Below are 54,598 nucleotides of genomic sequence, written 5' to 3' on the forward strand. Positions count from 1 at the left end.
AACGCTCCAAGCGGCACTGGCTGGCCCGGCGGCGGCTGCTCGCCGACACCACGCCCTGGCTGCTGGCCGACCTGACGGAGACGGCGCGGACCTTCGGCCCCGACTGGATGCCGTACGGCGTCGCGCCCAACGCCGCCATGATCGCCGCCTTCTGCGAGGAACTGCACGCCCAGGGCATCTCCAACCGCCGCATCCGACCCGAGGAGGTCTTCGACATATGAGAATCGCCGTTGGACAGTTCGCGTCCGCGGAGGACTGGGCGGTCAACCTCAAGACCTGCCAGGACCTGATCGACCGGGCCGCCGAGGGCGGCGCCGACCTGCTGGTCCTGCCCGAGGGCGCGATGGCCCTGTTCGTCGACGAGCCGACGCGCATCCGCGAGGCCGCCCAGCCGCTGGACGGGCCGTTCGTCAGCGGGCTGGTCGAGCGCACGCGCGGCTCGTCCACCACCGTGATCGCCGGCGTGCACACCCCGTCGGGCGACGGCCGGGTGTTCAACGTCCTGGTGGCCGCCAGGGACGGCGAGATCGTCGGGACGTACACCAAGCTGCACCTGTACGACGCCTTCGGCCGGCGCGAGTCCGACAACGTCGTGCCCGGCACGAACGCGCCCGTGGTGATCGACGTGGCCGGCTGGAAGGTCGGCATGATGACCTGCTACGACGTGCGCTTCCCCGAGCTGGCCAGGCTCCTGGCCGACCAGGGCGCCCAGGTGATCGCGCTGCCCACCGCGTGGGTGCGCGGCCCGGCCAAGGAATGGCACTGGGAGGTCATGGTGACCGCCCGCGCCCTGGAGAACACCGTCTACCTGGCCGCCTCCGGCGAGTGCGGCCGCCGCAACATCGGCGCCAGCATGGTCGTCGACCCGCTCGGCATCACCCGGGCCCGCCTCGGCGACGCGCCGGGCCTGCTCTGGGCCGACGCCTCCATGGAGGAGCTCGAACGAGCCCGCCTCAGCCTCCCCGTCCTCGAGAACCGGCGCTTCGCCGTCGACCCCCGATTGGAGCGACATGTCTAAGTACGCGACGGCTGCCCTGCTCGGCGCCGCCCTCCTGCTGGCCGGCTGCGGTGCCAACCCCGAGGAGGCCCAGGGCGCGCTGAGCTCCCAGCCCGCCGCCTCCGGCACCGAGGCCGCCCAGGGCAAGGACCAGGCCCTGTACGACCGGCTGCCCGACAAGGTGAAGACCGCCGGCAAGCTGGTCTCGGTGAACAACGGCTCGTTCCCGCCGTACGAGATCGCCGGTGCGGACGGCAAGTCCATGACCGGCGCCGCCGCCGACCTGTCGGAGGCCCTGGGACAGGTGCTCGGCGTCAAGATCGAGCACGTCACCGTGGACGGCCTGCCCAGCCAGCTCACCGGCATCGCGTCGGGCCGCTACGACCTGGCCATCGGCCCGGTGGGCGACTTCGCCGACCGGCAGAAGGCCAACGACTTCGTGGACTGGGTCAAGGAGTTCGTGGTCTTCGCCGTGCCGAAGGGGAACCCCAAGAAGATCAACTCGGTGGCGGACACGTGCGGGCTGAAGATCTCGGTCATGGCCGGCGGCTCCGCCGAAGCCGTGATCAAGAACCAGTCCGAGACCTGCGCCAAGGACGGCAAGCCGAAGATCACCGTGCAGTCGTACAAGGACCAGCCCACCTCCGTGCTGGCGGTCAGCTCGGGCCGGGCCGACGCGTTCTTCTCCTCGCAGGCGCCGCTCACCTACTTCGTTTCGCAGTCCGGCGGCAAGCTGGAGCTGGCCGGCAAGGGGCAGAGCAACGGCTTCGACGACCTTTACCAGGGGGCCGTCGTCGGCAAGGACTCGCCGCTGCGTGACGTGGTCAAGGACGGCATCCAGAAGCTGATCGACAACGGCACCTACGCCAAGATCATGGACAGGTGGGGCACGTCCGACAACAAGCTGGACAAGGCCGGCGTCAACCTGGCGGGATCATGAGCGGACTGCCGGACGTCGACGTCGCGGGCGCGTCCCGCACGCGCCATCCGCTGCGCTGGGTGGCCTCGATCATCCTGCTGGTGTTGGCCGCCCAGCTCGTGAGCCTGCTGGTCACCAACCCCAACTTCCAGTGGGACGTGGTCTTCCGTTACGTCAACGCGCAGGTCATCGGCCAGGGCATCTTCACCACGCTGCTGCTCACCGTGATCGCGATGTTCGTGGGCGTGGTGCTCGGGGTGCTGCTGGCCATCGGCCGGCTCTCCGAGAACCCCGTCGCGCGGGCGGCCTGCGGGCTCTACGTGTGGTTCTTCCGCGGCACGCCGGTGCTGGTGCAGCTCGTGCTCTGGTACAACCTGTCGTACCTGCTGCCCAAGATCTCCCTCGGCATCCCGTTCGGCCCGGAGTTCATCAGCGCCGACACGAACCTGGTCATCACCCCGCTGCTCGCGGCCATCCTCGGGCTCGGGCTGAACGAGGGCGCGTACATGGCGGAGATCATCCGCGGCGGGCTCATGTCGGTGGACCCCGGGCAGACCGAGGCCGCCTCGGCGCTCGGCATGAGCAACGCGCGCACCTTCCGCAGGATCGTGCTGCCGCAGGCCATGCGGTTCATCATCCCGCCCACCGGCAGCCAGGTGATCAGCATGCTGAAGGCCACGTCGCTGGTGAGCGTCATCGCCCTGGCCGACCTGCTCTACACGGTGCAGTCGATCTACAACCGCACCTTCCAGACCATCCCGCTGCTGATCGTCGCCTGCGTCTGGTACCTGGTCATCACCTCGATCCTGTACGTCGGCCAGTCGTTCATCGAGCGGCACTACGCCCGCGGGGCCACCAGGCACGCGCCGCAGAGCTTCTGGGCCTTCCTGACCTTCCGCCGGCGCCGTCCCTCGGAGGTGACGTCATGACCGTCCCCATGGTCCACGCCCACGCCGTGCGCAAGCACTTCGGCCACCTCGAAGTCCTCAAGGGCATCGACCTGGACGTCCAGGCGGGGGAGGTCGTGGTGATCCTCGGCCCCTCCGGGTCGGGCAAGTCGACGTTCCTGCGCTGCGTGAACCACCTGGAGGCCATCGACGGCGGCTCCATCTTCGTGGACGGGGAGCTGATCGGGTTTCAGGAGTCCGGCGGCAAGGTGCGGCACCTGCGCAAGAGCGAGATCACCCGCCAGCGGCGGGAGATCGGCATGGTCTTCCAGCAGTTCAACCTGTTCCCGCACTTCACGGTGTTGCAGAACGTCATGGAGGCGCCGGTCGGCGTGCGCCGCGAGCCGCGCGGGCAGGCCCGCGAACGGGCGCTCGGCCTGCTGCGCCGCGTCGGCCTGGAGGACAAGGCGGGCAGCTACCCCAGGCAGCTCTCCGGCGGGCAGCAGCAGCGGGTGGCGATCGCCAGGGCGCTGGCGATGCGGCCCAAGCTGATGCTGTTCGACGAGCCGACCAGCGCGCTGGACCCGGAGCTGGTCGGTGAGGTGCTGGCCACCATGAAGGGCCTCGCCGAGGACGGGCTGACCATGATCGTGGTGACCCACGAGATCGGGTTCGCGCGGGAGGTGGCCGATCGGGTGGTGTTCATGGACGGCGGCGTCGTGGTCGAGTCGGGCACGCCCAAGGAGGTCCTCGACAACCCCACCAGCCCCCGCACCAAGGCCTTCCTCAGCCGCGTCCTGTAGGCCCCCGCGGGCGTCGTCCCTTCCTCTGCTCCCCGGAGGACGGATGAGACGTCGGCGGGAAAGCCGCGGACGGGCCTATCGTAGGTCGGATGGACACCCAGCGTTTGATCATGCGCAGATGGCGCGACGAAGACCGGGAACCATTCGCCGCGATGAACGCCGACCCCGAGGTGATGGAGCACTTCCCCGCCCCGCTCACCCGCGCCGAGAGCGACCACTTCGTCGACAGGATCGAGGAGGAGTTCGACAAGGCCGGCCACGGGCTGTGGGCGCTGGAGGTGCGCGACAGCGGCGAGTTCATCGGCTTCGCCGGCCTGATCTGGCAGACCTTCGACGCGCCGTTCCTGCCCGCGTGGGAGATCGGGTGGCGGCTGGCACGCCCCGCCTGGGGCCACGGGTACGCCACCGAGGCGGCCAGGCAGGTGCTCAGGTACGCGTTCGAGGAGGCCGGACTGGACGAGATCGTCTCCATGACGGCCAAGAGCAACGTCCGCTCCCAGGCCGTGATGAAGCGCCTGGGCATGACCCACCTGACCGACTTCGGCCACACGCGGCTGGCGCCGGACCACCCCCTGTTCCCGCACGTGGCCTACCACATCAGGCGTCCGTAGGGGCGCTCATGGCGTAGAGGACGTCGCGCAGGGCGGGCTCGCGGCCGCGTAGCCAGACCAGCCGCAGCGCCAGCGCGGGCGTCTCGAAGCCGAGCCGCATCAGAGCGCCGGAGGCCAGGTCGGGCTCCAGCGCGAAGTCCGGCAGCAGCGCGCTGCCGAGCCCCTGCCTGGCCCATTCGCGGGCGGTGGCGATGCTGGTCAGCTCCCTGCGCGGCACCTCCGCGCCGAACACCCGGTCGGCGGCCAGCCGGATCGAGCAGCCCGGCGGGCTGACCAGCAGCGGCTCCCGATCCCCGTCCGGCGCTGCGACCAGCGCCAGCCCGACCTCACCCACGTCCAGGAAGTCCAGATCGGGCGCCACCGGCCCGGAGCCGGGGTCGTACGGCATGGTGAACCCGAGCCCGCCGATCCGCGGGCCCGTGTCCACCAGGAGCACCGCGTCCAGCTCGCCGGCCGCCACCCCGGCCAGCAGCGACTGCCTGGTGTGCGAGCGCACGTCCACGTCCAGGTCGGGGTGGCGTTCCGACAAACGGCGGATCACGGCGGGCATCCGGGCCGCGGCGAGCATCTCCAGCGCGCCGATCCGCACCTTGCGCCGCTGCCCGGTGACGGCGCGGCGCACCTCGTCGGCGTGGTCGAGCAGCCCCGGTGCCCGCGCCAGCAGCGTGGCGCCCTGCTCGGTCAGCCGCATGCCCTGAGGCGTGCGCTCGAAGAGCGCGACCCCGAGGCTCCGCTCCAGGCGGCGCACCTGCTCCGACACCGACGCGGGGGCGAGGCCGAGGCTGTTCGCCGCCCCGGTGACGGTACCCGTCCTCGCCACCGCGACGAACCCGCGCAACTGCCGCAAATCCATATCCGCCAGCATACGGTTTTCCCGAACGCCCCCTGAGGCAGCGCCTGTTGAGGGCGGATGCGGCGTTTCAGCAGGCTGGGCGCATGATGTTCGGATTCTCCCTCGCCTACTTCCTCGTGATCCTCGACACGACCGTGCTGACGATCGCGCTGCCCGATCTGCGGGCCTCGCTCGGCGGCTCGCTGGCCGGGCAGCAGTGGGCGGTGAACGCGTACACGGTCGCCTTCGCCGCCTCGCTGCTCGTCGGGGGAGCGGTGGCCGACCGGTACGGCGCGGCCCGGATCTTCAAGGCCGGCGTGGTGGCCTTCGGCGCGATCTCGCTGCTGAGCGCCGCGGCGCCGCACCTGGGCGTGCTGGTCGGGCTGCGGGCCCTGCTGGGCGTGGCGGGCGCGCTCTGCACGGGCGGCTCGCTCGGACTGCTCCCGCAGCTCTTCCCCGACCCGGCCGCCCGCGCCCGCGCCACCGGTCTGTGGGCGGCCATCACCGGCACCGCGCTCGCCGCCGGCCCGCTGCTGGGCGGTCTCCTGGTGGACCTGTACGGCTGGCGCGCCGTCTTCCTGCTCAACCCGCCCCTCGCCCTGATCAGCCTGCTGGCCATGCGCCGGGTCAGCTCGCCGCGCGGCCACCGCGGGATCGACTGGCGGGTCCAGGCGCTGGCCTGCGCGTTCCTGGCCCTGGTGGCGCAGGCCCTGATCGGCCCCTCGGTCCTGGCGGGCGTCGCGGCCCTGGCCGTACTGGCCGCGCTGGTGCCGGTGGAGCGCCGCAGCCACGCCCCCGCGCTGCCCGGCGGCCTGCTCGCCGCCACCTGGCCCGAACTGCTCGCCGGCACGGTGGCCAACTTCGCCTTCGCCGGCGCCCTGTTCGTCCTCACCCTCCTGCTGCAGGACACCCGCCACCTGACCCCGCTGGCCGCCGGGCTGGCCTTCCTGCCGCTCACCCTCCCCATGACCGTGAACCCGCTGCTCACCGGCCGCCTGGTGGCCCGCCACGGCCCGCGCCCGCCGATCCTGTGCGGCCTGGCCCTGCTCGCGACCGGCCTGGCCGGCGTCGCCCTCACGGACGCGCTGGCGTGGTGGCTGGTGGTGATGGGGTTCGGGCTGTCGTTCGTGCTGCCCGCGCTGATGGCGGGCATGGTCAACAGCGCGCCGCCGGGGACGGCGGGCACGGCGGGCGGCGTCCTGAACGCCTTCCGCCAGGCCGGCGCGACCCTCGGCGTGGCGGTCATGGGCGTCGTCGGCCGGCCCCTGCTGGCGGCGGCCGTCCTGACGGCCCTGACCTGCCTGTGCTACGCGGCGGGCGCCTGGCGCGCCCGCACTGCCGCCCTGACCTGACTTGCGAGTATCGTGATCGGCGCAGGGCCGGGGGTTTGTCGGGGATGGTGAGGTGGAGCGTGCGTTTCCAGCATTCGAGTGACATCTGGCGGGACTTCCCGGAGCTCGTCCCCGGCGTGCTGGTCGCGTCGGGCGTCTCGGCGGACGTCTCCGCCGACGACTCGATCCTCGAGCTCGGCGAGCTCGCCGCGGCGCGGCTCGAGACCTCCTCGGAGGGCGAGCTGCCGGAGATCCAGGCGTGGCGGCGGGCGTTCTCGAAGATGGGCCTCAAGCCGACCCAGTACCGCTGCGCCTCGGAGTCCCTGCTGCGCCGCTTCCGCAAGGAGGGCGCGCTGCCGCGCCTGCACCCGCTGATCGACTTGTGCAACGCGTTCTCCCTCGCGTACGCGATCCCGGTGGCGGTGTTCGACGTCTCCAAGATCTCGCAGTACGTGGAGGTCAGGTACGCGGCGGGCGACGAGACGTACCTGACCTTCTCCGGCGAGACCGAGCACCCGCCGCCCGGCGAGGTGATCTTCGCCGACGCGGAGGGCAGGGCGCACGCCCGCCGCTGGACCAACCGCCAGAGCGGCCACTCGGCCGTCCGCGACACGACCACCGACGTCCTGATCGTCGCCGAGGCGCTGCACGAGACGGCCGGGAAGGACGTCGAGTCCCTCATGGCCGGGCTCTCGGACGAGCTGGCCGCCGTCTGGTCCATGACGCCGCCGGACTACACGATCCTCGGCCCGGCCGAGCCCCGGTTCGAGTTCCCGGCGTGACATGAAGCGGCCCGGGACCGTGCTCGGTCCCGGGCCGTTCGCCGTGCGCGTGCCGGACTACACGTCGTAGTACAGCTCGAACTCGTGCGGGTGCGGGCGCAGGCGGATCGGGTCGACCTCGTTCTCCCGCTTGTAGGAGATCCACGTCTCGATCAGGTCAGGCGTGAAGACGCCGCCCTCGAGCAGGTAGTCGTGGTCCTCCTCCAGCGCGTTGAGCACGTCGGTGAGCGAGCCGGGCACCTGCGGGATGTTGCGGGCCTCCTCCGGCGGCAGCTCGTAGAGGTCCTTGTCGACGGGCTCCGGCGGCTCGATCTTGTTGCGGATGCCGTCGATGCCCGCCATCAGCATCGCCGCGAAGGCGAAGTACGGGTTGCAGGACGGGTCGGGCACGCGGAACTCGATGCGCTTGGCCTTCGGGTTGGAGCCCGTGATCGGGATCCGGACGCAGGCCGACCGGTTGCGCTGGGAGTAGACCAGGTTGACCGGGGCCTCGTAGCCGGGGACCAGGCGGTGGTAGGAGTTGACCGTCGGGTTGGTGAAGGCCAGCAGCGACGGCGCGTGCTTGAGCAGGCCGCCGATGTAGTAGCGGGCCGTGTCGGACAGGCCCGCGTAGCCGACCTCGTCGTAGAAGAGCGGCGAGCCGTCCTTCCACAGCGACTGGTGGCAGTGCATGCCGGAGCCGTTGTCACCGAAGATCGGCTTGGGCATGAACGTGACCGTGTGACCGAACTCGAGCGCCGTGCTCTTGATGATGTACTTGTACAGCATCAGGTTGTCGGCGGTCTTGAGCAGCGTGCCGAACTTGAAGTCGATCTCCGCCTGGCCCGCCGTGCCGACCTCGTGGTGCTGCATCTCGACGTCGATGCCGCACTCGATGAGGTTGCGCACCATCTCGGAGCGCAGGTCGGTGAAGTGGTCCATCGGCGGGACCGGGAAGTAGCCGCCCTTGTAGCGCGGCTTGTAGCCGAGGTTGCCGCCCTCGGTGGCCTTGCCGGTGTTCCAGGCGCCCTCGATGGAGTCGATGTAGTAGTAGCCGGCGTTCTGCTTCGTCTCGAAGCGCACGTCGTCGAAGATGTAGAACTCGGCCTCGGGTCCGAAGTAGACCGTGTCGGCGATGCCCGTGCCCCGGAGGAACTCCTCGGCCTTGCGCGCGACGTTACGCGGGTCGCGGCTGTAGGCCTCGCCGGTCAGCGGGTCGTGCACGAAAAAGTTCAGGTTGAGCGTCTTGTGCTGGCGGAACGGGTCCACCACGGCGCTGGACGGGTCGGGCAGCAGAAGCATGTCGGACTCGTGGATCGCCTGGAAACCGCGGATCGACGAGCCGTCGAACATGAGTCCGTCGGTGAAGACGCTCGCGCTGAAGTTTTCTACCGGGAAGGTGAAGTGGTGAGTCGTCCCCGGCAGGTCGGTGAACCTGACATCGACGAACTGCACCCCTTCGTCACTGATGAACTTCAGGACGTCGTCGGCGGAGTTGAACACTCTCGAACCTCCCTGGGGACTGGCCATCATGCCGACGCTAGGGCGTGGCCGTTTCCGTGTGGTGTCTCGATTGTTTCGCACATGTTACGCAGGTCAGGTGCCCTTGGAAGCGGTGCAACCCTCGGAATCGTCCTCTTCCAGCTCGTACGGATCGATGGGCGCTCCCGTGGGCGCCACCGTACCCCGAGGCGAGTCCTCGAACACCGGATGAATGAACTCGTCCCGCGTGTCGCAGCTCGCCGGTGTGCTGCTCGCCCCCCAGCTCAGCGGCCACACCACCAGCCGTCCCTCCTCACGGTACAGCCACACCTTGCCGGTGGGATGGGCGACCACCCGGATGGTGGTGTCCGGCCGGCCCGGTCGGTGCACGGCGTAGACGACGAGGTGGTTCAGCTTGAGCTCGACGCCGCGGCGGCCGCCGTCCTTGAAGGTGCCCAGCTTGACCCGGCCGTGCACCTTGATCACGTCGGTGGCGAACTCGGCCGTGCCCTTGGCGAACTGGATGACGAAGGGCGCGGCCTTCTTCTTGTGCTTCTTCGCGTACTCGGAGAACCAGTCGCGCTGCTCGGCGTCCAGCAGCTTGGTGAACGCCGACGGCTTGCCGCCCAGGAGCGTCTTCCTGTCCAGGAAGGCCGCCGTCAGCAGCTCGCGGGTGCGCTTCAGGCCCTTCGCGACGTCCTTCTCCGACAGCCCGCCCAGCGCCTTCGCCTCCGGCATCGCGAAGCCGGCGGCCCCCTCGGAGTACTTCTCGGCGGGGGATCCGGCGAACGGGCTCGCCGGCTCCTCGCCGGCGCCCTCCGCCGGCTCCTGGGTGGCCTCGTCCGCCGGATTGCCGGCGGGTTCGACGTCCGGCTCGTCGATCGGCACCGGGGGTTCGTCCACGACGACGCCTGGGGTGAGCAGATCGGGACGGAAGACCACGATCACCCCCGCGGACGCGATCAGCGAGGTGACCACGGCCATCGCGATCCACGCCCGCCCGACCCGCCGCCGCGGCTCGGGCCCGTATCCCCCGTTTCCCCCGGATTCTCCGGATAAGTGCGCCGACCTGCTCTCGCGTCTGGCTGTGCGGTCGGTACGCCGCTGTTCTTTCGCGCCTTTGACGGCCGCGGCGCGCATCCTGCGCTGTTGCTCCTCGTCGATCTGCGCGACCAGCTCGTTGAAGCGCGCGTCAAGGTCATCCCCGTGTGGCATGGCGTACATGATGGCCGTTCCGCGACGCGGTTGGGTCACGATGCCGACCGGCCTGCCGGGCGGATACCGTTGGGGGCATGAGCAGCAAGGAGCCTCGCTGGACGCAGACCTGGCTGGGCGGGGTCAGGTCCGCCGGGGTCGATCTCGGATACCCGGGGGAGCGCCTGGGGCTGCCCGAGGAGGGCAGCGGGTCGATCGCCGGCTGGGGGCGCAGGATCGCCGCGCTGGTCATCGACTGGATGATCTGCACGTGGGTCGTCGTGCAGCTGCTGCTCAGGATGAATCCGGCCGAGCAGCCGTGGGCGCCCGCGCTCGTCTTCGCCGTGCAATACCTGATCCTGGTCGGGTTCATGGGGCAGACGTTCGGCCACCGGCTGGCGGGCATCAGGGTGGCGGCGATGGACGGCGGCGACCCGCGCTGGCTGCCCGCGCTGGTGCGCTCGGTGCTCCTGTGCCTGGCCCTGCCCGCCCTGATCTGGGACCGCGACCACCGCGGGCTGCACGACCGCGTGTCCAACACGATGGTCGTCCGCATGTAGCCGAGTAAAAAGCCGTACCGGGTTTAAAAACGTACCCGGTACGGTTTATGCTGCCCTCATGGGGTTGAGGGAGCGGAAGAAGGAGCAGACGCGGCGCCGGATCGCCGAGGTGGCGCTGCGGCTGTTCGACGAGCGCGGCTACGACGCGGTGACCGTCAACGAGATCGCCGAGGCGGCCGGGGTCGCCAAGGTGACGCTGTTCAACTACTTCCCGACCAAGGACTGCCTCGTCATCGAAGGGGTCAAGGAGGACCTGGCGGCGATCGTGGCCGGGCGGGGCGAGGGGCGCTCGCCCCTTGAGGCGCTGCGCGAGCACTACCGCTCGATGGCCGCCCAGGGCGCGGGAGCGGTGGACGTCGAGGCGCTGCTGGCGAGGGTGCGGGTGATCTCGTCGAGCCAGGCCCTGATGGGCGCGCTGCACGGGGTGCACATGAGCGAGCGCCATGAGCTGGCCGAGGCCCTCGGGGAGGCCTACCCCGGCGACGATCTGACCGCGCGGCTCATGGCCGGGCAGATCAGCGCCGCCGTCACCACCGTCCAGGAGGCCTTCTTCCAGCGCATCGCCACGGGCGAGCCGCTGGAGGAGGCGGGCCGGCGGCTGGCGGGCGACGTGGAGCTGGCCTTCGACCTCCTGGAGCACGGCCTCACACACGTAAAAAAGGGGATAAATCATGAAAAAGGGGATCAACTATGATGTCGGGTTCCTGCCGGGTGACAGCCTGAGCCGCAGGTCGTTTCACATCGAGGACGTCCGGCGCGACATGCGGACGATCGCGGAGGACCTGCACTGCACGTCCGTACGCATCTCCGGCCGCGACCCCGAGCGCGTCGAGGCGGCCGCCAGGCAGGCCGCGGCGGCCGGGCTCGAGATCTGGTTCACCCCGTTCCCCGTGGACCTCACGCAGGACGCGATGCTGGCGCTCTTCGCGGACGCGGCCCGGCGCGCCGAGTCGGTGCGCCGCGACGGAGCCGAGGTCGTGCTGGTCACCGGCTGCGAGATCACCGCCTTCGGCCACGGCTTCATCGACGGCGACGGGTACGGCGACCGGCTCGGCGCCATGATGGCCGGCGGCATGGAGTGGTGGACCTCCCTCGCGCAGGTCATGCCCCGCTTCAACGCCTACCTGGCGAAGGTGGCCGGGACCGTGCGGCCGCTGTTCGGCGGCCGGCTGAGCTACGCCTCGGCGCCGTGGGAGCCGGTCGACTGGGCCCCGTTCGACGTGGCGGGCGTGGACGCCTACCGAGCCGCCTACAACGCCCACGACTTCGCGGACGAGCTACGCGCCCGGTTCAAGCACGGCAAACCGGTCGCCGTGACGGAGTTCGGCACCTGCGCGTACCGCGGCGCGGGCGAGCGCGGCGGCTCGGCCTGGGTGGTGCCCGAGGGCGCGGTGCGCGACGAGGGCGAGCAGGTGCGCTACTTCACCGAGCTGATGGACATCTTCGAGCAGGAGGGCGTGGAGACCGCGCTGTGGTTCACGTTCGCCGCCTTCAACCGGCCCGGCGAGGCCGACCTGGGCTCCTACGGCGTGGTCAGGATGCTCGACGAGCGGCGCTGGGAGCCCAAGGAGGTCTTCCACGCCATGGCCGCTAGATACGGGCGCAGCTGAAGATGGCCGTGCCCGGCAGGTGCCGGCCGCGCAGCGGGCTCCAGCCGCCCCACACCCGCTCGTGCCCCTCCGGCCACTCCGGCTCCAGCAGCCCCGTGACGGTCAGCCCGGAGGCGACCAGCAGGTTGACCCAGTCACCCATGGTGCGGTGGTGCTCGGCGTAGGTGACCGTGCCCCGTTCGTCGCGCTCCTCGTAAGGGGAGCGGTCGAAGTAGGACCGGTCGGACGTCAGCCCGCGCGGCCCCGGATCGTCAGGGAACGCCCACCGGATCGGATGGCTCACCGAGAACACGAACCGGCCGCCCGGCCTGAGCACCCGCCGCACCTCGCGGAAGACGGCGAGCGGGTCGGCCACGAACGGCAGCGCGCCGAACGCCGAGCAGGCCAGGTCGAAGGCGGCCGCGGCGAACGGCAGCGACTCGGCGTCGGCCTGGACCACGGGCACGCGCAGCCCCGTGTCGAGGTCGATGCGCTGGGAGTGGCGCAGCTGCCGGTGCGAGATGTCGAACGCGGCCACCTGCGCGCCCTGCGTCACCAGCCACCGGGCGCACTGCGCCGCCCCGCAGCCGATCTCCAGCACGCGCCGCCCGCGCACCTCGCCCAGGAGGTGCGCGTCGGCCTCGTCGACGCCCTCGGGGCACCACACGAACCCGGTGTCGCGCAGGAACTCACCGTGTTCGAGCTGGTAGTCGTCGGCGTTGCCGTCCCACCACCAGCGGTTGGCCCGTGCGGAGGAGGACAGCACTAGCGCATCTTGGGGCCGCGTGGCATGCGCGCGCCCTTGGGCATGGGGCCCTTGGGCAGCGGCATGTTCTTCGGCAGCGAGCGCAGCCGGTCCTTCACCTCGTTGACCGCGGGCTTCTTGAGGTTGCGCGGCAGCTTCATCAGGTGGCGCTGCAGCTTGCCGAGCGGCACCTGCCCCTCGCCGTCACCGCACTGGATGTCGTAGATCTCGATGCCCAGGACCACCCGCGCGACCCGCTTCTTCTCGGCCGCCAGCATCTTCGCCACCCGGTTGCCCGGCCCCTCGGACACCAGCACGACGCCCGGATAGCCGACCACGAGGTGGATGAGGTCCTGGTCGCGGGTGACCGCGATGGCAGGGGTGACCTGCCAGTTGCCGCGCATGCCCTGCAGCACCGCCGCCGCGGCACCCGTCTGGCCGTGCAAGATCGAATATTGGGCCTTCTGGGCGAGCTGCCCGAACACCACCAGACCGACCGTGAGCGCGGCCAGCACACCGATGAACACCGAATACCACAAGTAGTCCGTGACCAGGCCGATCACGACGACCACAGCCAGCGTGCCCACCGCCGAGAGGAAGACGATGGGCAACCCCTTGGGGTTGGCCTGCTTGATGATCTGCGCGATCATGCGGAGCTGCTTGATGCGCCCCGGCTTCTCTGGATCCTCGGACTTTGCCATGCTCTGAAGGATACAAACCAACAGGTGCGGTATGGAAAACGTGACCCCGCCATTTCGCGCACGGCTAGATCCTCACGGTCGCCGAAAGACGCGGATCGGCCGCGTGGCGGCCCGCCTCGACCGTGTGAACGCCCTCCACGGTCCGCCAGCCGCCGTCCTCCCAGACCTGGAAGGCCCGCTCCGGCAGGAACACGGTCGTGAGCACGCTCTCCCCGGGCGCCGCCTCGACCACGTCGAACCCGGCCAGCGCCCCGTCGACGTACACCTGCACGACCTCGCGGCCCGGGCGGTCGCCGGTGTTGGTGACCGCCACCGTCACGGTCGTGCCCTCGGCCGCGATCGAGTCGTACGACCAGGTCGTGTAGCCCAGGCCGTGCCCGAACCAGAACGCCGGCGCGCGGCCCGAACGCTCCCACGCCCGGTAGCCGATCGACGTCCCCTCCTCATAGGCCACCACACCGTCCACCGGCGTCACGCCGGCCACCGGAGCGTCCTCCAGCCGCCGCGGCCACGTGGTGGGCAGCCGCCCGCCCGGCTCGGCGTCCCCGAACAGCACGTCCGCCAGCGCCGCCCCCGCCTCCTGCCCGGGGAACCAGGTGAGCAGCACGGCCGCCACCTCCTCCGCCCACGGCAGCTCGACCGGCGAACCCGCGTTGACCACCACGACGGTGCGCGGGCTGGCCGCGGCCACCGCGTGGATGAGCTCGTCCTGCCGCCCAGGCAGCCTGAGGTCCGCGCGGTCGAAGCCCTCGCTCTCCACCTCCGGCATGGTCGCGGCCACGACCACCGCCACGTCGCACTCCGCCGCCACCCGCACGGCCTCGGCCATGAGCTCGTCCTCGCCGGGGCCGGGGATCGCGTGGCCGACCGTGAAGGACACGGACGCCATCCCGCCGAACGCCCCGGCCGCGTGCGTCACGACCACCTCGTACGCCTGACCTGCCGCCATCGCCAGGCCGATCCGCCGCTCGGGCGGCGGCGGGAACGCCCTGGCGGGGTCGCCGCCGTCCAGGCCGATGCTCTCGTCGAGGACGGTCTCGCCGTTGACGGTGACGGCGAAGGCGCCCACGCCCGCGACCGACAGCCGGTGCTCGCCCGAAACGTCCGGCGTGTACGTGGTACGCAGCCGGACCGCCGCCAGCCGGTCGACGTCCACGCCCGGCGGCAACCGGCCGATCCACCGCGCCTCGGCCGTCGCCAGCGGCTGCTCCGCCAGCACCGCGCCCTCGGCGTCCAGGAAGGCGGCCGTGGCGGGGCCGGGGAGGGGGGACAGGCGGGTGCGGGGGTCGGTGCCGGGCGCGTACCGGACCTCGACCCCGGCCCGCTCGCCGAGCCCCTGCAGCGGCGAGACGACCCGGCCCGGGGAGACCTGCGCGCTCCCGCCGCCCATGACCCGGGCCTCCGCGGCGGCCGCCCCGATCAGGGCGATGGTCCTGACCTGCTGGAACGGCAGGATGCCGTCGTTGGTGAGCAACGTGGCGCCGCGCGCGGCCACCTCCCGAGCCAGCGCGACCCCCTCGACGGCGACCGGCGGCTCAGCGCCGTCGGTGCCCGGCGTTTTCGCGTCGTCGGCGGCGAGTCGGGCATCGGTGGCCGGCGTTTTGCCGCTGTCGGCGGCGGGCCGCTCGTCGGCGGGTGGGGGCTCCGCGCCGTGGAGGGCTCCGACGCGGTGGGCCAGGCGCAGGATGCGGCGCACCCGGTCGTCCACGACCGACTCGGGCACCCGCCCCTCCCGCACGGCGGCCTCCAGCCTCTCGCCCCACGGCCCGTGCGGTCCCGGCATCGCCACGTCGGTGCCGCCCAGCGCCGCGGCCTCGGTCGTACGCACCGCCGTCCAGTCCGACACCACGACCCCGTCGAACCCCCACTCGCCCTTCAGCACCCCGTTCACCAGCCCGGCGTGCTCGGTCATGGTCGTGCCGTTCACCGAGTTGCAGGCGGTCATGAGACCCCACGCCCCGGCCCGCACCACCCGCTCGAACGGCCGCAGATAGACCTCGCGCAGCGCCTTCTCGCTCACCCGGACGTCCGCGGTGAAACGGCCGGTCCCGAAGTGCTTCGGGGCTGCCGCCACCCCGCCCTCCTGGACGCCCTCGACGTACGCGGCGCCGATCTCGCCCGTCAGGTACGCGTCCTCGGAGAAGCACTCGAGATGCCGGCCGCCGAGCGGGGAGCGGTGCAGGTTGATCGTGGGGGCGAGGAGGACGTGCACGCCCTTGCGCCGGGCCTCCCGCGCCAGCAGCCGGCCGGTCCGGCGGACCAGGTCCACGTCCCAGGTGGCGGCCAGGGCGGTCGGGCTGGGCAGCGCGATGGAGGGATCGGCCGCGCTCCAGCGCCCGCCGCGTACGCCGATCGGGCCGTCGCTCATGACGAGCCGATCGAGGCCGATCTCGGGCAGCGGCGGGAGCGACCACGTGCCGGCCCCGGTGAGCAGGCGGACCTTGGTGGCGAGGTCGAGCCGGGCGATGAGCGCGTCGAAGTCCACGAGCCCAGTCTCCACCAGCTCAGACGGGGCTCAAATGAGGCTCGGCCAGGGCTCGGGCAGTGCTCAGGCGGAGGCTCGGGCGGGGCTCGGGCAGTGCTCAGGCGGAGGCTCGGGCAGCGCTCAGACGGAGGCTCGGGCGGAGGCTCGGGCGGGGGCTGGGGCGGGGGCTCAGGTGGTGGCTCGGGCGGGGGCTGGGGCGGGCTCAGGTGGTGGCGAAGAACTCCAGGAGCTCGGGCACCAGCGCCTGCGGTGCCACGTTGTGCGCCTGGCCCTCCAGAACGCGCCGTACCGCCCCCGGCACGGCCGCCGCGACCGCCAGCCCCGCGTTCGACATCCACCCGGGGCTGTCCTCGCCGTTCAGCACCAGCGTCGGCTGCCGGACGGCGGCCAGCCGCCCGGCGGGCAGCGCGTTGCCCGGCCCCAGCACGGCGGCCTCGTAGGCGAGGGTGTGGGCCAGCGCCTCGACCTGCGCCCAGGACGGCTGCGCGCGCATCGCGGCCACCGCCTCCGGCGGCGCCTCGGCCGCCTCCACCATGAACCGCTCGACCGCCTCGCCCCGCCTGCCCGCCCTCACCAGCGCCTCCAGCCGCGCGGCGAAGTCGTCCGGCAGCGGGGGCGCGCTGTCGTCCACGTGGTACGGCGGCTCCCACAGGGCCAGCCTCGTCACGGCCGGATTCCGCGCCGCGGCCTCGATCGCCAGCGCGGCCCCCGACGAGCCCCCGAACACCATCGCCGACCCGCCCGCCGCCTCGATGACCGCCGCCAGATCCTCGATCTCCCGCTCGACGGCGTACGGCTGGGTGTCTCCGCTGTCGCCGCGCCCCCGGCGGTCGTAGTCGTACACCGTGAACCACGGCGCCAGAGCGGCCGCCACGCCGGCCAGCGTGACGTGCCCCCGCACCCCGAACGCGCCGTGGACCAGGACGACCGCGGGCCCCTCACCGTAGCTGTCGAAGGCGATGGCGGTCCCGTCCGCCGAGATCGCCTTGCCGCTCAGCCGGCCGGCTGCGCCAGGCACAGCGCCTCCCAGTGGTGGCCGTCGAGGTCGGCGAAGCCGCGCTGGTAGCGGATGCCGTCCTCCTGCTTGACGCCCGCCGGGGTGGCGCCGAGCGCCAGCGCCTTGTCGACCAGCTCGTCCACCTGGGCCGGGTTCTCCATGCCCAGCACCAGGATCGCCTCCGTGGCCGTGTCGGCGGCGGCGATCTCCTTGGTGATGTACGAGCCGAACGCCGGCTCGGTCAGCAGCATGACCTGGGTCTGCTCGCTGATGATCACCGACGCCATGTTGTCGGCCATGCCGAAGAGGTTGAAGCCGAGTTCGCCGAAGAACTTCTTCGACCGCTCGAGATCCTTGACCGGCAGATTGACGAACAGCTGCATTTTCCCTCGTCCCTTCCTTCGATGTGCCCTCAGTCTGCCGATCGAAGGGGCCGCCGGTCTTGGATCTGGGCGCCAGGCGGATTGACGTTCAGCGCACGGTGTTCAGGCGCGGGTGTTCAGGCGCCGGTATTCGGCGGGCGGGATCCCGTACGCGCTCTTGAAGAGCCTGCTGAAGTGGGTCGAGTCCGGCAGCCCCCATCGGGCCCCGATCTCGCTCACGGACCGGGTGCCGCCCGCGGCCAGCTCCGCGCGGCACCGCTCCAGCCGCCGCTGCCGGATCCAGGCCGCCACCGTGGTGTGCTCCGCCTCGAACAGCCGGTGCAGGTAGCGCACGGAGATGTGGTGCGCGGCGGCGACGGTGGCCGGGTCGAGGCCGAGGTCGCCCAGCCGCTGTTCGATGAAGGCGTGGATCTCCATCAGCAGCACGCGCTGCCGGGAGTCCTCCGGTAACGCCCGCGTCAGCTCGACGTGTTCGGCGACGGCGGTGCTGACCAGGTCCGTCACGATGCCCGACAGCCTGGCGGCGCTGCCCGGCCGGTACGTCTCGATGTCCTCGGCCACCCGGCGCAGCAGCGGCACGGCCAGCGCGGCGGCGCCGCTCTCGGCGGCGATGGGGACGGCGGCGAGCGCGTCCACGGCGCCGGACGGCAGCGCGAGCAGGTCGCGCGGGAAGCTGAACAGCGCCAGCCGCACCGCCGAGTCGTAGGCCAGCTCGTAGGGCCTGGTGAAGTCGTAGATCGCGAACTCGCCCCGGCTGAGCTGCGCCTCCCGCCCGTCCTGGGACAGCCGCGGGCTGCCCTCCAGGGCCAGCACGACGCGGTACATCTCGGGACTGCCGCTGTCGATCATGCCCGGGGTGCGGTGCACGCTGTGGGGCGTGGACGTACGGATGCGGCCGACGGTGACCGAGCCCAGCCCGCCGGTCACGATCTCGCCCCGCAGCGGGGCGCCGGGGGCGATCCTGCAGTCGAGCGGCCCGAGGGTGTCACACACGATGCTCCGCCAGGCGTCGTGGCGTCGCTTGGCGGGCAGGTCACTCGTGCGGATGAGGACGGCCATGTCCGCTCCCGGGGGTCGGCTGCCTGCCATGCTAACCACGCCTCCCACCACCGTGCCGCGGCACCGGGATGCCGTGGCGTTGGGGTGCTGGGGTGCCGTGATGCCGGGCGCCGTGCTGCGTGCCGCCGGGTCCTGCCACGCGCCGTCGCCGCTGGGCGTCCCACCGCGCCACCGGCCCGCGCCTCACTCGGCGTCGCGCCCCAGGGGCCGCGCTCCTTGGGAGGCGCGGCGTTGTGCTCGGGGCGTGCCTGAGCGGCGGGAGTGCAGCTCAGCGGCAGGAGTGCAGCTCAGCGGCGGGAGCGTAGATCAGCGGGAGTGTGCCAAGCGGCGGTAGCCCGGTCAAGCGGCGGAAGCGTGCAGGAGCGGCCGGAGCGTGCTGAGCGACGCGAGTGCGCGGCCGACCGGCGAAAGCGCCCCCGGCGGCGGAGCTGTGCCCGGGCGGCGCGGGTGGCGGTGTCATGAGCGCGGCCGGGTGTGAAGCAGCCCCGGGACCGGAGGGGTCCCGGGGCCGGAGGTTGGTGAGGTCAGGCCGTCTGGCGAGCCTCGATGGCCTGCTGGTAGAGGCGGCCCGCCCGGTACGACGAGCGCACGAGCGGCCCCGACAGCACACCCGCGAACCCGATGGCCTCGGCCTCGGCCTGCAGCTCCACGAACTCCTCGGGCTTCACCCACCGCTCCACCGGGTGGTGGCGGGGCGTGGGCCGCAGGTATTGGGTGACGGTCAGCAGGTCGGTGCCGGCCGCGTGCAGGTCGCGCATGGCCTCGACGATCTCCTCGCGCGTCTCGCCCATGCCCAGGATCAGGTTGGACTTGGTGACCAGCCCGGCCTCGCGGGCCATCGTGATCACCGCGAGCGAGCGCTCGTAGCGGAACGCGGGACGGATCCGCTTGAAGATCCGCGGCACCGTCTCGACGTTGTGCGCGAACACCTCGGGCCGGCTGGAGAAGACCTCCTCCAGCTGGTCGCGGTTGCCGTTGAAGTCGGGCACCAGCAGCTCGACGCCGCACCCGGGCAGCAGCGCGTGGATCTGGCGGGCCGTCTCGGCGTAGAGCCAGGCGCCGCCGTCGGGCAGGTCGTCGCGGGCCACGCCGGTCACGGTCGCGTACTTCAGGCCCATCTGCTGCACGGACTCGGCCACGCGGCGCGGCTCGTCGCGGTCGTACTCCTTCGGCTTGCCCGTGTCGATCTGGCAGAAGTCGCAGCGGCGCGTGCACTGGTCGCCGCCGATGAGGAAGGTCGCCTCGCGGTCTTCCCAGCACTCGTAGATATTGGGACAGCCCGCCTCTTCACAGACCGTGTGCAGGCCCTCCCGGCGCACGAGCGATTTCAGCTCGGTGTATTCGGGGCCCGTCTTCAGCTTGGTCTTGATCCACGGGGGCTTGCGCTCGATAGGGGTTTCGGCGTTACGCACCTCCAGGCGGAGGAGCTTTCGGCCTTCAGGGGCAACGGTCACGTTCTCACCTTACGTCTTCCGGAAAAGCATCCCGGCCGGGGGTCACGAGATGAGGCCGAAGCCGCGGATCGCGCGCGTGTAGTGGGCGAGCAGCTCGTCGTCGACGCGTTCGGACTCGCGCGTGCCGAGCAGCTCCGAGTGCGGGGGAGCGGTGAGCACCCCGTCGTCGGTGATCCTGGCGCGGGCCAGCGCGCCCTGCCGGATGGCCGCCGCGCTCTCGCCGCGCAGCGCCGCCGCCTGCATGGGCGCCAGGTAGCCGCCGCCGGCCAGGCCGTCGAGCTCGGCGAGGTCCTGTTCGGAGGCGGCCCGCAGAGCGAGCTGCCGCTGCCGGGCCAGGGTACGGCTCTCGCCGGCGTGGGCCAGCCGGGTCAGCGCGTACCGGGCCAGGAGCACGGGCCCGCCGAGCACCCGCCCGACCAGGCGGCCGAACATCCCCGCCACCTCGTACGTGGTCCCCGGATGGTCCACCGCGCCCAGCGAGGAGGCCGCGATCTTGGTCTGCGCCTCCTCCCTGACCCGCAGCGGCTCGGCCCCCACCAGCGCGTCCCGCCACGACTCCAGGGTGAGCAGCGCCCCGCTCACGACGAGCTCGTCGCCGGTCGGCACCCGCGCGTACGCGGTGGCCAGCAGGGCGACCCGCTGCCTGGGCGGCAGCGCCAGCCACAGCGGCAGCCCGATCATCAGGACGGGGGTACGCAGCGGGCCCACGCGGTCGTAGCGCGTGCGCGGGTCCAGGTCCATGACGGCGACCTTGCGCGGCCGCCGGACGCCGACCCGGTCGGCCACGCGCTCCGCGGCGCCGTACAGCTCGGAGGCCGACGAGCGGTCGAGCACTTCGGCGTCGGCGGGCAGGCCGCCCAGGCGCGGCCGCAGCGCCCACGCGATGGCCAGGCTCGCGCCGCCGAACAGCCACGCGAGCAGGGATCCGGGGTGCCCCAGGATCGTCCACGCGCCCAGCGCGACAAAGCCGAGCGTCAGCAGGTGGACGAGAAGGGCGAGTAAGAGAGCGAGGACACGCTTCACACGGCCGATCGTAGGCCGTGGGTCATCTGCGGAGAAGGTCCTCTTCGTGGAGATCGTACGACTCCATGCCGAGGGCCTCCGCCAGCCGCTTCTCCGCGATCGGTATGACCTCCTCCACCACGATGCGGCGGCCGGTCTCCGCCGACAGCGAGGAGACGCCGACGTCGGGGATGCCGCACGGCGCGATGCGGTTGAACCAGCGGGGGTCGTTGGCGCAGTTGAGGGCGAAGCCGTGCATCGTGACGCCGCGCGCGACGCGCAGCCCGACCGCGCCGAGCTGGCGGTCGGGCAGGCCCAGGGCGGGATCGCCGACCGCCCAGACGCCCCCGCGCCCCCGCACCTGTCTCGCCGTGACGCCGAAGTCGGCGCAGATCTGGATCATGGCCTCCGCGAGGCGGCAAGTGTAGGCGGTGACGTCGGTGACGCCGACGATCGGATAGACCACCAGCTGCCCGGGCCCGTGCCAGGTCAGCCGGCCGCCCCGGTCGACGTCGACGACCGGGGTGCCGTCGGCCGGACGCTCGTGCGGGGCGGTGCGCTTGCCCGCGGTGTAGACCGGCGCGTGCTCGAGGAACAGGACGGTGTCGCTCAGCTCTCCGGCGACCCGCTTGCCGTGCACCCAGCGCTGCAGCGACCAGGCCTGCTCGTAGGGGACGTCGACGCCGAGGCGGACGATGGCGAGTGCGTGGGGATCGTCCCCGTGGATGGGGCGCATGAGCCTATTGTGCCGGTCCCGCCCCCGCGAAGGGTAATCAGGGGGTAAGGAGTCGCGGCTCGATCCTGAACTCCTTGACCCCGCCGGCCCCGTCGCCCTCCACCCGGTACGCGTAGCCGCCCGGCTCGACGGTCACCGCCTGGATGAACTCGGTGCCGACGTAGTGGAGCCCCACGCCCTCGTCGGCGGCGTATCCGGACGGCAGCTCGCCACTGGCCACCGACTCCTGCAGCAGCGGCCGGCGCTGCGGGTCGGAGTCGTAGTGGACGCCGCACGAGTAGGGCAGCAGCGCCATGCCCTCGGCCCACACGCGCAGGTCGGGCCCGAAGGAGTCGGTGTTGCCGCCGACGTGCCAGCACAACGCGCCCGCGCTCTGGCCGGAAAGCACCACCCCGGCCCGCCACGCCTCCTCGAACGCCTCGTCAAGGCCGTGCAACCGCCACAGGGCCATCAGGTTGGCCACACTGCCGCCACTGACGTAGATCATGTCCTGTTCGAGCATCCACGCCCGGGGATCCTCGACATTGGGCATCGGGAACACGGTGAGATGGCTCAACTCGACGTCCCACCCGGCGAACGCGCCGTACATCTTCAGGATCCAGTCGTCCGAGTCGCCCACCGCGGTGGCGACCAGGCCCAGCTTCGGCCGGTCCTGCCCGGTCAGGTCGAGGCCGTAGCGCAGCAGCGCGCTGGCCTCGACGAAGCTGTAGCGCCTGCTCGGGCGGAAGGATCCACCACCGATGGCGAGGATGTGTGACTGTCCTGACCGGCTCATGTCAAGATTCTCCCACCTGTTGAAGACGGACGGCTCACTACAGTACGGCGCTCAGCGCCTCGTCGAGGCGGGTATGGGCGAACACATAGCCGCTGTCGAGCAGCTTCCTCGGCTCGACGCGGTGGCCGGGCAGCAGCGCCTCGCGGGCGAACTCGCCGAGCCCCGCCGACAGCGCGAAGCCGGGCACCGGGATCGGCACCGTGCCCCTGCGCAGGGCTTTTCCGAGGGTACGGGTGAATTCGGCGTTGGTCACGGGCGAGGGCGAGGTGAAGTTGACTGGCCCTGTAATGTCACGATTTTTCAAGACATGCACCGCGGCCCCGACCCAGTCGTCCACGGTGATCCACGACCAGTACTGCTTCCCCGACCCGAGCGGCGCCCCCAGCCCGATCCTGAAGATCGGCAACATCCGCCCGAGCGCCCCGCCCTTCTCGCTGAGCACCAGCCCGGTGCGCAGCTGTACGGTCCTGACCCCGGCCTCGCCGGCCCGCCTGGCCTCGCCCTCCCAGCGCCCGCACAGATCCGCCAGGAAGCCGCTGCCCTTCCCCTGGCTCTCGTCGATCACCCGGTCGCCGGTGTCGCCGTAGAAGTCGACCCCGGAGGCGGACAGGAGCACCTCGGGCCTGCCGGACAGCGCGCCGATCGCCTCCACGAGCACCCGCGTGCCCTGGACGCGGCTGGCGACGATCTCCCGCTTGTACGCCGGGGTCCACCGCCGCTCGCCCACGGACGCGCCCGCCAGGTGCACGACCGCCTGCGCCCCTTCGAGCGCGGCCTGGTCGATCTCCTGCTCGGCCGGGTCCCAGAAGGCCTCGTCGGCCGCGCGCGGGCGGCGCCGTACGAGCCGGACGACCTCCCAGCCCTCGGCCCGCAACGCCGGCACCAGCGCCGACCCGAGCAACCCCGACGCCCCCGTCACGATGATCGCCATAGCCCCACAGTACGCCCGCCCCCTGTCACGGACGCGCCAGCCGCGCCAGGCTCCGGGCAGACGAACGGCCGGGCGGCCCCCGAAGGGAACCGCCCGGCCGTGACGCCCTGAATCAGGCCCTGGAATCAGGCCCTGGATCAGGCGAGGCCGAGCTGGGCCTCGAAGCGGCCCTCCTCGAGACGGCGCTTGACCGTCGTGAGGAAGCGGGCCGCGTCCGCGCCGTCCACCAGACGGTGGTCGTACGTCAGCGCCAGGTAGACCATCGACCGGACCGCGATGACCTCGCCCTCAGGCGTGTCGATCACGACGGGCCGCTTGACGACGGCGCCGGTGCCCAGCATGCCGACCTGCGGCTGGTTGAGGATCGGCGTGTCGAACAGCGCCCCACGGCTGCCGGTGTTGGTCAGCGTGAAGGTGCCGCCGGTGATCTCGTCCGGGGTCACCTTGTTGGCGCGCGTGCGCTCGGCCAGGTCGGCCGTCTTGCGGGCCAGCCCGGCGAGGTTGAGGTCGCCGGCGTTCTTGATGACCGCCGCGATCAGGCCGCGCTCGGTGTCGACCGCGATGCCCAGGTGCTCGACGTCGAAGTACGTGACCTCCATGGTCTCGTTGTTGATCGTCGCGTTGAGCTTCGGGTGCTGCTTGAGCGCCTCGATGGCGGCCAGCTCGAAGAACGGCATGAACGACAGCTTCACGCCCTCGCGGCGCAGGAAGTCGGCCTTCGCCTGCTCGCGCAGCCGCGCGATCTTGGTGACGTCGACCTCGACCACGGTGGTGAGCTGAGCCGCCGTCTGCAGCGACTCGACCAGCTTCTTCGACATCGTCTGGCGCAGCCGCGTCATCTTCTCCGTGCGGCCGCGCAGCGTGGTGTCGACCTCCACGGGCTCGGGACCCGCGGTGACCGGCGCCTGCGGGGCGGGAGCGGCGGCGGGCGCCGGCTGGGCGGCGGCCGGAGCCGGAGCCGCGGCGGGGGCGGCCTGAGCGGCGGCGGCCTTGTCGCGCTGGGCCTTGGCGGCCTCGAGCACGTCCTGCTTGCGGATGCGGCCACCGACGCCGGTGCCGTTGACCGAGTCGAGGTCGACCCCGTGCTCGTTGGCCAGCTTGCGCACCAGCGGCGTCACGTACGGGCTCTCACCCGAGGGCAGCGGCGCGGGCTCCGCGGGGGCGGCCTGCGGGGCCGGAGCGGGGGCCGCGACCGGGGCGGGCGCCGGAGCGGGGGCGGGGGCCGGAGCGGGCTGCGGGGGAGCCGGCTGCGGGATCGACGAGACCGGCGCCGCCGGGGCGGGCTCGGGCTCGGGCTGCGGAGCCGGCGCGGGTGCCGCCTCGGGCGCAGGGGCGGCGGCCGCCGCCTGGCCCTTCTCGTCGATGACGGCGAGCTCGGCCCCGACCTCGACCGTCTCGTCCTCAGCCACGACGATCTTGGTGAGGACACCCGCGGCCGGCGACGGGATCTCGGTGTCGACCTTGTCGGTCGACACTTCGAGGAGCGGCTCGTCGGCCTCGACGCGCTCGCCCTCCTTCTTCAGCCAACGGGTTACGGTGCCCTCGGTCACGCTCTCGCCGAGCTGGGGCATTTGTACGGAGACCGGCATCGTTATTCTTCTCTCGCGTTCTGATCTCGAGGGCTTGGACTAGTTGTGTACGTGCAGCGGCTTGCCGGCCAGGGCCAGCATCGCCTCACCCATGGCCTCGGACTGGGTCGGGTGTGCGTGGATGAGCTGGGCGACCTCTGCGGGCAGCGCCTCCCAGTTGTAGATCAGCTGCCCCTCCGTGACGAGCTCGCCGATGCGCCGGCCCACCATGTGGACACCGACGACCGGGCCGTCCTTCTGGGCGATGACCTTCACGGCGCCCGAAGTGCCGAGGATCTGGCTCTTGGGGTTTCCCGCGAGGTCGTAGACCTGCTCGACGATCTCGATGCCGCGCTCGGCCGCCTGCGCCGACGTGATCCCCACCGAGGCCACCTCGGGGTCGGAGTAGGTGATGCGCGGCACGCCCGCGTAGTCGATGGGCGGCGGGTTGAGGCCGGCGATGTGCTCGGCCACCATGATCCCCTCCGCGAACCCCGCGTGCGCGAGCTGCAGCGTCGGGATGAGGTCGCCGATGGCGTAGACGCCGGGCACGGAGGTCTGGCAGTGCTCGTCGACCACGACCGCGCCGCGCTCGATGGCGATGCCCTGCTCCTCGAAGCCCATGCCGGCCGACACCGCGCCCCGGCCGACCGCGACGAGCAGCAGCTCGGCGTCGAGGGTCTTGCCGTTGGCCAGGGTGACGACCACGCCCGTCTCGGTGGTCTTGGCGCTGTCGAAGAAGACGCCCAGCTCGTACTTGATGCCGCGGCGGCGGAAGGCCCGCTCCAGCAGCTTGGAGCTGGACTCCTCCTCGGTCGGCAGCAGGTGCGGCAGCGCCTCGACGATCGTGACCTCGGCCCCGAACGAGCGGTAGACGCTCGCCAGCTCGACGCCGATCACGCCGCCGCCCAGCACGATGACGGACGAGGGCACGCGGTCCATCTTGAGGGTGTGCTCGCTGGTGATGACGCGCTCGCCGTCGATCTCCAGGCCCGGCAGCGACTTGGGCGCCGAGCCGGTGGCCAGGACGAGGTTGCGGCCCTCGACGACCTCCGGGCCCACCTGGATCCGGTTGGGGCCGACCAGGCGGCCCTCGCCCTCGACGATCGTCACGCCCGCGCCCTTCAGCAGGCCCTGCACGCCCTTCCAGGCCCGCGTCACGATCTTGTCCTTGAACGCGTGCACGCCCTGCACGTCGATGCCGTCGAAGCGCGCCTTGACGCCGTAGGACTCGCTCTCGCGGGTCTCGTCGGCGACCTCGGCGGAGTGCAGCAGGGCCTTCGTGGGGATGCATCCCCTGTGGAGGCAGGTGCCGCCGATCTTGTCCTTTTCGATCAGCGCGACCGACTTGCCCAGCTCAGCCGCCCGAAGCGCGCAGGCGTAACCGCCGCTGCCGCCACCTAGGACGACGATGTCATAGGCCACAGGAAGGCTCCTTGTCGGGGTGTTCGTGATGCCGTCATCTTTTCATTTGTTTCAGATGCTCGCGTGCCGCTCTGCGAGTCCGATGAGGGTCCGGGTGATGGCACCCGTGCCGCCCTTCGGGGTGTAACCGTACGGCTCGCCCTTGTTGAAGGCGGGCCCGGCCATGTCGATGTGGGCCCAGCGCACGCCGTCGGGCACGAATTCCTTCAGGAAGATGCCCGCCGCCAGCATGCTGCCCCATCGCTCCGGCTGGAGGTTGGCGATGTCGGCGATCGGCGAGTCGAGGCCCTTGCGCAGCTCCTCCGGGAGCGGCATGCCCCACGCGCCCTCGCCCGCCGCCTTCGCGGCCTCGACGACCAGCTCCCTGGCGGCGTCGTCGTTGGCCATGACGCCGGCCGTGCGCCAGCCGAGCGCGACGATCTGCGCGCCGGTGAGCGTGGCCACGTCGACGATCAGGTCGGGCTCGTCCTGCGCGGCCCTGGCGATGCCGTCCATGAGCACCAGGCGGCCCTCGGCGTCGGTGTCGAGCACCTCGACGGTCTTGCCGCTGTAGCTGTGGATGACGTCGGAGGGACGCTGGGCGGTGCCGCTCGGCAGGTTCTCGGCCAGGCAGAGGTAGCCGACGGCGTTGACCGGCAGGCCGAGCCGGGCGATGCCGATCATGGCGCCGAGCACCGCGCCCGCGCCGCCCATGTCGGACTTCATCCAGTCCATCGAGGCCGACGGCTTGAGCGACAGGCCGCCGGAGTCGAACGTGATGCCCTTGCCCACGAACGCCAGCCGCTTGCCGGCCTCGGGGTGGGTGTAGGAGAGGCGGACCAGGCGCGGCGGGTTGGCCGAGCCCTGGCCGACGCCGATGAGGCCGCCGTAGCCGCCGTCCTTGAGCTGCTTGTCGTCGAGCACCTCGACGCTCAGCCCCGCCTTGTTGCCCTCCTGCTCGGCGATCTCGGCGAACTTGGCCGGCCACAGGTCGGACGGAGGCGTGTTGACCAGGTCGCGGACCAGGGCGACCGAGTCGGCCAGCACGCCCGCGCGATCGGCGACGCCGTCGGGCTGCGCCGAGACCACGGTGAGCTCGGAGACCGGGGCCTTCTGCTCGCCGTTGGTGCGGTAACGGGCGAAGGCGTACGCGCCGAGCAGGCCGCCGAGCGCGACGGCCTCGGCCTCCTCGGGCGTGCCGGTGGGCAGGGCGAGCGCGGCCCTGGAGGTGCCGGCGAGCGACCGTACGGCGGCGCCGGCCGCGCGGCGCAGACCCTCGGCGTCGGGCGAGTCGCCCAGCCCCACCGCGACCAGCAGCGGGGCGGCGATGGCGCCGAACGTGGGAAGCTTGGCCACCTCGCCGGCCTTGCCGGTGAAGGCGACGGCGCGGAGGGAGTCGGCGAGCTTGCCGCCGAAGGCGGCCTCGAGCGACTCGGCGCCCGTGGCGGCGCGGGGGCCGTCCTGTCCTGACCTGAAGCCGACGATCAACGCGTCGGTGTCGATGGAGACTGGATCTGCTGAGTTCAGCCGCACAGTGGTCACGTAAACCGATGCTATCCAGGTCTTCTGCGTACTCACAAACAGGGGTTCATCCTACCAATCGCGATTCATGTGGAATGGTGCTAGTGTCATTAGCATCATGCTGCTGACGCTCGATCTCAACGACGCCCGGCCCCTGCACGAGCAGGTGGCGGGCGCGATCCGCCGCGCCATCGGAGAGGGCTCCTACCGGCCCGGCGACCGGCTGCCGCCGGCCCGCGACCTGGCCCAGGTGCTCGGCATCAACCCCAACACCGTGCTGCGCGCGCTGCGCGACCTGCGGGACGAGGGGCTGCTGGAGTTCAGGCGGGGCCGGGGGGTCAGCGTCGCGGGGCGCGCCGACGGTCGCGCCCTGCTCGCGCAGCGGGCGCGCGAGCTGCTGGACGAGGCCCGCAAGTACGGCTACGGCCGCGACGACCTCATCGCCATCCTGGAGGACCTGCCGTGAATCCCCGAATCACCGCCGTCATATGGGGGCTGTTCGTCATCTGCGCGCAGATCGCGCTGCCGCTGGCGCTGCGCGACCGGTTGCCCGACCCGCTGGCCACGCGCTGGGAGCTGGGCGGCCTGGCCTCCCGCTCGATGTCCTTGACCACGTACATCGTCGTCATGTTCCTGGTGTGGGCGGTGCTCTGGCTGGTCGCGCTGGCCGCGGCCGAGCGGGCCACGGCCCGCAGGCAGAGCCGGACCGTGTGGTGGGGCGGGCTGTTCGGCCTGGGCGCGCTCGCGCTCGGCGTCAACGTCACGACCGTGCTCGCCAACCTCGACGCGCCCGACTGGGCCGCGGCCCGGCTGCCGGGCTGGCAGGTCCTCGCGGTCATCGCGGCCGGGACCGGCCTCGCCGTGCTGGCGGGATATCTGCGCAGGGGCGCGCCCGACGCGGATTTCGCCCGCCGGATCCCGCCCCTGCTGCGGCTCGGGGCCGGCCGGCGCACCGTGTGGGTCGGCCACGTCGCCAACCGGTGGCTGGCGCTGCTCCCGTTCGCCGCGCTGGCCGCGGCCCTGGTGCTGGGTCTGCTCTATGTCACCGGTCTGGTGTCCGGCGTGACGGCGACGTCGGTCCTGCCCGGGCTCGTCCTCGTGCTGGCGGCCGGGGTGCTGACCTCTTCCGTGTCCGTGCAGGTCGGCGACGGCCGGATGGCCGTCCAGTTCGGCCCGCTCGGCTGGCCGGCGCGCAGGATCCCCCTGTCGCAGATCGAGTCGGCCTGGTCGGAGACGCGCCATCCGGCCGAGGTCGGGGGCTGGGGCATCCGCGGGCTGCCCGGCAGTTCGACCATCATGCTGCGTGGCGGCGAGTGCCTGGTCATCCGCTACCGCTCCGGCGGCCGGCTGGCGATCAGCATCGACGACGCCGAACGCGGCGCATCCCTCATCAACGCCCTCATCGCGGAGCGAGTGGAGCAATGAAACGACCTCTCCCCATCTTCATCGTCCTGGCCTTCGGGCTGTCGTGGGCGGCGGCGCTGCCCCTCTGGTTCGCCGGCGGGATCGGCTCGCCGCTGCTGCGGCCGCTGGCCACGCTGATGATGTTCACCCCGTCGGTGGCGGTGCTCGGCGTGTGGGCGGCCACGCGCACGCCGTTCCGCGAGTGGGCCAGGCAGACCGGGCTCACGCTGGGCGAGCGCAAGGGGCGCACCGGCGTCCTCATCCTGACCGCCTGGCTCGGGGTGCCGCTGCTGCTGTTCCTGGCGGCGGTCCTCAGCGCCGCCGTCGGGCTGTTCCCGCTCGACCTCGACCAGTTCAGCCTGTTCAGGGCGGTGCTGCGGGCCCAGGGCGTGGGCGTGCCCGAGAGCCTCACCGCGGCGATCGTGCTGCAGATCGGGATCGCCGTGGTCGCCGGGCCCGTGCTGAACGCGATCCCCGCGCTGGGGGAGGAGTGGGGCTGGCGCGGCTGGCTGCTGCCCCGGCTCGTCTCCACCAACGGCATGCTCCTCGGGCTGGTCTACACCGGCGTCATCTGGGGCCTCTGGCACGCCCCCCTCACCCTCCTGGGCTACAACTACCCGCGGCTCAGCTCCTGGGCGGCGCTGTTCTTCGTGGGGTTCTGCGTCCTGTTCGGGGTGCTGATCGGGTGGCTGCGGCTGCGCACGGGCAGCGTGTGGCCGGCCGTCGTGGCCCACGGCTCGCTGAACGCCGTCGCCCAGTCCGTCATGCTGCTCGGCGACGCCGCCGCGCCGCCCAACGAGGTGCTGGCCGGCCTGACCGGCCTGGTGGGGTGGTTCCTCATGGCGCTCGTCGGCGCGGCCCTGCTCCGCTTCTATCCGGTACGCGTGCCGGAGCCGGTCGCCTCACCCTCCTGATCCCGGGGGCGCTCAGCCGAGGATCGCGCACACCGCCAACGTGGTGGCCGTGGCCGCCTCGACCAGCGCCCCCAGAACGTCACCGGTGATCCCGCCGAGGCGCCGCCGCGCGTGCCCGAGCAGCAGCAGGGCGGCGCCGAGCCCGGTGACCAGGCCGAGCGGCAACACGGTCTCCCCGGCGAGGCCCAGGGAGACGGCGGCGGTGCCGAGGAGGGCGGCCAGGGTGACCAGCAAAGAGGCGGGGCGGCGTACCGTGCCGGCGACCATCGCGCCGAGCCCGTCGGGCCGGGCGGCGGGCACGCCCGCCCGGCAGGCCCAGGTCAGCGCCAGCCGCCCGGCCACGCAGGCCGTCACCAGCGCCGTGTACCCGGCCCCGGCCGCCGCGGCGACCTGAACGACCAGCGTCAGCACCAGCGTCATCACGCCGAACGGCCCGATGTCCGACTTTTTCATGATGTCGAGCGCCTGAGCGGCCGGTTTGCCGCTGCCCAGCCCGTCCGCCAGGTCGGCGAGCCCGTCCAGGTGCAGCCCCCGGCTCAGCACGGCCAGCAGCCCGACCGCCAGCGCCGCCCCCAGCAGCGGCGGCCCGGGCAGGAGCAAGGGCAGCCCGGCGACCAGGCCGAGCGCGAGGCCGACCACCGGGGCCAGCGTCATCGCCCGCCCCGCGACCTCCCGGTCCACGCGTTCGACCCGCACCGGGAAGACGCTGAGAGTGCCGATCGCGAACGACAGGCCATGCGGAAGGCGCATATCGGACGATCGTAGGCCCACTAGTGTGGCGGGATGCACGTGGTTGAACTCGAAGGCGTAGGTGTCCGAGTTGTCGGCAAGGCGCTGCTGGACAGCGTCGATTGGCAGGTGGACTACGGCGACCACTGGGTGATCCTCGGGCCCAACGGCGCGGGCAAGACGACGCTGCTCTCCCTGGCGGGCGCCGTCCGGCATCCCACCGAGGGCGCGGTCAAGGTGCTCGGCCACAAGCTCGGCCGGGTGGACGTGCGGGAGCTGCGCCGCCACATCGGCCTGGTCGCGGCCAGCCAGCGGCTGATCGACGAGGAGCTGATGGAGCAGGAGGGCGCGACCGCGCACACCGTGGTGCTCACCGGGCACACGGGGACGAGCGTTCCCCTGTGGGACAAGTACGGCGAGGCCGAGCGTGACCGGGCCCACCGGCTGCTGGCCGATCTGGGCTGCAAGGACCTGGCGGACCGGCCGTTCCGGGTGTGCTCGCAGGGGGAGCGGGCCAGGATCAGGGTGGCCAGGGCGCTCATGGCGGACCCGGCGGTGCTGCTGCTCGACGAGCCGTTCGCGGGCCTCGACCTGCCGGCCAGGGAGGACCTCATCGCCGCCGTCGAGGACCTGGCCACGACCCGGCCCGTCCTGACCACGGTGACGGTGACGCACCACCTGGAGGAGGTGCCGGCGACGACCTCCCACGCGATGCTCATGCGCGACGCCAGGGTGCTGGCCGCGGGGCCGGTGGAGGAGGTGCTCACCCCGGACAACCTCTCGGAGTGCTTCGGCCGCCCCCTCCACGTTGACCGGCTCGACGGCCGCTGGTACGCCCGCGCCGTCCGCCCGTAGCGGTCACAGTTCCAGCAGGCGCCCCGCCACCACCAGGGCCACGTACTCGGTCACAGTTCCAGCAGGCGCCCCGCCACCACCAGGGCCACGTACTCGGACTCGGCGGCGAGGCGTTCGTTGAGGCGGCCCAGCGCGTCCCGGAAGGCCCGCCCGCTGGACGTGGCGGGCACCACCCCCATCCCCACCTCGTCGGAGACCGCCACGAGGCGCACGGGCGTCCGCCGCCAGGCGGCCACGAGCTCGTCGCAGCGTTCGCGGACGGGCGCGCGGTCGCCCTCCCAGGCCCCGTGCTCGTCGAACACCGCCGTCAGCCACGTCCCGAGCCCGTCGATCAGCAGCGGCGCGGTGGCCTGCCCGATGGCCGAGACGAGGTCGGCGGTCTCGACGGTGGCCCAGTGCGCGGGCCGCCGCTCCCGGTGTGCCCGCACGCGGGCCGCCCACTCGCCGTCCCCCGCGCCGCTCGGGCCGGTGGCCACGTAGGTGACGTACGGCTCGGCCGCCAGCCGCAGCTCGGCCTCGGCCGACTTCCCGGACCGCGACCCGCCCAGCAGCAACGCCCGCCACGGCGCCGTGCCGGGGCCGCCCGGACGCGCGCAACCGCCGCCGGGCCACGTCCCGGGCGCCCGGCCCGTCTCCAGCACCGTCCCGTCGGAAACGGCCTGCGTTCCGGGCGTGCGGCCGGTCTCCAGCACGGTCCCGTCGGGAACGGGCCGCGTTCCGGGCGTGCGGCCGGTCTCCAGCACCGTCCCGTCGGGGACGGCACGGGCGCCCCACAACCGCAGGCGCCTGGCCAGCTCCTCCTCCGAGCGGACCCGGTGGTCCAGCCCGACGGCCACCACCGCGGTCCGGTCGTCCGCCAGCCCCGCCCGCCGCAGCTCCCCGAGCCTTTCGGGCCGGTCGAGCAGGTCGATCAGCACCACGTCGTACCTGGCGGGCCCGTCCACCGGCACCGGCCGCCCCAGCGGCAGGCAGAGCAGCCCGGATCCGTCGGGACCCACCAGCCCCAGCCCGCCCGCGCAGGCCCGGTAGCCGCTCGGCGGATCGTCGAAGGGGAAGCGGGCCACGCCGTCCACGACCAGCTCGAACGGGCGCCGGTGGCCGGGCGGGAGCCCGGCGCACGAGGCGCACCGGCAGCCGGGCTCCGGCCATCCCGCGCCGCCCGCCGTGCCGGAGACAAGGATTTTCACCGCGCCGAGCGTAGCGCTCGCCGGTTCCGGCGCCGAGGCGGTGGGTGGCCCGGCAGTCCCGGGCCGGCCGGGCGGATGGAACGTTCCAGGTCAGACGCCGGTCCTGGAGCGGCGGCGGGTGGCCGCCACGGCGCCGCCCGCCAGCAGGACGAGCGCGCCCGCCCCGGCCGCGACCAGCGTGATCGGCAGGCCGCTCCCGGACGGCGCGGCGGACGCGGCGGCGGCCGTCAGTTCGCTGCCGCCCTTCTCGCTGGACGGATAGTCCGCGACCGCCACGACGGCCCCCTGGGCGTTCACGCGGACCCTGGCGGTGGAGGCGAGGAGCTGGGCGGCGGTGGCGTCCTCGGCGCCCGTGACGCACTTCGGCGCGCTCTGCGCGGGAGTCCGCTCGCCGGGGTAGGCGTCGGCCTCCCCGTCGCCGAAGTCCACCGCGACCACCACGCGCTTGTGCCCGGACCCGGCCGCGTCCCTGCCGCACACCGCCTGGAACGACGGCAGGTCCCCGCCCGGCGACTCGCCCCTGGCCCCGTCCGGGGCCACGGAGAAGCGCCATCCGATGACGGAGCCGTCCGGCGGGGCGGCGTCGGGCGTCACGGCCAGCCAGGCCGTCCCGTCGCTCTGCCACGCGCTCCACGTCCGCGGGACCCCAGGGTCGGCCGGAGCGTCGGCCAGAGCGGAGGAGGGGAGTGAGAGGAAGGCGGCCGCCCCGAGGGCGACCCCGGCCGCAACACGATACGCGCGCAGCATCGATTGACCTCCAAGCTCGGGAGTAGGGTTCCAGTGCCTGCGGAGGGTGCGCCGGCGAACCCGCGGAAAAGGAGCGTATGGCATGACATGGCGGTGGCGTTATGAAAATGCAAATGGTGGTGAGGTAACGGATCGCCCCTTGCCGCGAGAAGTTTTTCCGAGCCAGGCCGACGCGGAGTCCTGGCTCGGCGAGAACTGGCGTGACCTGCTCGAATCGGGAGTTGAGCAGGTGGCCTTGCTGGAAGAGGACCGCGTGGAGTACACGGGATTGTCATTGCGCCAGGAGTGAGCTGCGGTAAATGAGAAGCCCCTTGAGCGCCATTGTGGCTCAAGGGGCTTTTTCTCGGGTGGGACGGGGTTACGGGCGCGTGCTCGGGCTCTGCGTCTTGGCCGGGTCGCGCTCCACGACCGAGCCCAGCACGTCGTCGATCCGCTTGAGTACGTCGGCGTCCAGCTTCACGCCCGCGGCCTTGACGTTGTCACGCACCTGCTCGGGGCGGCTGGCCCCGACGATGGCGCTGGAGACGTTCGGGTTCTGCAGCACCCAGGCGACGGCCAGCTGCGCCATGCTCAGCCCGAGGTCGGCGGCGATCGGCTTGAGCTCCTGGACGCGGGTCAGCACGTCGTCGTTCATGAACCGGGCGATCATGGCGCTGCCGCCGCTCCCGTCGGTGGCCCGGGAGCCCTCCGGCGGCTGCTGCCCGGGCAGGTACTTGCCCGTGAGCACGCCCTGGCCGATGGGCGACCAGACGATCTGGCCGATGCCCTCCTTCTCGCTCAGCGGCACGATCTCGCCCTCGATGACCCGCCACAGCATCGAGTACTGGGGCTGGTTCGAGACGATCCGGTCGAAGCCCATCTCGTCGGCGATCTTCAGCGCCTGGGCGATCTGGTCGGCGTTCCACTCGCTGACGCCGATGTAGAGGACCTTGCCCTGGCGTACGAGGTCGTCGAACGTCTTGAGCGTCTCCTCCAGCGGCGTCTCGTAGTCGAACCGGTGCGCCTGGTACAGGTCGACGTAGTCGGTCTGCAGGCGGCGCAGCGAGCCGTTGATGGACTCGGTGATGTGCTTGCGCGACAGGCCGCGGTCGTTCTGGCCGGGGCCGGTCGGCCAGTAGACCTTGGTGAAGATCTCCAGCGACTCCCTTCGCACGCCCTTCAGCGCGCGGCCGAGCACCTCCTCGGCCTTCGTCGCCGCGTAGACGTCCGCGGTGTCGAACGTGGTGATGCCCTCGTCGAGCGCCGCCTGCACGCACTGCTTGGCGGCGTCTTCCTCGACCTGGGAGCCGTGGGTGAGCCAGTTTCCGTAGCTGATCTCGCTAACTTTGAGACCGCTACGACCGAGGTGTCGGAATTCCATGCATAAGACCTTAATCCCGGTCCATGGGGTGATTGGTTTCGGGATAGGGTGCGCGACGTGCTGAAGCTCGTACGGCTGGCGCTGACGGCGGCCATCCTGACCGCGATCGGGGTACGGCTGCGCCGCCGCGCCCGGATGCCCGTCCAGCCGCCCGCGCCCCCGGCCCCGCGAGCGGCCGGACGTACGCGGATGGGCCTGGTGTGGGCCGTCATCGCGGGGGCGGTGGCGCTGACGCTGGGCGCCGCCATGGTCCCCACGGGGCCGCAGGCGGTGTCCGAGGCGCGGGCGGCCGTCTACCAGGCTCAGCAGTCGGCCATGACCGTGGTGATGGGCGCCACCGGAAAGAGCCCGGCCCCCACGCCCACGCCCACGCCCGTCGAGCCGACGCCGGCTGCCACTCCTGTCGAGCCGACGCCGGAGGCCACTGCGGTCGCGCCGACGGCCAGTGCTGTCGCGCCGACGGCCACTGCGGTCGCGCCCACGCCGGCCGCCACGGCCTCGGCGCTGCCGGGCATCCCGGCCGCGTGCATGCTGAGCGGCCCGGTGACGGTACGCCCGATCAGCCCGCGCGTGCGGGCGGCGGTCAACCGGCAGTGGCGGCGCATCGAGCGGTGGCTGCGGGAGCATGCGCCCCGGACGTACGCCTCGCTGGGCGCCCCCGGCAGGGCCGGCACCGTCGCGCTGGCCGAGGCCCAGACGGGCCTGGAGTTCCCCGACGACCTGAGGGCCTCGCTGCTGCGCCACAACGGCATGTCAGGCCCGCTCGCGGCCCGCTTCAGCTTCGGCGAAGAGCAGGTGCGCGGCGTGCGCGAGATCCGTGACCAGTGGCGGGAGGACTGTGCCCTGCGGGTCGGCAGGGGCGACCCGATGAGCCGGTTGATCCGCGTCGGCACCCTGACCGAGGTCGACGCGGACACCGGCCACGTGGTGGCCTCGATGGTGCGGCCGGAGCCGATCTGGCCGTCGTACCACGCGATGCTGCGCGACCTGGCGGACGCGCTGGAGCAGGGCCGCCCCGTGTTCGGGGCGCGGGCCACGGTCAAGGGCGGCCTGCTCCGCTGGTCCGACGCTCGGTGAGCGAGCCGTCCCCGGAGGCCGGGGAGGGCTACTTCTTGGGCACCGGCTTGCCGCCCGGCAGCACCGCGGGCGGCGGGAAGCGCAGCTTGCGGATCTGCAGCGCCCGCATCGCCGCGTAGAAGCCCACGCCCCGGGTGCTCTCCTGGGGCAGCTTCTCCGCCACCAGGCGCTTGACCTTCCACGCCACGTAGACGGAGGTGAACAGCACGCCGATCATCATGATCGGCCAGCCGATGGTGACCGTGTATCCCAGCACCGCGGCGCGGATCGACATGGGCCACGGAATCCACGTCGCCAGCAGGATCAGTAGCGAGAACGGCAGGAAATACTGGCTCGGCAACCGGCGGGAATCGACCCACTCACGCGCGAACTTGCGCGCTGGACCCTTGTCACGAGCAGGAAAATACCGCTCGTCACCTGCGAGCATGCCCTGACGGGCCCTGTCGCGCTCGGCGGCCTGCTTGGTCCGCATCTGCCGATAGGCCTCTTTACGGTCCTTCGGAGCATGGACCGGCTGGCGCCGTTTGCTCTCCTGATCACGGCGCTTGGGAGTGGGACGACCTTTACCCTGGGGCTTAGGATCGTCATCGGGGACGGGGGTGTCGTCCACGGAGGTTTGGGAACGGCGTCGCAACACGACGTCAACCCTACCTGGACTGCAACTTAGTGACGCCCTCGTGCGTTATGCGTAGGGTAATCCCAAGGCGGCTGCGCTGCATTGGGTGAACACCAGCACGACCTAGAAGGGGACGGCCGACGCGCATGAGCGTGATGAAGAGACTTTCGATGATCTTCAAGTCCAAGGCCAACAAGGCCTTGGACAAGATGGAGGATCCGCGCGAGACCCTTGACTACTCCTATCAGCGGCAGCTCGAGCTGCTGCAGAAGGTGCGCCGGGGTGTGGCCGACGTCGCCACGTCGCGTAAGCGGGTCGAGCTCCAGATAACCGGCCTCGAGAAGCAGGCCCAGCGCCTTGAGGAGCAGGGCCGCAAGGCGCTGTCCGTCGGGCGCGAGGACCTCGCCCGCGAGGCGCTGCAGCGTCGCTCCAATCTGCAGACGCAGATGGCCGACCTGAAGCTGCAGCACGACAACCTGCAGGCCGAGGAGGAGAAGCTCACCACGGCTTCCCAGCGGCTGCAGGCCAAGGTCGACGCCTTCCGTACGAAGAAGGAGACGATCAAGGCCACCTACACCGCCGCCGAGGCGCAGACCCGGATCAACGAGGCCTTCTCCGGCATCTCCGAGGAGATGGGCGACGTCGGCCTGGCGATCCAGCGCGCCGAGGACAAGACGGCGCAGATGCAGGCCCGCGCCGGGGCGATCGACGAGCTGCTGGCCAGCGGCGCGCTCGACGACTACACCGGCAGCCGCGGCGACGACATCCAGGCCGAGCTCGACCGCATGGGCGGCGGCATGGACGTCGAGCTGGAGCTGGCCAGGATGAAGGCCGAGCTGGGCCAGGGCCCCGCGCCCAAGAGCGCCATCGAGCAGGGCCAGCCGCAGCAGCAGGCCCAGCCCCAGGCGCAGCCGCAGCAGCACGGCGGGACCCAGCAGCTCCGTCAGCCTGGGGAGCCGGCATGATTGTCAGGATCATGGGCGAGGGCCAGGTACAGATCTCCGCCGACGACATCGCGGTGCTCAACGAGCTCGACACCGAGCTCGAGGCGGCCATCGAGGTCGGCGACGAGCCGATCTTCCGTACGAAGCTGCACGCGTTGCTCGACAAGGTGCGCCAGGTGGGCAAGGCGCTTCCCGACGACAGCCTTGAGCCGTCAGAGCTGATCCTTCCCCCCGCGGACGCCTCGATCGAGGAGGTCCGGGAGATGCTGGGCGACCAGGGCCTCATCCCGGGCTGAGCCGTGGGTACGCGGTTCGCGTCCGACCGTGGGCTGACCACGCGCATGGTCGTGACGATGTTCCTGCTCGGGCTGCTCTACGTCGTGTTCGTCGGCGTCCTGATCGCCGTGGGCGTACAGGCGCTGACCGTGCTGGTGATTGCCGGGGGCCTGCTGTTCGTGCAGTACTTCCTGTCCGACCGCATCGCGCTGTTCGCGATGCACGGCCGGGAGGTCTCGCCGCAGGAGGCTCCCGAGCTGCACGGCCTGATCGACCGGCTGTGCGCGCTCGCCGACATGCCCAAACCGAGGGTGGCGATCGCGGATTCCGACGTCCCCAACGCGTTCGCCACCGGTCGCAACCAGAACAACGCCGTCGTCTGCGTGACGACCGGCATCCTGCGCCGCCTGGAGCCCCAGGAGCTCGAAGGGGTTCTCTCGCACGAGCTGTCGCACGTCGCCCACCGCGACGTCGCCGTCATGACGATCGCCTCGTTCCTGGGGGTCGTGGCCGGGCTCATGACCAGGTTCGCCCTCTTCACGGGGCTGGGCGGCCGCCGCAACGGCAACCAGGGCGGAGTGCCCGTCGGCCTGATCATCCTGCTCGTCTCCGTCGTCGTGTACGCGATCAGCTTCCTGCTCACCCGCGCCCTGTCGCGCTACCGCGAGCTGTCGGCCGACCGCGCCGGCGCCCTGCTCACCCAGCGCCCCTCGGCCCTGGCGAGCGCGCTGGTCAAGATCACCGGTGACATGGCCAGGATCCCGACCCAGGACCTGCGCGAGGCGGCGCCGTTCAACGCCTTCTACTTCGCCCCGGCGGCGGCCCCGGGCCAGACGCTGGCCAACCTGTTCTCCACCCACCCGCCGCTCGAACGGCGGCTGGCACAGCTGTCGGACATCTCCCGGCAGCTCGGAAGGGGCTGAGCCCGGCATGGGCTGGCTGGACGCCCTGCTCGGCCGGTCGAAGCCGGTCAAGCCCAACCTCGACGCGCTGTTCGCGCTGCCGTCGGCGGCCGTGACGCTGCAGGCCGCGACCGGGCTGGTGCCCACGGGCCTCGGCTCGGTGGCCTTCAGGGCCGCCGAGGGCGGCGCGTTCGCCACGCTGGAACGCGACGTCAAGGAGCTGCTCGGCGAGCGCGTCGAGGAGTCGCGCGACTCCTACGGCTACACCTGGCTTCTGGTGCGCCGCTCGCCCGACGCGCTCGGCGACCTGGTCACCGAGTTGCACGCCGTCAACTCCTCGCTGGAGTCGGCCGGGTTCGGGCCGTCGCTGCTGTGCTCGCTGGTGTCGTTCCGCTCCGAAGCCGACGGCCGCGGGCTGGCCGTCGTGTACCTGTACAAGCGCGGGACCTTCTACCCGTTCGCCCCGCTCGACGCGCAGAGGCGCGACAACGCGCTCGAACTGCAGGTCAGGGGCGCCCTGGAGGGCGAGGTGCCGCTGGAGAAGGATCTCGGCCGATGGTTCCCGGTCTGGGGCGCGCCCGGCCTGTAACCGGACACCCTGAGTGATCTAATGATCACGTGGAGCGAAGGTTGTACGTCCTCGCGGCTTCCGCGTTCATCGTGGCGGCCGTGCTGGGCAGTGCGTGGATCACCGGCCAGTTCACCACGCCGGAGGTCGACAGGACCGACGGGTACGTCAGCGAGCTGGCCGCCCGCGACCAGCCGTGGACGCGGCTGTTCCGCACCAGCGACGCGCTGGCGGGGCTGGCCTGCGCGGCCGGGGTGGCGCTGGTGCCCAGGGTGGCCCGCGAGTGGCAGGCGTGGCTGGCGCTGGCGGCGTTCGGGGGGTTCACGTTCGCGGCCGGGCTGTTCCCGCTGGACTGCGCCGCGCTGAGCGACCCGTACTGCGGGCGGCGGGCCGTGTCGTCCGCGCACCACGTGCACCAGCTGGCCGGGTTGCTGGGCACGGCCGCCCTGCTGGCCGCGATGGTGCTGCTCAGCGCGCGCTGGCGGTCGTGGGTGTCGTGGCTGTTCACCTGGCTGGGGCTGGCGGCCACGCTGCTCACCGCCGGCGCGCTGGCCGACCGGCACGGGGTGGGGCTCGCCCACCGGGCGCAGCTCACGCTGTTCGCCGTTTGGCTGGTGTACGTGGCCGTCCACCTGCTGATCACCGACGACCCGCCCGTCCCGCCGATCACGGCGGAGGCGCTCGATCACGAAGGCGGATACGCCGGGCCGCACGTGGTCGAGCAGGGCGCCGGGCCCGTCGTGCTGATCACGGCCGAGCTCGGGGGCGCCTGGTTCCACTGGGGCGCGGTGGCCGGGCTGCTGGCCGGGACCCGTCACGTCATCCGCTTCGACCGCTGCGGCCTGGGCCTCAGCCCGCACGCGACCGCCCCGCCCACCCTGTTCACCGAGGTGGCCCGCCTGGCCGCGCTGGCCCCGTCCCATCCCGAGCAGGTGACCGTCGTCGCCCACGGCGTGGCCTGCTGGCACGCGGAGGCGTTCGCCAGGCTGCACCCGCTGCGCGTGGCCAGGCTCGTCCTGGTGGATCCGGCTCCCGTCACGGAGTGCAAGCCGTCGGCGTCGGCCAGGAGCGCCGGCCGGTGGCTGCCCGTCCTGGGCGGCACGTGGGGCGCGACCGCCGTGGCCCGCCTGGCCGGGCCCGCCGCCCACCGGCTGCTCGTCGGCGTGCCCGACCCGTACGGCGTCTACCGCACGGGCAAGGTGCTCGCCGCGGCGGCGGGGGAGTGGCTGGCCCGCCGCGACATGGTCGCCGACCTGCTGCGGGTGCGGGAGGAGATGCCGTTCCCGGGCGTGCCGGTCACCGTGATCAGCGCCGGCGGGCGGGACCTGGGCCACGGGCGGCTGGCCGGGGCGCTGTCCGCCACGCTCGTACGCCTGCCGGAATGCGGGCACCAGATCCAGATCGAGCAGCCCGGGGCGGTCGCGGAGGCCGTCCTGGGCGCGCCGGGCATCGGCCGGGCGGGATGACGCCGGGCGATCTAAGATCGATGCGGGACCCGTTCGAGGGGAGCAGGCGTGGACATCACCGTCGTCGGCGAGGGCGCCGTCCTGGCCGCACCCGACATCCTCCGGCTGCACGCGGGCGTCGAGGTCCGCCGGGCCTCCGCCGCCGATGCCTTCACCGCCGTCCGGGCCGCCGCCGCCCGATTGGCCGAGGCCCTGGCCCGGGAGGGCGTCGCCGCGCAGGACGTGCGCACGGTGGAGCTGTCGCTGGGCCCGGAGTACGAGGTCTACCCGAGGGTGGCCGCCTACCGGGCGGCCCAGGGGGTGGAGGTGATCGTCCGCGACCTGTCCAGGGCCGACCACGTCATCGACACGGTCGCCGGGGTGGGGGAGGAGGCCCGGCTGAACGGCCTGGCGTTCGAGGTGTCGGACCCGTCGGGCGTGCTGAGGCAGGCGCGCACCCGGGCCTTCCGCGACGCCGCCGCCAAGGCCGCCCACTACGCCGAGCTGGCCGGGCGCCCGCTGGGCCGGGTGGTGTCGGTGAGCGAGGACGTCAGAGGCGGCGGCCCCCAGCCCCTCACCCTGGCCGCCGCGGCGGCCGAGACCAGCGCCTCCATCAGTCCCGGCCGCCAGTCCCTCACGGTGACGGTCCGGCTCGGCTACGACTTCGGCTAGACCACGTGCGCCCCGCCGGATGACGAGGCTTCGGTCAGAACACGTGCGCCCCGCCGGATGACGAGGCTTCGCTTAGACCACGTGCGCCCCGCCGGATGACGAGGCTTCGCTTAGACCACGTGCGCCCCGCCGGATGACGGGGCGCACGGGTCTCACATCGGGTTCCGCTTGAGGAAGGTGTGGGCGGCCTCGCCCACGGCCACCGGGTTCATGCTCTGCAGCCCGTGCGTGGCGTTGGGGATGCCGCACCGCTCCGCCTGGGGCAGCCAGTTCATCAGGAAGCGCTGCGCGTCGCGGAAGCCCGGCATCACCGACTCGCTGTCGAGGCCCATGACCGCCAGCACCGGCATGTCCGGCTTCCGCGAGACCAGCTGATCGGCCTCCGACGGCTTGAAGCCCCACTGCGAGATCGCCGGGAAGTCGACGGTGAAGGTCGTGTCGACGCACGCCTCGACGCGGTCCCACACGTCGAGCGGCCCGGTCATCTCCACCGCGGGCAGGAAGCTCGGCCCGCACACCGCCTCCATGTAGAGCTGCGCCGCGCCGAGCTTGTCGCCCGTCTCGTACAGCTTCATCGCGTTCATGAAGGCGTCGATGTTGGCCTGGATCGCGTCCGGCGCCTCACGCGGCAGGTACGGCTCCAGCAGGATCGCGCTGTGCGCCCGCTCCGGGTACGACAGCAGGAACTGGAAGGCGATCACACCGCCGAACGAGAAGGCCATGATGTGCGCCTTCTCGATGCCCAGGTGGTCGAGCAGCTCGGCGACGTGCTGCGCGCCGCCCTCGATGCTCAGCTCGGGCTTGTCCAGCGTGCTGCCGTTGTAGCCGGCCCGGTAGTAGCTGATGAGCTGGTAGTCCTGCAGCAGCGGGGGATAGAACCGCATGGGGGTGATGAGGCTGTCGGCGATGCTGGTGCCGTGGATGCACAGCACGGGCTCGCCCTCGCCGAGCACGGTGTACCTGAGCTCGGCGCCGGTCACCGGCGCCCGCAGGTCGTGCTCGACGTTCCATTCGCGCCCGAGGTAGAGGGCGTTTCGCATCATTGCTTGTGCTCCAATCCGACCAGCAGGCCGGTCTCGTCGAGGCTGGGCACGAGGTCGAAGACGAGGAACTCCAGGTAGTACCGGCCCCACAGCAGGCTCCAGAGCGGGAACCGCTCGTTGAACTCCTCGCCGCGCTCGCCCGCCAGCCGCGCCTCCAGCTCCCAGATCAGCGCGTTGAACTCCTGCGCCGTGAACGGCTGCCCGGCCGCGGCGGCGGCCGCGATGACCTCGTCCTTGGACTTGTCCTTGAGCCGGTCGACCAGGTCCGGCCGCTGGGCCAGATCGCGCAGGAACCCGATGACGTTGGATTCGCTCATGCCAGCTCCTCGCGGGAGTAGCGGGCGACCACGTGGTCGACCAGGTAGTCGAGGTAGCGCATGCCCCACATGTGCCGCCACAGGGCGCTGCTGCCGTCGAACGGCTCCTTGTCCTTGTGGATGACGACGTCCGCCTCCAGCCGGCCGATGACGCGCTCGGCGTCGGCCTCGGTGAAACCGAACCCGTCGTTGCGGGCGTGGAACAGGACCCGGGGCAGGTCCATGGGGGAGTAGCGGGCCAGCAGGCCGGGATCCGACCGGGCCGCCTCCAGGAACCTGACGAACTCCGCCTCGGCCACGGCTAGCTCTCCAGGGCGTGTCTGATGACGTCGTCGATGGCCTTCACGTCGGGCTCGGCCAGCCCGAACGTGGCCAGATGGCCGTAGACGCTGTCGATCTGGCGGAACGTCGCGCCGGGGATCCACTCGGCGTACTGTCTGAGCTCGTCCGGCGGGAACAGCGCGTCGCCGGTGAAGGCGGCGATCGTGGTCCTCGCCTTGATCCGGCCCAGGACCTCCCGCAGGGACTCGCCCTCGGCGCCCGGCCAGGCCGAGCGGGCCTTGCGGGCCTGGGCGACCACGTCGTTGGGGTCCTGCGGGAGCCAGAAGCCCTCCCAGAAGCCCTCGACGAACGCGTCCACGCTGTCGAAGCCCAGGGTGCGCCAGACGTCGGCGCCGGCGTAGTAGAACGTGCGGGGCGGGGCGGTCAGCGCCGAGCCGTGCGCGACCCGGGCCAGGCCGCCGCTGACGCTCGCCGCGGAGGTGTAGGCGCCCCCGGCGTAGTTCGGGTCCGCGGTGATGGGCTCCTCCACCACCGTCTTCAGCCAGAGCTTGGTCCACGGCGGAGGGGTCGGCGCCCCGGCGATGGGGGCGATGCTCCGTACGAGGTCGCCGAAGCGCAGCGCCCACTCGTACACCTGGATCGCGCCGATCGACCAGCCGAGCGCCAGCCGGATCTCGCGCACGCCGAAGACCTCCTCCAGCAGCCGCTGCTGGGCGATGACGTCGTCGGCGACGGTGACGGCGGGGAAGGGCGACGGGGTGTTGCTCGGCGCGGAGGACGGCGGGAGGCCGAAGTGGCCGGGCAGCACGATGAAGTGGGTGCGGGGATCGAGCGCGCGGTTCTCGCCGATCCAGCCGTTGAGCACCTCGGCGGGGGCGCCGAGGAAGGTCGGGAACACGACCACGTTGTCCTTGGCCTGGTTGAGCTCACCGAAGGTCTGGTACGCCAGCCGCGCGCCGGGCAGCGTGTCACCTGAGGTGAGCGGGAAGTCGCCGAGCTCGAAGGTGTTCATTCCTGGCTCCAAACGTCTCACGCGTCGAACCGCAGAATCGTCTTGATGTTCTTGCCGGACCTGAAGTCGTCCGCCGCGGCCTGGATGTCGGCGAAGTCGTACTCCTTGATGAGCGGCTGCACGGGCAGCCGGCCGCCGCGGATCAGCCGCGCCAGCAGCGGGATGAGCCGGTCGGGGTCGCTGTCGCCCTCGCAGACGCCCAGGATCCGCCGCCCCGGCAGCAGCCGGTGCACGTCGACCGAGACCTCCACCCCGTACGGCGGGGCGCCCACGACGGCCACCGCGCCGCGCGGGGCGAGCGCCTCGATGCCGGCGCGCAGCACGTCGGGGTTGCCCACCGCCTCGACCACGTAGTCCACGCCGGCGCCGCCGGTGGTCTTCCGCAGCTCGTCGGCCAGGTCGAGGCCGGTCGAGTCGACGGTGTGGGTGGCGCCGATCTTGGCGGCCAGTTCCAGCTGCGCCGCCTGCCGGCCCACGGCGATGATCTGGCTGACCGGGGTGAGTGCCGCGCCCATGATGGCGGCCAGGCCCACCGCGCCCGTGCCGATCACCGCGATGGACGTGCCGGGCTCCGGGCGCAGCGTGTTCCACACCGCGCCGGTGCCGGTCTGGACGCTGCAGGCCAGCGGGGCCAGCAGCTCGAACGGCAGGTCCGGATCGACCTTGACGACGCTGCGCTCGTCGGCGATGGAGTGGCGGGCGAACGACGACTGGCCGAAGAACCGCCCGCCGAGCGCGACCCCGCCCCTGCTGATCGGCGAGCTGCCGTCGGGCCGCTTGCCGCCGATGAGGTTCTGGGGGATCCACGTGGTGCAGTAGGCGGGGTGGCCGATCCGGCAGGAGGCGCAGCTCCCGCACGAGGTGAAGGTGAGGACGACGTGGTCGCCCGGCTTGACCTTGGTCACGCCCGGGCCCGTCTCCTCCACGACGCCGGCCCCCTCGTGCCCGAGCACGCCCGGCAGCGGGAACGGGATGTGCCCCGCCGCCACCGTGAGGTCGGTGTGGCAGATGCCGGCGGCCTTCATCCGGACGAGGATCTCGCCCTGGCGCGGGGCGTCCAGCTCGACGTCCCGGAGGGTGAACGCCGCTCCCGGCGATTCGACGACTGCGGCTTGGGTGGTGGTCACGAGTGTCTCCGATCGTCGGGGGTGAGGGTGTACGAGCTCGTGACGTGGGTCCACTCCGCCGGCCCCCACTCCGCGCCGTCCCCGACCTGGGGCGGAGTTCCGACCACGCGGACCACGTAGTAGTCGAGCAGGCCGGGGGCGCGGCGGGTCCAGATCGAGCCGAGGTCGTCGTGGTGGCGCTGGCCGAAGTAGAGCCGGTCCTCGTCCCGGCCGTGCGAGCGGGCCAGGCCGAGCAGGTCGTACTCCCGCGGGCACTCGTCCACGCCCGGCAGGTCCAGGATCGAGCAGCCGCCGTGGGAGACGTCCTGCCACTCGCCGGGCCGCCAGTCGCCGTCGCCCGCCTTCACCTCGTCGGCGCCGGCGACGAGCCCGCTGTCGAACAGGCGCAGGCAGACCTTGGTCCGGGAGAAATCGGCGTCGCGCGCACCGGGCGTGCGTTCGCTGGGGCCGAGGAGCTCGAACATTCCCGTGATGATGAGCTCGAAGAGCCGGCTGTCGCAGCCGGGGTCCTTGTAGGCATTGAAATGAATGGCCCAGAAAGGACTGTGCAGCCAGAAGTCGTCCACCCCGAATATTCCCGGGAATACTTCGGCGGCGACCGGGCTGCGCCATCGGCCGGAGAGTTCGGCGACCGTGAATTCGGCGCTGGTTTCCATCACACCTCGCATGAGTCAATTCTTTTTCCGGCGGCCCGGCCGACGTCAAAGAGCCGGGGCGTACATTGGCAAGTCGGCCGGGCGGCGCGAGGTAATTCGTGAAGTCCTACGACGGGAGCAGCGCGGGCGGCACGTGCGCGCGCACCCGCTCGGCCAGCTCGGCCGCCCGGACGCCGGCGACCGCGGCGACCGCGGACGCCGGCCCGCCGGCCTTCTCGGCGGCCCTGCAGCGCTCCACGAGCACTCTCATGCGCTCGTGCAGCAGCGCCCAGGAGGGCTCGCGCGAGGGCACGAAGTTGCTCATGGCGTAGTACATCTCGAACGCGAAGCCCGCCGTGCGGCCAGGGTGCTCGGGGCCGACGGGCAGGGTGGTCATGGCGGTGGAGAGTGGCCGCAGCACGTCGGCCATCATGCTGATCGACGTGCCGACGAGCAGGCCGAGCTGCTCCTCGCTCTCGTCGGTGTGGGTGAAGAACCTGGTCAGCAGGTGCAGCACCAGCTCGTAGGCCACCGCCGCCAGCTCGGCCGTCCGGCGGGTGCCGGGGTCGGTGATGAGCGGCTGGGGCTCCACGATGTCGTAGGGCTGCTTGAGATAGGCGGCGAGCGCCGGTCGCGCCGGTTCGAAGCCCGGGTCACGCGCCCGCAGCTCCTCGTACTCCCGCCACACCGCCAGGAAGCGCCCGTAGTGGGCCTGCTGCCAGTCGCCGCGCGCGCCCTCGCCCTGCTCGATGATGAGATCGATCGCGGTGAACGCGGACCTCAGGTCCGTGACCGCCACGAGCTGGGGCCAGCGGAACAGCTCGGGCGTGGCCTGGGCGCTCGGGGACCCGACGAACACGGCCCGCTCCCCGAGCTCGGCGCACAGCGCCCGCAGCCCCTCCTCGATCCCGCGGTACAGGTGGCCGATCGTCGCGTACTCCTGGCCCCTGGGCATGAGGTCGGCGGGGTCGAGGCGGACGCGGGTGGGCGGCACCGGCCGGAACTCCGCGGCGTCCTGCAGCTGCATGCCCTCGGGGCGCTCCAGGTACAGGAAGTGGCGCAGCGCCTGCTCGCCGAAGGGCAGCAGATCGAGCTGGATGCCCGACGGGAAGTAGCCCGAGCGCTGCGGGAAGTTCGGGCGGGTGAAGGTCGGCGCCGCGCCGATGGCGGCCAGCAGGTTGGACACCAGGGCCAGGTGGAGCATCTCCTCGACCGCGATGGAGTGCAGGACCTTGCGCCAGCCGGCGACCGCGTCCGCCTGCTCGGCCGTCAGGCCGTCCTCCGTCCCGCTCTTGAGGCTGGCCTCGGCGAAGAGGTACTGGCTCAGGATCATGTGTTCCAGCTGGGAGGCCTCGTTGAGCAGCCACCACAGGTGCTCCCGGTTCGCTATGACGATCGGGGGCTCGGACATGCGGGGATCCTCCTCAGTTGGGGGTGAGTACGGCGCGGTAGCGCACCTGGCCTGCCTCCACCCGCTTGAGCACCTCGTTGACCTCGGCGAACGGGTAGGTCTCCACGCGCGGCCGGACCTTGCCCGCGGCCATCAGCGTGAGCACCTCGACCAGGTCGGAGCGGTTGTTGTGGGTGCTGCCCTTGATGGAGCACTGCTTGAACAGCAGCGTCGTCATGTCGTCGATCTTCAGCGGGCCGGTGACGCCCATCGTGACCAGCCGCCCGCCGTAGCGCAGGCCGGACAGCACGCGGGCGACGAGGTCCGCCGAGGTGGTGGTGGCCAGGATGATGTCGGCGCCGCCGGCGTCGGCCAGCGCCTTGCCGGGGTCGTCGCCGACCACGACGCCCTCCGCGGCGCCCAGTTCCTTGGCGTACTCGGCCTTGTCGGGCGAGGTGGTGAGCACGACCGTCTCCAGGCCGATGGCGGCGGCCAGCTGCACCGCCATGTGCCCGAGCCCGCCGACGCCCAGCACGCAGACGCGCTCGCCCGGCCGGGGCTCGGCGTTGCGCAGGCCGCTCATCGAGGTGAAGCCGGCGCAGAAGGCCACCGCCGCGTCGGTGTAGTCCAGGCCGTCGGGCAGCAGCGTGCACCCCGACTCCCAGGCCACCATCAGGTCGGCGTAGCCGCCGCCCAGGTCCATCCAGGTCGTGGTGTGCTCACAGGCCACCGGATGCCAGCTCTGGCACTGCAGGCAGCGCCCCTCGCCGCGCTGCATCCACGAGACGCCGACCCGGTCGCCCACCCGCAGGGTGGTGGCGCCGGGGCCGAGCGCCACCACCTCGCCCACCGGCTCGTGCCCCGGCACGATCGGCAGCCGCACCGGCCAGTGGCCGCGGTGGACCAGCACGTCGCTGAAGCACATGCCGCACGCCTGGATGCGTACGACGACCTGGCCGGGCCCGGGCTCGGGATCGGGGAGGTCCTGGAACTCCCACGGGGAGTTGAGTTGCGTGATGACGGCTGCGCGCACGGTCTCCTCCTTGGCGAGACACGTCAGGGAGGCCCACGATAAATATCCGGCCCGCGCCGGCGGCACCCTGACTTAACGGAAACCGCCGCGCTTTTGCCGGACGCGGACCTGACGAAATCCCGGCGTTCGGCGGCCGAAACGGGCCATATTCCCGGCGCGAATGGTACGAATAAGTCACCGCCCGCTGTCCTTGGAGGTTGCCATGCCTTCTATTGCCGCCATCGCACTGGCCGGCGGTCGCGGCCTGCGCGCCCGCCCGCTCACCCTCGAAGGTTCCGGTCACATAAGGAGCAAGGCCGCCGTCCCTTTTCTCGGTCGGCCGGTCATCGAATGGCTCGTCGCGGCCCTGCGCGACCAGGGAATAACGAGTTTCCACGTGGCGGCCAACGGCCGGGAGAATCGTTACCAGGTCAAGGAGGCGCTGGGGTACGGCGAGCGGCTCGGGGTCTCGGTGCGCTATTCGCGGCCGCGTACGGACCGGTTCAACACCGGGTCGGGGCAGGCGACGCTCAGCGTGATCGAGGAGCACGGCCTGCTCGGCCACGCGCTGGTGCTCCCGACCGACTCGCTGTTCGAGTTCGACCTGGCGGCGCTGGCGCGCGACCACCTGGCGAGCGGGGCGGTGGTGACCGTCGGCCTGGCCCATCGGACGGCGGCGGAGGTGGCGGGCACGTACGGACTGGTGCTCGCGGACGGCGCCGGCCGGATCCAGCGCTTCATCGAGAAGCCGCCCGTGGAGACCGTCGCGGCGGTGGCCGCCGACCTGGACCGGGTGCCCATCAACGCCGGGCTCTACCTGGTGGACTGCGCCAGGCTGCGGGCTCTGGGCGCCACCGACGAGCTGGCGGCGCTGGCCGGGCGGGCGCTCGACTGGGGCGGCGACCTGCTGCCGTGGCTGGTGTCGCGCGGCCACCGGGTCGTGTGCTCGCCCCTGGCCAAGGTGGGTGACCTGGGCAACCCCCGCGACTACCTGATCACCATGGCCGAGGCCCTGGCCGGCGGCTACCCGAGCCTGCGGCTGCCGGACGGGCCCGTGATCCATCCCTCCTCGCTGGCCCGCCGCGACGAGGTCAGCGGGCTGACGCTGGCCGAGAAGCTGGCCGCCGGGCTCGTCCACGTGGGCCCCGGCGCGTGGATCGGCCGGGACGTCGAGATCGGTCCCGGCGTCGTGCTGCGCGACTCGTATGTCGGCGACGAGGCGGACCTGCACCCGTGGTGCCGCCTGGAACGGGTGGCCTGCCTGGACGGTGCGATCATCGGGCCGGGCGCGCGGCTCAGCGACGCGTACGTGGGCGTGATGGCCAGGGTGGACTCCTCGCTGGAGCGGCCGGCCGTCATCGACGGCTTCACCGCGCTCGGCCACGAGGTACGCGTCGCCGAGGGCGCCGGTCTCAGCGGCGTCATCGCCTATCCGGGACAGACCGTGACAGGGGCCGGACACTCCGGCGGGCGTCAGTCGCCCACGTCGTCCGGCTCCTCGACCCGGTCGTAACGGAGCCGGGTCTCGATGGCGTAGGCGTGCGGCGCGTACCCGGTGCGCAGGTCCTGGAAGACGGTCCACGCCTCCGCCGGGTCGCGCTCGGCCGGCAGCCCCGCCTCGTGGGCCAGCAGCAGCGTGTCGGAGAAGTTGCGCTCCTCCCGCCCCTGCAGGCTGACCGGGATGGGCGGCAGCGTGATGCACAACCCGTGGGTCAGCCGGTGCATGCAGCGCGTCCCGGTCGCGAGCAGGGCCTTCGTGTGCGCCGGAGCCCAGCTCGGCGCGAGCGCCTCGATGAGCGCGGCCACGTCCAGGACGATGACCGCGGCCTTGAGCCAGTCGAGGTCGCCCGCGGGGCGGCGGAACGTGAGCGCGGGATGGGCGAGGTGGGAGTGCTCCACCTCGGCCATCCACACCGTCCACTCGGCGAACATGGTGTCGAGGTGGTCGCGCGAGCCGGTCTTGAGGTAGGACGCGAGCATGGTGTCGGCGTCGCGCGGGTTGCACACGCTGCCGGCCAGCCTGGCCACCAGCCGCTCCCGCCGGCCGTAGGCGGCCAGGAAATACCCCAGGTACGTCGTGATGGCCGCCACCATCAGCAGCCTGGACGCCCACTCGGCCTCGCGCAGCGGGGTGCCCTCCAGCAGCGCGAACCCCGCAGAGGACACGCCGAGCCAGATCGCGGCCACCGTGACGACGGCCAGCGGCCCGCACAGGTCGAGCAGCGGCTCCCGCAGGGCGGGCGGGACCCGGCCGGCCAGCGCGAGGATGGGGCCGGCGAAGGCCCGCAGGACGCCGCGGACCAGCCGGCTCGGCCTGCCCCGGGGGGTGAACACGGTCAGCACGACGCTCAGCCACACCGCCGCCACGAGCGCGGCGCCGGCCAGCGTTCCCAACACGGCTGTCACCATGCCCGTATCCTTCCGGCTCTTGACTGGAATGCCCAAGAATTAGTTAGTGCTAGCAGTCGGAATGCCACCTTCAAAAGAGCGGAGACGAGGCTCCGGACGACCCGGAGCCCCGTCTCGACGGCGGCGGCCTCACCTCACACGGTGGCCGCCGAGCGTAATTCGGTGGTGAGGTCGAGCAGCGTGCCCGGCCCGAGCAGGCTGCGGACCGGCACCTCGACGCCCAGCTCGCGCCGCACCCGCTCGCGGAACCTGGTCGCCAGCACGGAGTCCAGCCCCAGCAGGGTGAGCGGCACGTCCATCCCGATCTCGTGTCCGGGCACCGCGAGCACCTGCGACGCCAGGTCGGTCACCACGGCGGTCAGCTCCGTCTCCGAGAGGGCCGCCAGATCCGGGCGTCCGGTCCGGGCCGGCTCGCGGGCCGGCTCGCGGGCGGGCTCGGGAGGGACGGGGGACGTGGCCGAGCCGGGCCAGAACCGCCGCCGCTGCCAGGGGTAGCCGGGCAGCCGGACGTACTCGCCCCCGGAGTGGACGCGGTCCCAGCGGGGACGGCAGCCCAGCACGTACGCCTGGCCGAGCGCGGCGCTGAGGGCGGCCGCGTCCGGCACGTCCTTGCGCAGGCAGGGCACCACGCTCGCGGTCGCGCCGGCCGCCTCGACCTCCTCCTCCAGCGCCGTCTGCAGCACCGGATGCGGGCTCATCTCGATGAACACGGTGGGCCGGGCGTCGGCGAGCGCGGCCTGGCAGGCGGCGGCGAAGCGCACGGGCAGCCGCAGGTTGTCGAACCAGTAACCGGCGTCCAGCTCCGTGCCGTCGATCACCCGGTCCCGGGCGCTGGAGTGGATGGGCACGGCGCAGGGGCCGGGCCTGACGCTCGACAGCGCCTCCAGCAGCGCCTCGCGCACCGGCTCCACCTGCGGCGCGTGCGAGGCGTAGTCCACGTCCACGCGGCGGCAGAAGACGCCGTCGCGGCGCAGCGGCCCGACGATCCGCTCCAGCCGCGCGGGGTCGCCGGACAGGACCGTGGAGTGCCGGCTGTTGACCACCCCCACGCTCACCTGGCCGGAGTGCGCGCCGATCGCCTGCCGGGCGGCCTCCTCGCCGAGCGCCACGGCCCACATGGCGCCGGGCGTGCGCAGCTCGCGCAGCAGCCGGCTCCTCCTGGCGACCACGGCCGCGCCGTCGGCCACGCTCAGCGCGCCCGCGGTGACCGCCGCGGCGATCTCGCCCATGCTGTGGCCGACGAGCAGGTCGGGCTCGACGCCCCACTCGCGCCACACGGCGGCCAGCGCCACCTGCATCGCCCAGAGGGTCGGCTGCACCTCGTCCACGCGCGACAGCCGCTCCCCGCGCAGCAGCGCGTCCACGGGGGACCAGCCGAGCTCGGCGGCCACCGCCCGCGCGCACTCGTGCAGGCGCAGGGCGAAGGCCGGCTCGGCGGCCAGCAGCTGCCTGCCCATGCCCGCCCACTGGCCGCCCTGGCCGGGGAAGACGAACACCACCTTCGGCCGCCTGGCCGCGCGGCGCTCGCCGCCGTGGACCGACCGCCCGTCACCCCGCCCGTTCGCCCGGAACTCCCGCAGGGACGCGGCCAGCGAGCGCGCGTCGTCGCCGACCGCGGCCAGCCGGTACTCGTGGTGCGTGCGCCGGGCGCCCGCGCTGAAGCACACGTCGTGGAGGCCGGGGCCCGCCTCTTCGTCCACCCCGTCGAGCAGGTCGGCGTACGCGCCCGCGAGCTCGTCCAGCGCCCTCGGGTCCCGCGCCGACAGGGGCAGGACGTAGCTGGGCCGGGCCCGGCCGCGCCGGGGCCGCGCCACCTGCGGCGCCTCGGAGAGCACGAGATGGACGTTGGTCCCCGACATGCCGAAGGAGTTGACGCCCGCCAGGGCCGGCGTCCCCCGGTCCGGCCAGTCCTGGGTGAGCAGCGCGAGCTCGACGGCCGCGGCCGGATTCCGCAGGACGGCGTGCGGCTCCACCACGTGCAGCGTCGCGGGTATGGTCCGGTGCCGCAGCGCCAGGGCCGTCTTGAGCAGCCCCGCCATCCCCGAGGTGAACTCGGTGTGGCCGATGTTGGACTTGAGCGACCCGACCAGGCAGCGCCGCTCGGGGTCCCGGCCCTCCCGCAGGACCAGGTCCAGCGCGGCCAGCTCGGTCGGGTCGCCGGCGGGGGTGCCGGGCCCGTGGGCCTCGACGTAGTCGACCTCGCCGGGGGAGACCCCGGCGTCGAGATAGGCCTTGCGCAGCATCGTCTCGTGCCCCTCCAGCCCGGGGGAGACGAGCGAGCCGCCGGTGCGGCCGTCGTGGGTGGCGGCGCTGCCCAGGATCGTCGCGTACGGGTGCTCGCCGTCCGCGAGGGCCCGCGAGAGCGGCTTGAGTATCAGGGCCACCAGGCCCTCGCTGCGCACGTACCCGTCCCCCGACACGTCGCCGAACTTGCACCGGCCCGAGCTGGACAGCACCCCGGCGTCCGCGAGCGCGAAATACAGGTCCGGCACGATCTGCAGGTTCGCGCCGCCGACGATGGCCAGGTCGATCTCGCCGGCCCACAGCGCCCGGCAGGCCACGTGCACCGCCAGCAGCGACGTCGCGCAGGCCGCCTCCACGCCCATGCTGGGACCGCGCAGGTCGAGCAGGGTGGAGACGCGGCCGGGGAAGATGCCGCTGACGGCCGCCCCGAGCGCGGCGTGCATGTCGTACATCCCCGAGCGGCGCAGCAGGTCCCAGTACCCCGAGGGCAGCAGGCTCGTGTAGACGCCGGTGTCGCTCCCGGCCAGGCTCTCGGCCGGGATGCCCGCGTCGTCGAGCGCCTCCCAGGTGACCTCGAGCAGCAACCGCTGCTGCGGGTCCATCCGCAGGGCCTCGAACGGCGTGACGCCGAAGAAGCGCGCGTCGAACCCCGCGATGTCGTCCAGGTAGCCGCCCGCGCCCCGCAGCACATCGGGCCGGCGGCGGCCGGAGGTGGTGTCGATGTCGAATCTGTCCTGGGGAATCACGCCGATCATGTCCCGGCCCCCGCTGACGATCTGCCAGAGGTCGGCCGGGCTCTGCGCACCGGGCAACCGGCAGGCGGCGCCGACGATGGCGATGGGATCTCGCCCGCTGTTGATGTGCATGGGGCCCCGTTCCCGTCCGCGCCCGGGTCATCATGAATTCGACGATGCCGGGCGCCCTTGTTGGTTGGCCGAACGACATCACCTAAGGTCCGGCTCGCCCACGTAGGTGTCAATTAACAGATGACGAAATACCGGGACGGCGAAAACGGCATTATTCGCTCGCGCGCATCGGAAAATGGATCACGAGCCCGACCAGCGGCTCGTCCGGGGTGATCATGAGCGCCATGCGCAGGGTCTGCAGGCCCAGCCGCGGATGCCGGAAGCGGCGCGTGAGGCTGCGGTGCTCCTGCACCTCGTGCCTGCGCCACAGGCCGGCGAACAGCGGGCTCAGCTGGGAGAACTCGGTGATCTTCGCGGTCAGCCGCTCGTCGTGCGGCCATCTGGCCAGCTCCGAGCGCCACCGGGCGATGACGTCGCAGGTGACGCGCTCCCAGTCGGGCAGCCGCTCCTTCGCCCTGGGCGAGACCAGCAGCCAGCGCAGCATGTTGCGGTGCTCGGGCGTGTAGCTGCCCCAGTCGTCGTACCACTCGGCGGCGGCGTCGTTCCAGGCGGTCAGGTCGCAGTGGATGTCGGTGGCGTAGACCGGATAGTCGCTGGCGCTCATGAGGCTCACCAGCGGGCCCATCACGTCGCCCGACCACGTCTGCCCTTCGAGCGGCTGCGGGTTGACGACCTGGCCGTGGACCAGCGTGTGCATGTAGCGGCGCTCGTCCTCGCTGAGGTCGAGCACCCGGGCCAGGCTGTCGAGCACCTGGATGGAGGGCCTGATGTCACGCCCCTGCTCAAGGTAGGTGTACCAGGTCGGGCTGAGGCCGGCGAGCACCGCCACCTCCTCGCG

The 54,598-nt window shown here is 72.2% G+C and carries 57 protein-coding genes (2 of these 57 running past the window's edge); 24 read left to right on the forward strand and 33 right to left on the reverse strand.

The features are described from left to right. From H4W80_RS53305 to H4W80_RS53330, 6 genes are all read left to right on the forward strand, one after another. Window positions 1-221, forward strand: partial view of a substrate-binding domain-containing protein gene (locus H4W80_RS53305; protein WP_225964175.1) — the final stretch only. Its footprint begins 700 nt before the window's first position; only the last 221 of its 921 coding nucleotides appear in the window; the start codon falls outside the window, past its left edge; its stop codon occupies window positions 219-221. Continuing rightward, the gene (locus tag H4W80_RS53310) at window positions 218-1,018 is read left to right on the forward strand and encodes a deaminated glutathione amidase (protein WP_192792052.1); all 801 of its coding nucleotides are present in this window, start codon (window positions 218-220) and stop codon (window positions 1,016-1,018) included. Before H4W80_RS53305 ends, H4W80_RS53310 begins: the two co-directional genes overlap by 4 nt. Continuing rightward, window positions 1,011-1,937 (forward strand): ABC transporter substrate-binding protein, encoded by a 927-nt coding sequence (locus H4W80_RS53315; RefSeq protein WP_192792053.1) that lies wholly within the window; start codon window positions 1,011-1,013, stop codon window positions 1,935-1,937. The genes H4W80_RS53310 and H4W80_RS53315 overlap by 8 nt, the downstream gene beginning before the upstream one ends. Then, entirely contained in the window at window positions 1,934-2,845 is a 912-nt protein-coding gene (locus H4W80_RS53320) for an amino acid ABC transporter permease (RefSeq protein ID WP_192792054.1), read from the forward strand. The genes H4W80_RS53315 and H4W80_RS53320 overlap by 4 nt, the downstream gene beginning before the upstream one ends. Beyond that, a complete protein-coding gene (locus H4W80_RS53325; protein ID WP_318787498.1) occupies window positions 2,842-3,606 on the forward strand; it encodes an amino acid ABC transporter ATP-binding protein in 765 nt (254 codons plus the stop codon). The genes H4W80_RS53320 and H4W80_RS53325 overlap by 4 nt, the downstream gene beginning before the upstream one ends. Window positions 3,607-3,695: 89 nt before the next feature. Further along, on the forward strand, window positions 3,696-4,217 hold the full coding sequence (locus tag H4W80_RS53330) for a GNAT family N-acetyltransferase (RefSeq protein ID WP_192792055.1): 522 nt from the start codon (window positions 3,696-3,698) through the stop codon (window positions 4,215-4,217). Here H4W80_RS53330 and H4W80_RS53335 read toward each other — a convergent pair. Next, a complete protein-coding gene (locus H4W80_RS53335; RefSeq protein WP_192792056.1) occupies window positions 4,204-5,070 on the reverse strand; it encodes a LysR family transcriptional regulator in 867 nt (288 codons plus the stop codon). The two genes, H4W80_RS53330 and H4W80_RS53335, sit on opposite strands and share 14 nt — an antisense overlap. Before the next feature lie 83 nt (window positions 5,071-5,153). Between H4W80_RS53335 and H4W80_RS53340 the strand changes: the two genes are divergently transcribed. Together H4W80_RS53340 and H4W80_RS53345 are read left to right on the forward strand one after the other, a co-directional pair. Then, entirely contained in the window at window positions 5,154-6,401 is a 1,248-nt protein-coding gene (locus tag H4W80_RS53340) for an MFS transporter (protein ID WP_225964176.1), read from the forward strand. A 59-nt stretch (window positions 6,402-6,460) separates the two neighbouring features. Continuing rightward, on the forward strand, window positions 6,461-7,162 hold the full coding sequence (locus tag H4W80_RS53345; RefSeq protein WP_192792057.1) for a B3/B4 domain-containing protein: 702 nt from the start codon (window positions 6,461-6,463) through the stop codon (window positions 7,160-7,162). A 57-nt stretch (window positions 7,163-7,219) separates the two neighbouring features. Here H4W80_RS53345 and glnA read toward each other — a convergent pair whose 3' ends face one another. Further along, entirely contained in the window at window positions 7,220-8,644 is a 1,425-nt protein-coding gene (gene glnA, locus H4W80_RS53350; protein WP_192792058.1) for a type I glutamate--ammonia ligase, read from the reverse strand. A 93-nt stretch (window positions 8,645-8,737) separates the two neighbouring features. After that, window positions 8,738-9,838, reverse strand: a complete 1,101-nt coding sequence (locus H4W80_RS53355; protein ID WP_192792059.1) for a hypothetical protein — start codon at window positions 9,836-9,838, stop codon at window positions 8,738-8,740. A gap of 77 nt (window positions 9,839-9,915) precedes the next feature. Between H4W80_RS53355 and H4W80_RS53360 the strand changes: the two genes are divergently transcribed. The 3 genes from H4W80_RS53360 to H4W80_RS53370 are packed head-to-tail and all read left to right on the forward strand — an operon-like array spanning window position 9,916 to window position 11,987. Then, window positions 9,916-10,377 (forward strand): RDD family protein, encoded by a 462-nt coding sequence (locus H4W80_RS53360; RefSeq protein ID WP_192792060.1) that lies wholly within the window; start codon window positions 9,916-9,918, stop codon window positions 10,375-10,377. A gap of 58 nt (window positions 10,378-10,435) precedes the next feature. Further along, a complete protein-coding gene (locus H4W80_RS53365) occupies window positions 10,436-11,071 on the forward strand; it encodes a TetR/AcrR family transcriptional regulator (RefSeq protein ID WP_192792061.1) in 636 nt (211 codons plus the stop codon). Then, the gene (locus H4W80_RS53370; protein ID WP_225964178.1) at window positions 11,049-11,987 is read left to right on the forward strand and encodes a hypothetical protein; all 939 of its coding nucleotides are present in this window, start codon (window positions 11,049-11,051) and stop codon (window positions 11,985-11,987) included. The genes H4W80_RS53365 and H4W80_RS53370 overlap by 23 nt, the downstream gene beginning before the upstream one ends. On the opposite strand, the gene H4W80_RS53375 is transcribed toward H4W80_RS53370, so the two are convergent. The 14 genes from H4W80_RS53375 to H4W80_RS53440 form a co-directional block, all read right to left on the reverse strand. Continuing rightward, window positions 11,968-12,732 (reverse strand): class I SAM-dependent methyltransferase, encoded by a 765-nt coding sequence (locus tag H4W80_RS53375; RefSeq protein ID WP_192792062.1) that lies wholly within the window; start codon window positions 12,730-12,732, stop codon window positions 11,968-11,970. The two genes, H4W80_RS53370 and H4W80_RS53375, sit on opposite strands and share 20 nt — an antisense overlap. Further along, a complete protein-coding gene (locus H4W80_RS53380) occupies window positions 12,732-13,412 on the reverse strand; it encodes a DUF4191 domain-containing protein (RefSeq protein WP_192792063.1) in 681 nt (226 codons plus the stop codon). Before H4W80_RS53380 ends, H4W80_RS53375 begins: the two co-directional genes overlap by 1 nt. A 64-nt stretch (window positions 13,413-13,476) precedes the next feature. After that, window positions 13,477-15,912, reverse strand: coding sequence for a glycoside hydrolase family 3 C-terminal domain-containing protein (locus H4W80_RS53385; protein ID WP_318787499.1), 2,436 nt, complete (start codon window positions 15,910-15,912; stop codon window positions 13,477-13,479). Between the two features lie 187 nt (window positions 15,913-16,099). Then, window positions 16,100-16,915 (reverse strand): alpha/beta fold hydrolase, encoded by an 816-nt coding sequence (locus H4W80_RS53390; RefSeq protein ID WP_192792064.1) that lies wholly within the window; start codon window positions 16,913-16,915, stop codon window positions 16,100-16,102. After that, entirely contained in the window at window positions 16,891-17,277 is a 387-nt protein-coding gene (locus tag H4W80_RS53395; RefSeq protein WP_192792065.1) for a VOC family protein, read from the reverse strand. Before H4W80_RS53395 ends, H4W80_RS53390 begins: the two co-directional genes overlap by 25 nt. Before the next feature lie 102 nt (window positions 17,278-17,379). Beyond that, window positions 17,380-18,336 carry an AraC-like ligand-binding domain-containing protein gene (locus tag H4W80_RS53400; RefSeq protein ID WP_192792066.1) on the reverse strand — a complete coding sequence of 319 codons (957 nt, stop codon included), beginning with the start codon at window positions 18,334-18,336 and terminating at the stop codon, window positions 17,380-17,382. A 524-nt stretch (window positions 18,337-18,860) separates the two neighbouring features. Further along, window positions 18,861-19,790: a lipoyl synthase gene (gene lipA, locus H4W80_RS53405; protein WP_192792067.1), complete on the reverse strand. Its 930-nt coding sequence runs from the start codon at window positions 19,788-19,790 to the stop codon at window positions 18,861-18,863. 42 nt (window positions 19,791-19,832) lie between these two features. Continuing rightward, the gene (locus tag H4W80_RS53410) at window positions 19,833-20,813 is read right to left on the reverse strand and encodes a M48 family metallopeptidase (protein WP_192792068.1); all 981 of its coding nucleotides are present in this window, start codon (window positions 20,811-20,813) and stop codon (window positions 19,833-19,835) included. A 22-nt stretch (window positions 20,814-20,835) separates the two neighbouring features. Further along, entirely contained in the window at window positions 20,836-21,528 is a 693-nt protein-coding gene (gene lipB / locus H4W80_RS53415) for a lipoyl(octanoyl) transferase LipB (protein WP_192792069.1), read from the reverse strand. Window positions 21,529-21,565: 37 nt separating this feature from the next. Further along, window positions 21,566-22,303: a Type 1 glutamine amidotransferase-like domain-containing protein gene (locus tag H4W80_RS53420; RefSeq protein WP_192792070.1), complete on the reverse strand. Its 738-nt coding sequence runs from the start codon at window positions 22,301-22,303 to the stop codon at window positions 21,566-21,568. 37 nt (window positions 22,304-22,340) lie between these two features. Next, window positions 22,341-23,234 (reverse strand): TIGR01777 family oxidoreductase, encoded by an 894-nt coding sequence (locus H4W80_RS53425; protein ID WP_192792071.1) that lies wholly within the window; start codon window positions 23,232-23,234, stop codon window positions 22,341-22,343. Window positions 23,235-23,371: 137 nt separating this feature from the next. Beyond that, entirely contained in the window at window positions 23,372-24,823 is a 1,452-nt protein-coding gene (gene sucB / locus H4W80_RS53430; RefSeq protein ID WP_192792072.1) for a 2-oxoglutarate dehydrogenase, E2 component, dihydrolipoamide succinyltransferase, read from the reverse strand. A gap of 39 nt (window positions 24,824-24,862) precedes the next feature. Then, window positions 24,863-26,227 carry a dihydrolipoyl dehydrogenase gene (gene lpdA, locus H4W80_RS53435; RefSeq protein ID WP_192792073.1) on the reverse strand — a complete coding sequence of 455 codons (1,365 nt, stop codon included), beginning with the start codon at window positions 26,225-26,227 and terminating at the stop codon, window positions 24,863-24,865. Window positions 26,228-26,278: 51 nt separating this feature from the next. After that, entirely contained in the window at window positions 26,279-27,748 is a 1,470-nt protein-coding gene (locus tag H4W80_RS53440) for a leucyl aminopeptidase (RefSeq protein ID WP_192792074.1), read from the reverse strand. Between the two features lie 97 nt (window positions 27,749-27,845). Here H4W80_RS53440 and H4W80_RS53445 point away from each other — a divergent pair, with 97 nt between their 5' ends. The 3 genes from H4W80_RS53445 to H4W80_RS53455 are packed head-to-tail and all read left to right on the forward strand — an operon-like array spanning window position 27,846 to window position 30,045. Beyond that, window positions 27,846-28,193 carry a GntR family transcriptional regulator gene (locus tag H4W80_RS53445; RefSeq protein WP_185072825.1) on the forward strand — a complete coding sequence of 116 codons (348 nt, stop codon included), beginning with the start codon at window positions 27,846-27,848 and terminating at the stop codon, window positions 28,191-28,193. Then, window positions 28,190-29,152 (forward strand): DUF1648 domain-containing protein, encoded by a 963-nt coding sequence (locus H4W80_RS53450; RefSeq protein WP_192792075.1) that lies wholly within the window; start codon window positions 28,190-28,192, stop codon window positions 29,150-29,152. Before H4W80_RS53445 ends, H4W80_RS53450 begins: the two co-directional genes overlap by 4 nt. Beyond that, window positions 29,149-30,045 carry a CPBP family intramembrane glutamic endopeptidase gene (locus H4W80_RS53455; protein ID WP_192792076.1) on the forward strand — a complete coding sequence of 299 codons (897 nt, stop codon included), beginning with the start codon at window positions 29,149-29,151 and terminating at the stop codon, window positions 30,043-30,045. The genes H4W80_RS53450 and H4W80_RS53455 overlap by 4 nt, the downstream gene beginning before the upstream one ends. A 12-nt stretch (window positions 30,046-30,057) precedes the next feature. Here H4W80_RS53455 and H4W80_RS53460 read toward each other — a convergent pair whose 3' ends face one another. After that, window positions 30,058-30,795 carry an adenosylcobinamide-GDP ribazoletransferase gene (locus H4W80_RS53460; protein ID WP_192792077.1) on the reverse strand — a complete coding sequence of 246 codons (738 nt, stop codon included), beginning with the start codon at window positions 30,793-30,795 and terminating at the stop codon, window positions 30,058-30,060. A gap of 33 nt (window positions 30,796-30,828) precedes the next feature. Here H4W80_RS53460 and H4W80_RS53465 point away from each other — a divergent pair, with 33 nt between their 5' ends. Next, on the forward strand, window positions 30,829-31,629 hold the full coding sequence (locus H4W80_RS53465) for an ABC transporter ATP-binding protein (RefSeq protein WP_192792078.1): 801 nt from the start codon (window positions 30,829-30,831) through the stop codon (window positions 31,627-31,629). A gap of 50 nt (window positions 31,630-31,679) precedes the next feature. Here the strand turns inward: H4W80_RS53465 and H4W80_RS53470 are convergent, their stop codons facing one another. Continuing rightward, window positions 31,680-32,816: a bifunctional adenosylcobinamide kinase/adenosylcobinamide-phosphate guanylyltransferase gene (locus tag H4W80_RS53470; RefSeq protein ID WP_192792079.1), complete on the reverse strand. Its 1,137-nt coding sequence runs from the start codon at window positions 32,814-32,816 to the stop codon at window positions 31,680-31,682. Between the two features lie 90 nt (window positions 32,817-32,906). Then, complete coding sequence (locus H4W80_RS53475; RefSeq protein WP_192792080.1) at window positions 32,907-33,563, reverse strand: SCO2322 family protein; 657 nt, start codon at window positions 33,561-33,563, stop codon at window positions 32,907-32,909. Between the two features lie 82 nt (window positions 33,564-33,645). Here H4W80_RS53475 and H4W80_RS53480 point away from each other — a divergent pair, with 82 nt between their 5' ends. Then, window positions 33,646-33,852 (forward strand): hypothetical protein, encoded by a 207-nt coding sequence (locus H4W80_RS53480; RefSeq protein WP_185072832.1) that lies wholly within the window; start codon window positions 33,646-33,648, stop codon window positions 33,850-33,852. Window positions 33,853-33,921: 69 nt separating this feature from the next. Here the strand turns inward: H4W80_RS53480 and H4W80_RS53485 are convergent, their stop codons facing one another. Beyond that, on the reverse strand, window positions 33,922-34,923 hold the full coding sequence (locus H4W80_RS53485; protein ID WP_192792081.1) for an aldo/keto reductase family protein: 1,002 nt from the start codon (window positions 34,921-34,923) through the stop codon (window positions 33,922-33,924). Window positions 34,924-34,980: 57 nt separating this feature from the next. Here H4W80_RS53485 and H4W80_RS53490 point away from each other — a divergent pair, with 57 nt between their 5' ends. Further along, window positions 34,981-36,000, forward strand: coding sequence for an SMI1/KNR4 family protein (locus H4W80_RS53490; RefSeq protein ID WP_192792082.1), 1,020 nt, complete (start codon window positions 34,981-34,983; stop codon window positions 35,998-36,000). A gap of 28 nt (window positions 36,001-36,028) precedes the next feature. Here the strand turns inward: H4W80_RS53490 and H4W80_RS53495 are convergent, their stop codons facing one another. Continuing rightward, window positions 36,029-36,610, reverse strand: a complete 582-nt coding sequence (locus H4W80_RS53495; RefSeq protein ID WP_318787500.1) for a DUF3043 domain-containing protein — start codon at window positions 36,608-36,610, stop codon at window positions 36,029-36,031. A gap of 152 nt (window positions 36,611-36,762) precedes the next feature. On the opposite strand from H4W80_RS53495, the gene H4W80_RS53500 reads away from it, so the two are divergent. The 6 genes from H4W80_RS53500 to H4W80_RS53525 are packed head-to-tail and all read left to right on the forward strand — an operon-like array spanning window position 36,763 to window position 41,423. Beyond that, window positions 36,763-37,581 (forward strand): PspA/IM30 family protein, encoded by an 819-nt coding sequence (locus H4W80_RS53500; RefSeq protein WP_192792083.1) that lies wholly within the window; start codon window positions 36,763-36,765, stop codon window positions 37,579-37,581. Continuing rightward, window positions 37,578-37,856 (forward strand): PspA-associated protein PspAA, encoded by a 279-nt coding sequence (gene pspAA / locus H4W80_RS53505; protein WP_185072836.1) that lies wholly within the window; start codon window positions 37,578-37,580, stop codon window positions 37,854-37,856. The genes H4W80_RS53500 and pspAA overlap by 4 nt, the downstream gene beginning before the upstream one ends. A 3-nt stretch (window positions 37,857-37,859) precedes the next feature. Continuing rightward, on the forward strand, window positions 37,860-38,759 hold the full coding sequence (htpX, locus tag H4W80_RS53510) for a zinc metalloprotease HtpX (protein WP_192792084.1): 900 nt from the start codon (window positions 37,860-37,862) through the stop codon (window positions 38,757-38,759). Window positions 38,760-38,766: 7 nt separating this feature from the next. Continuing rightward, window positions 38,767-39,327, forward strand: a complete 561-nt coding sequence (gene pspAB, locus H4W80_RS53515; protein ID WP_192792085.1) for a PspA-associated protein PspAB — start codon at window positions 38,767-38,769, stop codon at window positions 39,325-39,327. A gap of 29 nt (window positions 39,328-39,356) precedes the next feature. Further along, entirely contained in the window at window positions 39,357-40,772 is a 1,416-nt protein-coding gene (locus H4W80_RS53520) for a DUF998 domain-containing protein (protein ID WP_192792086.1), read from the forward strand. A 48-nt stretch (window positions 40,773-40,820) separates the two neighbouring features. Next, a complete protein-coding gene (locus tag H4W80_RS53525; protein ID WP_192792087.1) occupies window positions 40,821-41,423 on the forward strand; it encodes an SIMPL domain-containing protein in 603 nt (200 codons plus the stop codon). Between the two features lie 152 nt (window positions 41,424-41,575). On the opposite strand, the gene H4W80_RS53530 is transcribed toward H4W80_RS53525, so the two are convergent. From H4W80_RS53530 to H4W80_RS53560, 8 genes are all read right to left on the reverse strand, one after another. Then, window positions 41,576-42,466: an alpha/beta fold hydrolase gene (locus tag H4W80_RS53530; RefSeq protein WP_225964179.1), complete on the reverse strand. Its 891-nt coding sequence runs from the start codon at window positions 42,464-42,466 to the stop codon at window positions 41,576-41,578. After that, entirely contained in the window at window positions 42,463-42,783 is a 321-nt protein-coding gene (locus tag H4W80_RS53535) for a Nif11 family protein (RefSeq protein WP_192792088.1), read from the reverse strand. Before H4W80_RS53535 ends, H4W80_RS53530 begins: the two co-directional genes overlap by 4 nt. Continuing rightward, window positions 42,780-43,082 carry a Nif11-like leader peptide family natural product precursor gene (locus H4W80_RS53540; RefSeq protein WP_192792089.1) on the reverse strand — a complete coding sequence of 101 codons (303 nt, stop codon included), beginning with the start codon at window positions 43,080-43,082 and terminating at the stop codon, window positions 42,780-42,782. Before H4W80_RS53540 ends, H4W80_RS53535 begins: the two co-directional genes overlap by 4 nt. Before the next feature lie 2 nt (window positions 43,083-43,084). After that, window positions 43,085-44,077, reverse strand: coding sequence for an alpha/beta fold hydrolase (locus tag H4W80_RS53545; RefSeq protein ID WP_192792090.1), 993 nt, complete (start codon window positions 44,075-44,077; stop codon window positions 43,085-43,087). A 17-nt stretch (window positions 44,078-44,094) separates the two neighbouring features. Then, entirely contained in the window at window positions 44,095-45,204 is a 1,110-nt protein-coding gene (locus H4W80_RS62120; protein WP_318787501.1) for an NAD(P)-dependent alcohol dehydrogenase, read from the reverse strand. Continuing rightward, window positions 45,201-45,860, reverse strand: coding sequence for a hypothetical protein (locus H4W80_RS62125; RefSeq protein WP_225964180.1), 660 nt, complete (start codon window positions 45,858-45,860; stop codon window positions 45,201-45,203). The genes H4W80_RS62120 and H4W80_RS62125 overlap by 4 nt, the downstream gene beginning before the upstream one ends. Before the next feature lie 106 nt (window positions 45,861-45,966). Then, window positions 45,967-47,250, reverse strand: a complete 1,284-nt coding sequence (locus H4W80_RS53555; protein ID WP_192792092.1) for a ferritin-like domain-containing protein — start codon at window positions 47,248-47,250, stop codon at window positions 45,967-45,969. A gap of 13 nt (window positions 47,251-47,263) precedes the next feature. Then, complete coding sequence (locus H4W80_RS53560) at window positions 47,264-48,262, reverse strand: alcohol dehydrogenase catalytic domain-containing protein (RefSeq protein WP_192792093.1); 999 nt, start codon at window positions 48,260-48,262, stop codon at window positions 47,264-47,266. 202 nt (window positions 48,263-48,464) lie between these two features. On the opposite strand from H4W80_RS53560, the gene H4W80_RS53565 reads away from it, so the two are divergent. Then, the gene (locus tag H4W80_RS53565; RefSeq protein WP_192792094.1) at window positions 48,465-49,754 is read left to right on the forward strand and encodes a nucleotidyltransferase family protein; all 1,290 of its coding nucleotides are present in this window, start codon (window positions 48,465-48,467) and stop codon (window positions 49,752-49,754) included. On the opposite strand, the gene H4W80_RS53570 is transcribed toward H4W80_RS53565, so the two are convergent. The 3 genes from H4W80_RS53570 to H4W80_RS64160 form a co-directional block, all read right to left on the reverse strand. Next, a complete protein-coding gene (locus H4W80_RS53570; protein ID WP_192792095.1) occupies window positions 49,715-50,650 on the reverse strand; it encodes a hypothetical protein in 936 nt (311 codons plus the stop codon). The two genes, H4W80_RS53565 and H4W80_RS53570, sit on opposite strands and share 40 nt — an antisense overlap. Before the next feature lie 134 nt (window positions 50,651-50,784). Then, entirely contained in the window at window positions 50,785-53,760 is a 2,976-nt protein-coding gene (locus H4W80_RS53575; RefSeq protein WP_192792096.1) for a type I polyketide synthase, read from the reverse strand. Window positions 53,761-53,911: 151 nt separating this feature from the next. Further along, window positions 53,912-54,598, reverse strand: the 3' portion of a protein-coding gene (locus H4W80_RS64160) for a helix-turn-helix transcriptional regulator (RefSeq protein WP_192792097.1). 120 nt of this gene lie beyond the right edge of the window; the window shows 687 of its 807 coding nt (coding positions 121-807); the start codon falls outside the window, past its right edge; the stop codon is at window positions 53,912-53,914.

Source organism: Nonomuraea angiospora, from assembly GCF_014873145.1.
GTDB lineage: Bacteria > Actinomycetota > Actinomycetes > Streptosporangiales > Streptosporangiaceae > Nonomuraea > Nonomuraea angiospora.

What these genes read in the sequence shown, in the direction of transcription:
- H4W80_RS53400 (WP_192792066.1), bottom strand. Translation starts at nt 18,336, where the DNA reads ATGGCCGTCCTCATCCGCACGAGTGACCTGCCCGCCAAGCGACGCCAC.
- H4W80_RS53545 (WP_192792090.1), bottom strand. Translation starts at nt 44,077, where the DNA reads ATGAACACCTTCGAGCTCGGCGACTTCCCGCTCACCTCAGGTGACACG.
- H4W80_RS53370 (WP_225964178.1), top strand. Translation starts at nt 11,049, where the DNA reads ATGAAAAAGGGGATCAACTATGATGTCGGGTTCCTGCCGGGTGACAGC.
- pspAB (WP_192792085.1), top strand. Translation starts at nt 38,767, where the DNA reads ATGGGCTGGCTGGACGCCCTGCTCGGCCGGTCGAAGCCGGTCAAGCCC.
- H4W80_RS53395 (WP_192792065.1), bottom strand. Translation starts at nt 17,277, where the DNA reads ATGCAGCTGTTCGTCAATCTGCCGGTCAAGGATCTCGAGCGGTCGAAG.
- H4W80_RS53530 (WP_225964179.1), bottom strand. Translation starts at nt 42,466, where the DNA reads ATGATGCGAAACGCCCTCTACCTCGGGCGCGAATGGAACGTCGAGCAC.
- H4W80_RS53565 (WP_192792094.1), top strand. Translation starts at nt 48,465, where the DNA reads ATGCCTTCTATTGCCGCCATCGCACTGGCCGGCGGTCGCGGCCTGCGC.
- sucB (WP_192792072.1), bottom strand. Translation starts at nt 24,823, where the DNA reads ATGCCGGTCTCCGTACAAATGCCCCAGCTCGGCGAGAGCGTGACCGAG.
- H4W80_RS53485 (WP_192792081.1), bottom strand. Translation starts at nt 34,923, where the DNA reads ATGGAATTCCGACACCTCGGTCGTAGCGGTCTCAAAGTTAGCGAGATC.
- H4W80_RS53310 (WP_192792052.1), top strand. Translation starts at nt 218, where the DNA reads ATGAGAATCGCCGTTGGACAGTTCGCGTCCGCGGAGGACTGGGCGGTC.
- H4W80_RS53425 (WP_192792071.1), bottom strand. Translation starts at nt 23,234, where the DNA reads ATGGCGATCATCGTGACGGGGGCGTCGGGGTTGCTCGGGTCGGCGCTG.
- H4W80_RS53325 (WP_318787498.1), top strand. Translation starts at nt 2,842, where the DNA reads ATGACCGTCCCCATGGTCCACGCCCACGCCGTGCGCAAGCACTTCGGC.
- H4W80_RS53480 (WP_185072832.1), top strand. Translation starts at nt 33,646, where the DNA reads ATGACATGGCGGTGGCGTTATGAAAATGCAAATGGTGGTGAGGTAACG.
- H4W80_RS53475 (WP_192792080.1), bottom strand. Translation starts at nt 33,563, where the DNA reads ATGCTGCGCGCGTATCGTGTTGCGGCCGGGGTCGCCCTCGGGGCGGCC.
- H4W80_RS53380 (WP_192792063.1), bottom strand. Translation starts at nt 13,412, where the DNA reads ATGGCAAAGTCCGAGGATCCAGAGAAGCCGGGGCGCATCAAGCAGCTC.
- H4W80_RS53570 (WP_192792095.1), bottom strand. Translation starts at nt 50,650, where the DNA reads ATGGTGACAGCCGTGTTGGGAACGCTGGCCGGCGCCGCGCTCGTGGCG.
- H4W80_RS53315 (WP_192792053.1), top strand. Translation starts at nt 1,011, where the DNA reads ATGTCTAAGTACGCGACGGCTGCCCTGCTCGGCGCCGCCCTCCTGCTG.
- H4W80_RS53555 (WP_192792092.1), bottom strand. Translation starts at nt 47,250, where the DNA reads ATGTCCGAGCCCCCGATCGTCATAGCGAACCGGGAGCACCTGTGGTGG.
- H4W80_RS53330 (WP_192792055.1), top strand. Translation starts at nt 3,696, where the DNA reads ATGGACACCCAGCGTTTGATCATGCGCAGATGGCGCGACGAAGACCGG.
- H4W80_RS53320 (WP_192792054.1), top strand. Translation starts at nt 1,934, where the DNA reads ATGAGCGGACTGCCGGACGTCGACGTCGCGGGCGCGTCCCGCACGCGC.
- pspAA (WP_185072836.1), top strand. Translation starts at nt 37,578, where the DNA reads ATGATTGTCAGGATCATGGGCGAGGGCCAGGTACAGATCTCCGCCGAC.
- H4W80_RS53340 (WP_225964176.1), top strand. Translation starts at nt 5,154, where the DNA reads ATGATGTTCGGATTCTCCCTCGCCTACTTCCTCGTGATCCTCGACACG.
- H4W80_RS53445 (WP_185072825.1), top strand. Translation starts at nt 27,846, where the DNA reads ATGCTGCTGACGCTCGATCTCAACGACGCCCGGCCCCTGCACGAGCAG.
- H4W80_RS53335 (WP_192792056.1), bottom strand. Translation starts at nt 5,070, where the DNA reads ATGGATTTGCGGCAGTTGCGCGGGTTCGTCGCGGTGGCGAGGACGGGT.
- H4W80_RS53575 (WP_192792096.1), bottom strand. Translation starts at nt 53,760, where the DNA reads ATGCACATCAACAGCGGGCGAGATCCCATCGCCATCGTCGGCGCCGCC.
- H4W80_RS53500 (WP_192792083.1), top strand. Translation starts at nt 36,763, where the DNA reads ATGAGCGTGATGAAGAGACTTTCGATGATCTTCAAGTCCAAGGCCAAC.
- H4W80_RS62125 (WP_225964180.1), bottom strand. Translation starts at nt 45,860, where the DNA reads ATGGAAACCAGCGCCGAATTCACGGTCGCCGAACTCTCCGGCCGATGG.
- H4W80_RS53460 (WP_192792077.1), bottom strand. Translation starts at nt 30,795, where the DNA reads ATGCGCCTTCCGCATGGCCTGTCGTTCGCGATCGGCACTCTCAGCGTC.
- H4W80_RS53465 (WP_192792078.1), top strand. Translation starts at nt 30,829, where the DNA reads ATGCACGTGGTTGAACTCGAAGGCGTAGGTGTCCGAGTTGTCGGCAAG.
- H4W80_RS53420 (WP_192792070.1), bottom strand. Translation starts at nt 22,303, where the DNA reads ATGAGCCGGTCAGGACAGTCACACATCCTCGCCATCGGTGGTGGATCC.
- H4W80_RS53535 (WP_192792088.1), bottom strand. Translation starts at nt 42,783, where the DNA reads ATGAGCGAATCCAACGTCATCGGGTTCCTGCGCGATCTGGCCCAGCGG.
- H4W80_RS53355 (WP_192792059.1), bottom strand. Translation starts at nt 9,838, where the DNA reads ATGCCACACGGGGATGACCTTGACGCGCGCTTCAACGAGCTGGTCGCG.
- H4W80_RS53360 (WP_192792060.1), top strand. Translation starts at nt 9,916, where the DNA reads ATGAGCAGCAAGGAGCCTCGCTGGACGCAGACCTGGCTGGGCGGGGTC.
- H4W80_RS53455 (WP_192792076.1), top strand. Translation starts at nt 29,149, where the DNA reads ATGAAACGACCTCTCCCCATCTTCATCGTCCTGGCCTTCGGGCTGTCG.
- lipB (WP_192792069.1), bottom strand. Translation starts at nt 21,528, where the DNA reads ATGCGCCCCATCCACGGGGACGATCCCCACGCACTCGCCATCGTCCGC.
- H4W80_RS53365 (WP_192792061.1), top strand. Translation starts at nt 10,436, where the DNA reads ATGGGGTTGAGGGAGCGGAAGAAGGAGCAGACGCGGCGCCGGATCGCC.